General features: G+C 62.5%; 62 protein-coding genes and 2 pseudogenes. 23 read left to right on the top strand and 41 right to left on the bottom strand.

The annotated features are described in order from the left end of the window. Together IC50_RS13350 and IC50_RS13355 are read right to left on the bottom strand one after the other, a co-directional pair. The coding region (locus IC50_RS13350) for an AMP-binding protein (protein ID WP_035704981.1) at window positions 1-1,207 on the bottom strand (1,207 nt) is incomplete at its 3' end. 148 nt (window positions 1,208-1,355) lie between these two features. Further along, window positions 1,356-1,874 carry a MarR family winged helix-turn-helix transcriptional regulator gene (locus tag IC50_RS13355; protein ID WP_035704988.1) on the bottom strand — a complete coding sequence of 173 codons (519 nt, stop codon included), beginning with the start codon at window positions 1,872-1,874 and terminating at the stop codon, window positions 1,356-1,358. 250 nt (window positions 1,875-2,124) lie between these two features. On the opposite strand from IC50_RS13355, the gene IC50_RS13360 reads away from it, so the two are divergent. Both IC50_RS13360 and IC50_RS13365 read left to right on the top strand, forming a co-directional pair. After that, window positions 2,125-3,300: an ABC transporter substrate-binding protein gene (locus tag IC50_RS13360; RefSeq protein ID WP_035705130.1), complete on the top strand. Its 1,176-nt coding sequence runs from the start codon at window positions 2,125-2,127 to the stop codon at window positions 3,298-3,300. Window positions 3,301-3,453: 153 nt separating this feature from the next. Next, on the top strand, window positions 3,454-3,909 hold the full coding sequence (locus IC50_RS13365; protein WP_035704990.1) for a cupin domain-containing protein: 456 nt from the start codon (window positions 3,454-3,456) through the stop codon (window positions 3,907-3,909). Between the two features lie 9 nt (window positions 3,910-3,918). Here the strand turns inward: IC50_RS13365 and IC50_RS13370 are convergent, their stop codons facing one another. From IC50_RS13370 to IC50_RS13385, 4 genes are all read right to left on the bottom strand, one after another. Further along, window positions 3,919-5,169, bottom strand: a complete 1,251-nt coding sequence (locus IC50_RS13370) for a flavin-dependent oxidoreductase (protein ID WP_035704992.1) — start codon at window positions 5,167-5,169, stop codon at window positions 3,919-3,921. Between the two features lie 51 nt (window positions 5,170-5,220). After that, a complete protein-coding gene (locus tag IC50_RS13375) occupies window positions 5,221-7,572 on the bottom strand; it encodes a bifunctional salicylyl-CoA 5-hydroxylase/oxidoreductase (protein ID WP_035704994.1) in 2,352 nt (783 codons plus the stop codon). 101 nt (window positions 7,573-7,673) lie between these two features. Further along, window positions 7,674-8,510, bottom strand: a complete 837-nt coding sequence (locus tag IC50_RS13380; protein ID WP_035704996.1) for an enoyl-CoA hydratase family protein — start codon at window positions 8,508-8,510, stop codon at window positions 7,674-7,676. Window positions 8,511-8,541: 31 nt separating this feature from the next. After that, complete coding sequence (locus IC50_RS13385; RefSeq protein WP_035704997.1) at window positions 8,542-9,303, bottom strand: SDR family NAD(P)-dependent oxidoreductase; 762 nt, start codon at window positions 9,301-9,303, stop codon at window positions 8,542-8,544. 194 nt (window positions 9,304-9,497) lie between these two features. Between IC50_RS13385 and IC50_RS13390 the strand changes: the two genes are divergently transcribed. The 5 genes from IC50_RS13390 to IC50_RS13410 are packed head-to-tail and all read left to right on the top strand — an operon-like array spanning window position 9,498 to window position 15,234. Next, window positions 9,498-10,313 (top strand): alpha/beta fold hydrolase, encoded by an 816-nt coding sequence (locus IC50_RS13390; protein WP_035704998.1) that lies wholly within the window; start codon window positions 9,498-9,500, stop codon window positions 10,311-10,313. Window positions 10,314-10,325: 12 nt separating this feature from the next. After that, the gene (locus IC50_RS13395; RefSeq protein WP_035705001.1) at window positions 10,326-11,615 is read left to right on the top strand and encodes an acyl-CoA dehydrogenase family protein; all 1,290 of its coding nucleotides are present in this window, start codon (window positions 10,326-10,328) and stop codon (window positions 11,613-11,615) included. 2 nt (window positions 11,616-11,617) lie between these two features. Next, entirely contained in the window at window positions 11,618-13,153 is a 1,536-nt protein-coding gene (locus tag IC50_RS13400; RefSeq protein WP_035705004.1) for a class I adenylate-forming enzyme family protein, read from the top strand. Next, entirely contained in the window at window positions 13,150-14,238 is a 1,089-nt protein-coding gene (locus IC50_RS13405) for an NAD/NADP-dependent octopine/nopaline dehydrogenase family protein (protein ID WP_035705009.1), read from the top strand. Before IC50_RS13400 ends, IC50_RS13405 begins: the two co-directional genes overlap by 4 nt. A gap of 3 nt (window positions 14,239-14,241) precedes the next feature. Further along, entirely contained in the window at window positions 14,242-15,234 is a 993-nt protein-coding gene (locus IC50_RS13410) for a 3-hydroxybutyryl-CoA dehydrogenase (RefSeq protein ID WP_035705011.1), read from the top strand. Here the strand turns inward: IC50_RS13410 and IC50_RS13415 are convergent. The 6 genes from IC50_RS13415 to IC50_RS13440 all read right to left on the bottom strand — a co-directional run bounded on the left by IC50_RS13415 (window position 15,231) and on the right by IC50_RS13440 (window position 21,577). Further along, entirely contained in the window at window positions 15,231-16,277 is a 1,047-nt protein-coding gene (locus tag IC50_RS13415) for a peptidase M29 (RefSeq protein ID WP_035705013.1), read from the bottom strand. The two genes, IC50_RS13410 and IC50_RS13415, sit on opposite strands and share 4 nt — an antisense overlap. Window positions 16,278-16,309: 32 nt before the next feature. After that, window positions 16,310-17,077, bottom strand: a complete 768-nt coding sequence (locus IC50_RS13420; protein ID WP_035705015.1) for an ABC transporter permease — start codon at window positions 17,075-17,077, stop codon at window positions 16,310-16,312. After that, on the bottom strand, window positions 17,074-17,859 hold the full coding sequence (locus IC50_RS13425) for an ABC transporter permease (RefSeq protein ID WP_035705017.1): 786 nt from the start codon (window positions 17,857-17,859) through the stop codon (window positions 17,074-17,076). The genes IC50_RS13420 and IC50_RS13425 overlap by 4 nt, the downstream gene beginning before the upstream one ends. Continuing rightward, the gene (locus IC50_RS13430) at window positions 17,856-18,701 is read right to left on the bottom strand and encodes an ABC transporter ATP-binding protein (protein WP_050990981.1); all 846 of its coding nucleotides are present in this window, start codon (window positions 18,699-18,701) and stop codon (window positions 17,856-17,858) included. Before IC50_RS13430 ends, IC50_RS13425 begins: the two co-directional genes overlap by 4 nt. A 123-nt stretch (window positions 18,702-18,824) precedes the next feature. After that, the gene (gene ilvD, locus IC50_RS13435; protein ID WP_035705019.1) at window positions 18,825-20,519 is read right to left on the bottom strand and encodes a dihydroxy-acid dehydratase; all 1,695 of its coding nucleotides are present in this window, start codon (window positions 20,517-20,519) and stop codon (window positions 18,825-18,827) included. A gap of 74 nt (window positions 20,520-20,593) precedes the next feature. Next, window positions 20,594-21,577 (bottom strand): ABC transporter substrate-binding protein, encoded by a 984-nt coding sequence (locus IC50_RS13440; protein WP_035705135.1) that lies wholly within the window; start codon window positions 21,575-21,577, stop codon window positions 20,594-20,596. Between the two features lie 164 nt (window positions 21,578-21,741). Between IC50_RS13440 and IC50_RS13445 the strand changes: the two genes are divergently transcribed. After that, on the top strand, window positions 21,742-22,659 hold the full coding sequence (locus IC50_RS13445; protein WP_050990982.1) for an NAD(P)-dependent oxidoreductase: 918 nt from the start codon (window positions 21,742-21,744) through the stop codon (window positions 22,657-22,659). A 16-nt stretch (window positions 22,660-22,675) separates the two neighbouring features. On the opposite strand, the gene IC50_RS13450 is transcribed toward IC50_RS13445, so the two are convergent. The 16 genes and pseudogenes from IC50_RS13450 to IC50_RS44030 all read right to left on the bottom strand — a co-directional run. After that, complete coding sequence (locus tag IC50_RS13450) at window positions 22,676-23,239, bottom strand: flavin reductase family protein (RefSeq protein ID WP_035705021.1); 564 nt, start codon at window positions 23,237-23,239, stop codon at window positions 22,676-22,678. A gap of 9 nt (window positions 23,240-23,248) precedes the next feature. Beyond that, window positions 23,249-24,454 (bottom strand): acyl-CoA dehydrogenase family protein, encoded by a 1,206-nt coding sequence (locus IC50_RS13455; RefSeq protein WP_193374117.1) that lies wholly within the window; start codon window positions 24,452-24,454, stop codon window positions 23,249-23,251. Window positions 24,455-24,543: 89 nt separating this feature from the next. Next, window positions 24,544-25,812: a CaiB/BaiF CoA transferase family protein gene (locus IC50_RS13460; RefSeq protein ID WP_035705023.1), complete on the bottom strand. Its 1,269-nt coding sequence runs from the start codon at window positions 25,810-25,812 to the stop codon at window positions 24,544-24,546. Window positions 25,813-26,047: 235 nt separating this feature from the next. Beyond that, a complete protein-coding gene (locus IC50_RS13465; RefSeq protein ID WP_035705024.1) occupies window positions 26,048-26,476 on the bottom strand; it encodes a GNAT family N-acetyltransferase in 429 nt (142 codons plus the stop codon). 62 nt (window positions 26,477-26,538) lie between these two features. Beyond that, window positions 26,539-26,838: a hypothetical protein gene (locus IC50_RS13470; RefSeq protein WP_035705026.1), complete on the bottom strand. Its 300-nt coding sequence runs from the start codon at window positions 26,836-26,838 to the stop codon at window positions 26,539-26,541. Beyond that, window positions 26,835-27,218 carry a hypothetical protein gene (locus tag IC50_RS41270; protein WP_035705028.1) on the bottom strand — a complete coding sequence of 128 codons (384 nt, stop codon included), beginning with the start codon at window positions 27,216-27,218 and terminating at the stop codon, window positions 26,835-26,837. Before IC50_RS41270 ends, IC50_RS13470 begins: the two co-directional genes overlap by 4 nt. Window position 27,219: 1 nt before the next feature. Further along, on the bottom strand, window positions 27,220-27,450 hold the full coding sequence (locus tag IC50_RS13480) for a hypothetical protein (RefSeq protein ID WP_035705029.1): 231 nt from the start codon (window positions 27,448-27,450) through the stop codon (window positions 27,220-27,222). Next, window positions 27,447-28,136 (bottom strand): hypothetical protein, encoded by a 690-nt coding sequence (locus IC50_RS13485; protein ID WP_035705031.1) that lies wholly within the window; start codon window positions 28,134-28,136, stop codon window positions 27,447-27,449. The genes IC50_RS13480 and IC50_RS13485 overlap by 4 nt, the downstream gene beginning before the upstream one ends. Before the next feature lie 38 nt (window positions 28,137-28,174). Then, on the bottom strand, window positions 28,175-28,729 hold the full coding sequence (locus IC50_RS13490) for a hypothetical protein (RefSeq protein ID WP_157460965.1): 555 nt from the start codon (window positions 28,727-28,729) through the stop codon (window positions 28,175-28,177). A 300-nt stretch (window positions 28,730-29,029) separates the two neighbouring features. Beyond that, a complete protein-coding gene (locus IC50_RS13495; RefSeq protein WP_035705034.1) occupies window positions 29,030-30,028 on the bottom strand; it encodes a tail fiber protein in 999 nt (332 codons plus the stop codon). Between the two features lie 69 nt (window positions 30,029-30,097). Next, window positions 30,098-30,319, bottom strand: coding sequence for a hypothetical protein (locus tag IC50_RS13500; protein WP_035705037.1), 222 nt, complete (start codon window positions 30,317-30,319; stop codon window positions 30,098-30,100). Further along, window positions 30,273-30,773, bottom strand: a complete 501-nt coding sequence (locus IC50_RS13505) for a hypothetical protein (protein WP_035705039.1) — start codon at window positions 30,771-30,773, stop codon at window positions 30,273-30,275. The genes IC50_RS13500 and IC50_RS13505 overlap by 47 nt, the downstream gene beginning before the upstream one ends. Then, window positions 30,770-31,036: a hypothetical protein gene (locus IC50_RS13510; protein ID WP_035705040.1), complete on the bottom strand. Its 267-nt coding sequence runs from the start codon at window positions 31,034-31,036 to the stop codon at window positions 30,770-30,772. The genes IC50_RS13505 and IC50_RS13510 overlap by 4 nt, the downstream gene beginning before the upstream one ends. Beyond that, window positions 31,023-31,616 (bottom strand): hypothetical protein, encoded by a 594-nt coding sequence (locus IC50_RS13515; protein WP_157460967.1) that lies wholly within the window; start codon window positions 31,614-31,616, stop codon window positions 31,023-31,025. The genes IC50_RS13510 and IC50_RS13515 overlap by 14 nt, the downstream gene beginning before the upstream one ends. Window positions 31,617-31,732: 116 nt before the next feature. After that, on the bottom strand, window positions 31,733-32,215 hold the full coding sequence (locus IC50_RS13520; protein WP_035705045.1) for a hypothetical protein: 483 nt from the start codon (window positions 32,213-32,215) through the stop codon (window positions 31,733-31,735). A 424-nt stretch (window positions 32,216-32,639) separates the two neighbouring features. Further along, window positions 32,640-32,954: pseudogene (locus IC50_RS44030) on the bottom strand (phage terminase large subunit); the annotation flags it as partial. Window positions 32,955-33,351: 397 nt separating this feature from the next. On the opposite strand from IC50_RS44030, the gene IC50_RS13530 reads away from it, so the two are divergent. Beyond that, window positions 33,352-33,504: a hypothetical protein gene (locus tag IC50_RS13530; RefSeq protein WP_157460969.1), complete on the top strand. Its 153-nt coding sequence runs from the start codon at window positions 33,352-33,354 to the stop codon at window positions 33,502-33,504. A gap of 680 nt (window positions 33,505-34,184) precedes the next feature. On the opposite strand, the gene IC50_RS13535 is transcribed toward IC50_RS13530, so the two are convergent. After that, complete coding sequence (locus IC50_RS13535; protein ID WP_035705051.1) at window positions 34,185-34,523, bottom strand: hypothetical protein; 339 nt, start codon at window positions 34,521-34,523, stop codon at window positions 34,185-34,187. Between the two features lie 88 nt (window positions 34,524-34,611). Here IC50_RS13535 and IC50_RS43080 point away from each other — a divergent pair, with 88 nt between their 5' ends. Together IC50_RS43080 and IC50_RS13540 are read left to right on the top strand one after the other, a co-directional pair. After that, a complete protein-coding gene (locus IC50_RS43080; protein WP_244429578.1) occupies window positions 34,612-35,178 on the top strand; it encodes a hypothetical protein in 567 nt (188 codons plus the stop codon). Window positions 35,179-35,390: 212 nt separating this feature from the next. After that, window positions 35,391-36,917 (top strand): FAD-dependent monooxygenase, encoded by a 1,527-nt coding sequence (locus IC50_RS13540; protein ID WP_035705054.1) that lies wholly within the window; start codon window positions 35,391-35,393, stop codon window positions 36,915-36,917. Window positions 36,918-37,086: 169 nt separating this feature from the next. Here IC50_RS13540 and IC50_RS13545 read toward each other — a convergent pair whose 3' ends face one another. Next, the gene (locus IC50_RS13545) at window positions 37,087-37,485 is read right to left on the bottom strand and encodes a DUF4261 domain-containing protein (RefSeq protein WP_244429579.1); all 399 of its coding nucleotides are present in this window, start codon (window positions 37,483-37,485) and stop codon (window positions 37,087-37,089) included. Window positions 37,486-38,068: 583 nt separating this feature from the next. On the opposite strand from IC50_RS13545, the gene IC50_RS13550 reads away from it, so the two are divergent. Both IC50_RS13550 and IC50_RS13555 read left to right on the top strand, forming a co-directional pair. Continuing rightward, window positions 38,069-38,269, top strand: coding sequence for a hypothetical protein (locus IC50_RS13550; protein ID WP_035705060.1), 201 nt, complete (start codon window positions 38,069-38,071; stop codon window positions 38,267-38,269). Then, window positions 38,266-38,493, top strand: coding sequence for a hypothetical protein (locus tag IC50_RS13555; RefSeq protein ID WP_050990983.1), 228 nt, complete (start codon window positions 38,266-38,268; stop codon window positions 38,491-38,493). The genes IC50_RS13550 and IC50_RS13555 overlap by 4 nt, the downstream gene beginning before the upstream one ends. On the opposite strand, the gene IC50_RS43885 is transcribed toward IC50_RS13555, so the two are convergent. From IC50_RS43885 to IC50_RS13570, 3 genes are all read right to left on the bottom strand, one after another. After that, window positions 38,487-38,639, bottom strand: a complete 153-nt coding sequence (locus IC50_RS43885) for a hypothetical protein (RefSeq protein WP_333938175.1) — start codon at window positions 38,637-38,639, stop codon at window positions 38,487-38,489. The genes IC50_RS13555 and IC50_RS43885 overlap by 7 nt on opposite strands. 260 nt (window positions 38,640-38,899) lie before the next feature. Continuing rightward, window positions 38,900-39,148, bottom strand: coding sequence for a hypothetical protein (locus tag IC50_RS13565; RefSeq protein ID WP_035705062.1), 249 nt, complete (start codon window positions 39,146-39,148; stop codon window positions 38,900-38,902). Between the two features lie 504 nt (window positions 39,149-39,652). After that, a complete protein-coding gene (locus IC50_RS13570) occupies window positions 39,653-39,880 on the bottom strand; it encodes a hypothetical protein (RefSeq protein WP_035705142.1) in 228 nt (75 codons plus the stop codon). A gap of 487 nt (window positions 39,881-40,367) precedes the next feature. On the opposite strand from IC50_RS13570, the gene IC50_RS13575 reads away from it, so the two are divergent. The 4 genes from IC50_RS13575 to IC50_RS13590 all read left to right on the top strand — a co-directional run bounded on the left by IC50_RS13575 (window position 40,368) and on the right by IC50_RS13590 (window position 43,305). Further along, window positions 40,368-40,688 carry a hypothetical protein gene (locus tag IC50_RS13575; RefSeq protein ID WP_035705065.1) on the top strand — a complete coding sequence of 107 codons (321 nt, stop codon included), beginning with the start codon at window positions 40,368-40,370 and terminating at the stop codon, window positions 40,686-40,688. Window positions 40,689-40,700: 12 nt separating this feature from the next. Beyond that, the gene (locus tag IC50_RS13580) at window positions 40,701-41,339 is read left to right on the top strand and encodes a hypothetical protein (protein ID WP_035705066.1); all 639 of its coding nucleotides are present in this window, start codon (window positions 40,701-40,703) and stop codon (window positions 41,337-41,339) included. 260 nt (window positions 41,340-41,599) lie between these two features. Further along, entirely contained in the window at window positions 41,600-41,785 is a 186-nt protein-coding gene (locus IC50_RS13585) for a hypothetical protein (RefSeq protein ID WP_035676373.1), read from the top strand. Between the two features lie 233 nt (window positions 41,786-42,018). Next, window positions 42,019-43,305 carry an NRAMP family divalent metal transporter gene (locus tag IC50_RS13590; protein WP_035705144.1) on the top strand — a complete coding sequence of 429 codons (1,287 nt, stop codon included), beginning with the start codon at window positions 42,019-42,021 and terminating at the stop codon, window positions 43,303-43,305. Window positions 43,306-43,389: 84 nt separating this feature from the next. Here the strand turns inward: IC50_RS13590 and IC50_RS13595 are convergent, their stop codons facing one another. Both IC50_RS13595 and rocF read right to left on the bottom strand, forming a co-directional pair. Then, the gene (locus IC50_RS13595; protein WP_035705068.1) at window positions 43,390-43,674 is read right to left on the bottom strand and encodes a hypothetical protein; all 285 of its coding nucleotides are present in this window, start codon (window positions 43,672-43,674) and stop codon (window positions 43,390-43,392) included. 176 nt (window positions 43,675-43,850) lie between these two features. After that, complete coding sequence (rocF, locus tag IC50_RS13600) at window positions 43,851-44,828, bottom strand: arginase (RefSeq protein ID WP_035705069.1); 978 nt, start codon at window positions 44,826-44,828, stop codon at window positions 43,851-43,853. Window positions 44,829-45,075: 247 nt separating this feature from the next. Here rocF and IC50_RS13605 point away from each other — a divergent pair, with 247 nt between their 5' ends. Continuing rightward, window positions 45,076-45,336 carry a hypothetical protein gene (locus tag IC50_RS13605; RefSeq protein ID WP_035705072.1) on the top strand — a complete coding sequence of 87 codons (261 nt, stop codon included), beginning with the start codon at window positions 45,076-45,078 and terminating at the stop codon, window positions 45,334-45,336. Window positions 45,337-45,353: 17 nt separating this feature from the next. Here the strand turns inward: IC50_RS13605 and IC50_RS39085 are convergent. Next, window positions 45,354-46,668 (bottom strand): annotated as a pseudogene (locus IC50_RS39085) (EAL domain-containing protein); the annotation flags it as partial. A 369-nt stretch (window positions 46,669-47,037) separates the two neighbouring features. Here IC50_RS39085 and IC50_RS13615 point away from each other — a divergent pair. Continuing rightward, window positions 47,038-47,868 carry an alpha/beta fold hydrolase gene (locus IC50_RS13615; RefSeq protein WP_035705078.1) on the top strand — a complete coding sequence of 277 codons (831 nt, stop codon included), beginning with the start codon at window positions 47,038-47,040 and terminating at the stop codon, window positions 47,866-47,868. A gap of 293 nt (window positions 47,869-48,161) precedes the next feature. Beyond that, window positions 48,162-48,479, top strand: a complete 318-nt coding sequence (locus IC50_RS13620) for a c-type cytochrome (RefSeq protein WP_035705147.1) — start codon at window positions 48,162-48,164, stop codon at window positions 48,477-48,479. A 190-nt stretch (window positions 48,480-48,669) separates the two neighbouring features. Here IC50_RS13620 and IC50_RS13625 read toward each other — a convergent pair whose 3' ends face one another. Beyond that, window positions 48,670-49,011, bottom strand: a complete 342-nt coding sequence (locus IC50_RS13625; RefSeq protein WP_035705080.1) for a phasin — start codon at window positions 49,009-49,011, stop codon at window positions 48,670-48,672. 140 nt (window positions 49,012-49,151) lie between these two features. Next, window positions 49,152-49,337, bottom strand: coding sequence for a hypothetical protein (locus IC50_RS43085; protein ID WP_081492433.1), 186 nt, complete (start codon window positions 49,335-49,337; stop codon window positions 49,152-49,154). A 623-nt stretch (window positions 49,338-49,960) separates the two neighbouring features. Between IC50_RS43085 and IC50_RS13635 the strand changes: the two genes are divergently transcribed. Next, window positions 49,961-50,317, top strand: a complete 357-nt coding sequence (locus IC50_RS13635; protein WP_035705086.1) for a hypothetical protein — start codon at window positions 49,961-49,963, stop codon at window positions 50,315-50,317. Between the two features lie 46 nt (window positions 50,318-50,363). Here the strand turns inward: IC50_RS13635 and IC50_RS13640 are convergent, their stop codons facing one another. Both IC50_RS13640 and IC50_RS13645 read right to left on the bottom strand, forming a co-directional pair. Next, complete coding sequence (locus IC50_RS13640; protein ID WP_035705089.1) at window positions 50,364-50,939, bottom strand: hypothetical protein; 576 nt, start codon at window positions 50,937-50,939, stop codon at window positions 50,364-50,366. Window positions 50,940-50,985: 46 nt separating this feature from the next. Further along, window positions 50,986-51,519 carry a GcrA family cell cycle regulator gene (locus tag IC50_RS13645; protein ID WP_035705091.1) on the bottom strand — a complete coding sequence of 178 codons (534 nt, stop codon included), beginning with the start codon at window positions 51,517-51,519 and terminating at the stop codon, window positions 50,986-50,988. A gap of 166 nt (window positions 51,520-51,685) precedes the next feature. Between IC50_RS13645 and IC50_RS13650 the strand changes: the two genes are divergently transcribed. Both IC50_RS13650 and IC50_RS13655 read left to right on the top strand, forming a co-directional pair. Further along, window positions 51,686-52,294 carry a S24 family peptidase gene (locus IC50_RS13650; protein WP_035705094.1) on the top strand — a complete coding sequence of 203 codons (609 nt, stop codon included), beginning with the start codon at window positions 51,686-51,688 and terminating at the stop codon, window positions 52,292-52,294. 106 nt (window positions 52,295-52,400) lie between these two features. After that, on the top strand, window positions 52,401-52,676 hold the full coding sequence (locus tag IC50_RS13655; RefSeq protein WP_035705096.1) for a hypothetical protein: 276 nt from the start codon (window positions 52,401-52,403) through the stop codon (window positions 52,674-52,676). A gap of 38 nt (window positions 52,677-52,714) precedes the next feature. Here IC50_RS13655 and IC50_RS13660 read toward each other — a convergent pair whose 3' ends face one another. Continuing rightward, entirely contained in the window at window positions 52,715-53,689 is a 975-nt protein-coding gene (locus IC50_RS13660) for a quinone oxidoreductase family protein (RefSeq protein WP_035705097.1), read from the bottom strand. Window positions 53,690-53,887 lie beyond the last annotated feature (198 nt).

Raw genomic sequence — 53,887 nt, forward strand, 5'->3', positions numbered from 1 at the left:
GACGGCCTATCGTTCCGGGCGGCACGTCGCGCCCCTCATCATCGACGATCTTGGCCTCATAGCCCGGCACGGGCTTGCCGGTGGCGCCGGGGCGGATGTCGTCCTCGGTCGCACTGATGAAGATGTGGAGCAGTTCGGTCGAACCGATGCCGTCCATCAGCTTGATTCCGGTCGCCTTGAGCCAGGCATCGAATGTCGGCTTGGGCAGCGTCTCGCCGGCCGAGACGCATTTGCGAAGCGAGGAGATGTCGCGGCCCGAAAGCTTGCCGAGCATGGCGCGGTACGCGGTCGGCGCCGTGAAGCAGACCGTGGTCTTGTATTGCTCGATCGCCAACAGCAGGTCGTCAGGCGTCGTCTTCTCCAGCACGACGAAGGAGGCGCCGATATGCATCGGAAACAGCACTCCGCCGAAGCCGAACGTGAACGCGAGCGGCGCCGAGCCGATGAAGCGATCGTTCTGCTCGGCCCGCAGGATGTTGCGCGCGTAACCGTCGCAGACCGCGAGCATGTCGCGGTGGAAATGCATGGTGCCCTTGGGATCGCCTGTCGTGCCCGAGGTGAAAGCGATCAGGCAGATGTCGTCGGACGCGGTATCGACAGCCCTGAACTCAGGACTGGCATCCGCGATCAGCGCCTCGAGCGAATCGGCGGCGCCATTGCCCCAATAGACGACGCGCTCGAGACCGGGCGCTGCGGCCCTCGCCTTCTCCATCTCCTCGGAGAGTTTTCCATCGCACAGTGCCAGCGTGATCGCCGCTTTCTGGATCGGATAGGACAGCTCCTTGGCGCGAAGCAGCGGCATCGTCGCCACGACGATGCCGCCAGCCTTGATCACTGCGAGATAGGTCGCAACCATCATGGGATTGTTGGCAGAGCGCAGCAGCACGCGGCCGCCGGGGACGAGACCAAGCTTGCCGACCAGCACGTTGGCGATGCGGTTCACGAGCGCCTGCAACTCGCGATAGGTGTAGCTGATGGCAGGGCTGATGACACAGGGTGCCTCGCCATGACCCTGCTCGACCCACCGATCGAGGAAATAGCTGACGCAGTTCAGCCGCGGGGCGTAGTGCAGCTCCGGCCGCGTGAAAACGAATTCGGGCCAGAGCTCGCGCGGCGGCAGATGCTGCCGCGCGAACGTATCGATATGGGCCGTCGCGGCGTTGCCGTCATGCGAGCCCGTCACTTGAACCTTGGCGGCGTTGGCCATCGCACGCTCCTTTCAGCATGGATTGCACCCGGCAGCACGATCTGGAAAACATTTTAGGCTTAAAACAATTTGGCGCAATAGCGGATTTTGGGCATGCCGTGCTTTTTCCTGCGGCAAAGGGGATTTGCGGCCTGCTCGGCCGACCTGCTTATGGCCGGCGGCGCGCGGCCGACTTCTGCGCCGACGCCTTGGTCTTGGCCAGCAGCCGCATCAATTCGCGCACGTCCTTCGGCGTCAGATCGGCGAAGAGATCGGCGATCCAGGTTTCGTGCTCCGCAGCCATCCTGCGAAACTCGGCCCGCCCGAGCTTCGTGAGGCGGATCACCTGGACGCGGCGGTCCGTCTCCGACGTTCGCCGGTCGAGATGACCGGAGTCCACCAGCCGCTCCACGAGGCCGGTCACATTGCCGTTCGACACCATCATGCGCTTGGAGACGTCGGACAGCGTCATGCCATCGGGCGCCTTGTCGAGCTGCGCCATCAGATCGAAGCGCGGCAGCGTGACGTCGAACCGCTGCCGCAGCCGGCCGCGCACCTCGCCCTCGATCAACGTCGTGCAGGTCAGGAGCCGCAGCCACAACCGAAGCTCTTCGGCGTGGTCCTCCGGCGTTTCGACGGCCTTGGTCTCGGAATCGAGCATATTGATGCAGTCACTCACGGCCGGCATTGGCGCCCGCACGGATTCCCCAACGTTTTGAGCTTCAAATAAATCGGAGCCGGCTGCAAGTCCAAAGCTGCAACAATCGACCGCACGTGAATTTCTTTAGGCTTCAAATAATTGGCGCGCCGCTTGCATGCGCGCTACCCGCTTGGATGGCGACGCCTTGAGCTTGCTTGCCGCGGCAGCCGTCATCGGCATAAGCTTGGATTGGAGTACGCGGCTTGCAGCGCTCGCCGATAGTCACGAGGGACAGATCATGAAGATGCAAATGACCTTGGCCGCAGCCACCGTGCTGCTTGGCACCGCGATGACCCCTGCCCTCGCCCAGGAGAAGATCAAGCTGGGCGTGATCGTGACCCTGTCGGGGCCCGCGGCCGCGCTCGGCCAACAGGTTCGCGACGGCTTTGCACTTGCGGTCAAGGATCTCGGCAGCAAGATGGGCGGCCGCGATGTCGAGGTCGTCGTGGTCGACGACGAGCTCAAGCCGGACGCGGCGGTGACCAAGGTCAAGGGTCTTCTGGAGCGCGAGAAGGTCGACTTCGTGGTCGGGCCAATCTTCTCCAACATTCTCCAGGCGATCCATCGGCCCGTCACGGAATCAAAAGTGTTCCTGATCAGCCCCAATGCCGGCCCGTCGACATTCGCCGGCAAAGACTGCAATCCGTTCTTCTTTGTGACGTCGTATCAGAACGATCAGGTGCACGAGATCCTCGGCAAGGTCGCGCAGGATCGCGGCTACAAGCGCATGTACCTGATGGTGCCGAACTATCAGGCCGGCAAGGATTCGGCGGCGGGATTCAAGCTCGACTACAAGGGCGAGATTGTCGAGGAATCCTACATGCCGCTGAACACGCTGGACTTCCAGCCCGAGTTGTCCAAGATTTCCTCGCAGAAGCCCGATGCGCTGTTCACGTTCATGCCCGGCGGCCTCGGCGTCAATCTCGTCAAGCAGTACCGGCAAGCAGGCCTCGCCGACACCATTCCGGTGCTCTCGGCCTTCACGGTCGATGAGTCGACCTTACCGGCGCAGCAGGATGCGGCCGTCGGCATGTTCGGCGGCGCGAACTGGGCGCCCAATCTCGACAATCCCCAGAACAAGAAGTTCGTCGCAGCCTATGAAGCCGCCTACAACATCGTGCCCGGCACCTATGCTTTCCAGGCGTACGACGCCGCGATGCTGATCGACAGTGCCGTCAAGGCCGTGAAGGGCGACCTCTCGAACAAGGATGCTGTACGAGCTGCGCTGAAGAAGGCGGATTTCACCTCGCTTCGTGGTGCCTTCAAGTTCAACACCAACGGCTATCCGATCCAGGATTTTTACCTGACCAAGGTCGCCAAGCGTCCGGACGGCAAGTTCCAGACCGAGATCGTGCAGAAGGTGTTCGAGAACTACGGCGACCGCTATGCCAAGGACTGCAAGGCGGCGAACTAAAGCGCGATGCGATTAGGATGAATCGTCATCGCGCTTCAAGTTGTTGTTTAAGCATGATCTCCGCGCAAACGCGTTCCGCGTTTGTCGCGAGGGAAAACCGCTGCGCACTTTTCCGGATCATGCTTTAAAGGGCGCGTATCGCGGAGGATTGCAATGAAGAGCGAAATCACCGGCATCACCCGGGCCAATGAAGGCATCCAGGGCATCTCCTGGAACATCCTCGGCCAGACCTATGTGCCGAAGAGCTACGCCGAACACAGCTTCTCCTGGCATGCGACACTGCCGCCGGGCACGTTCGTGCCGCCGCACATTCATCCCGACCAGGATGAGTATCTCTACATGCTGGAGGGCAAGCTCGATTTCATGCTCGGCAACTCGGAGGCGCAGGCAACCGCCGGCGACCTGATCCGGCTCGGCATGGGCGTGCCCCACGGCATCTTCAACAAGTCGGATCAGACCGCGAAGGTGCTGTTCTGGGTCTCGCCGAGCCGCAAGCTGTTCGACCTGTTCTGGGGCCTTCACAACATGAAGGAGCAGAAACCCGAGGACGTGGTGGCGATGGCCGCCGAGTTCAACATCCACTTCCTGCCGCCGCCTCCCGGCGGCTAGCAGCGTATCTTAAGCGCGCACCGCGGCAAGGCCTGGCACTGCGGCGAAGCCGGCCTTGGTGGCGTAGCCGCGCACGATTGCCTCGCGCTGGGAATAGCTCAGGACGTTGTCGACATTGTCGAAGCCGTCGGGCGCGAGCTGCTCGACGGCGTCGATGACGCCCTCGGGGCCGCCGCGCCGGTTGGAGCGGACAATGTCCGCCGTCATCGGCAGGCGCTTCCTCTCGTATTCGAGCAGCGCCTGGCGCGGATGCTCGGCACGCACCAGCGCATCCGCAAGGCAGCGCGCGTCGAGGATCGCCTGCGAGGCGCCGTTCGATCCCACCGGATACATGGGATGCGCGGCATCACCGAGCAGCGTGACGCGCCCGGACGACCAATACGGCAACGGATCGCGGTCGCAGGTCGGATATTCGTAGAATTCGGGCGTCGCCGAGATCAGGCTCTTCACGTCGATATAGGGCACCGAGAAACGTGCGACATGCGGCATCAGCTCTTCGCGCCGGCCCGGCCGCGACCAGTCCTCCTTCCGCGGCGGCGGAGCGTTACCCTCGCCGACCTTCACCAGCACGGCCCAATTGGTGAGGCGGCTCGCCGGGCTTGATCCCTCCGCGATCGGATAGATCACCACCTTGGCATTGAGTCCGCCGGCCACGATCATCGATTTGCCGGTGAGGAACAACGGCCAGTCGCGCGCACCACGCCACAGCATCAGGCCGTTCCAGCATGGCGGCCCCTCGTCCGGAAACAGCGTCTCTCGGACGCGCGAATGGATGCCGTCGGCGCCGATCAGGATGTCGCCGCGCGCGGTGTGGACATGCGCGCCGGCACGATCGAAGAAGTAAGCGGTAACGCCGCCCTCGTCCTGCGTGAACGCACCAAGCCTGCAGCCGGTGTGAATTGCTTCCTGCCCGAGCCGCTCCTCGACCGCACGATGGATGACGCCCTGAAGACGGCCACGATGGATCGAGAATTGCGGCACGTCGTGGCCGGCGTCGATGCCCCGGGCTTCGCGCCAGACCTCCTGGCCGTGGCGGTTGAGGTAATAGAGCTGGTCGGTGCGGATCGCGACCTCGTCGAGCTTCTGGAGCAGGCCGAGCCCTGCAAGCTCGCGCATGGCGTGCGGCAGGGTGTTGATGCCGACCCCAAGCTCGCGAATCGTGTCGGCCTGTTCGTAAATCTCGCAATCCAGACCGCGCGAGCGGAACATCAATGCCGTCGTGAGACCACCGATACCGCCACCGACGATAATCGCTTTCATCGCCCTTACTCCACTCGAAACACAGGCAATGGGTTAACGTCGCACGGGCGGTCACTCCGCTGCAAGCGGCTTTGTCGCCTCCGCCTTGAGCTCGGCCCGCGTCTTCGGCTTAGCCTTAATTCTCAGCTCCTCGAGATCCTGCCGGTCGCGCACGCTGTTGCGGAAAATCTGATCTTTTCCGGGCAGATATTGCGGCGGGCAGAACGCGTCGTTTGCCCCGTACCAGGCGGCCGCCTTCATGGTGAAGAACGGGTCGACCAGATGCGGACGGCCGAGCGCGACGAGATCCGCCCGGCCGGCGGCCAAAATGGTATTGGCCTGATCCGCCGTCGTGATGTTGCCGACACACATGGTGGCCACGCGCGCCTCGTTGCGAACCTGGTCCGAAAATGGCGTCTGGAACATACGCCCGTACACCGGCAGCGTATCGCGCACGGTCTGCCCCGTCGAGACGTCGACGAGATCGACACCCGCTTCGGCGAAGGCGCGCGCGACGGCGACAGCGTCGTCGCCGGTGATGCCACCCTCCGCCCAGTCGGTTGCGGAAATACGCACCGACATCGGCTTGTGCGACGGCCACACCGCACGTAGCGCCTCGAAGATCTCGAGCGGGAATCGCAGCCGGTTGGCGAGCGTCCCCCCATACTCATCCGTGCGGGTATTGGTCAGCGGGGAGATGAAGCTGGCGAGCAGATAGCCGTGAGCACAGTGCAATTCGAGCATGTCGAAACCGCAGCGCTCGCCGCGCTCGGCCGCCGCGACGAAAGCATCCCTCACCGCATTCATGCCGGCGCGATCGAGCTCGCGCGGCACCTGGCTATCGGGGAAATAGGGCAGCGGCGATGCCGAAAACACCTCCCAGCCGCCCTGCTCCAGGGGACGGTCCATGCCGTCCCACATCAGCTTGGTTGCGCCCTTGCGGCCGGCGTGGCCCAATTGAAGGCAGATTTTTGCGGCCGAGTTGCCGTGGACGAAATCCACGATGCGCCGCCATGCGGCTTCCTGCTCGTCGTTCCACAGGCCAGCGCAGCCGGGCGTGATCCGGGCGTCGCGGCTGACACAGGTCATCTCGGTGAAGATCAATCCGGCGCCGCCGATCGCGCGCGAGCCGTAATGCACGAGGTGGAAGTCTGTCGGCGCACCTTCCTTCGCCGAATACATGCACATCGGCGACATCACGGCGCGGTTGGCGATCTCCATCTCACGCAGCCGGAACGGCTGGAACAGCGGCACCATCGGCCGATCGGTGTCGACATCGAAGCCGCTGCTGCGCACCTGCCTTGCAAACGACTTCTCGACCTCCGCCACGAAATCCGGGGCGCGGAGTTTCAGATTATCATAAGTGATCGCCTTCGAGCGCGTCATGACGCCGAAGGCGAACTGCACCGGATCGAAATCCCAGAAGCGGTCGACATGCTCGAACCAGACCAGCGAGACGTCGGCGGCATGCTGCGTCTTCTCTACCTCCTCGCGGCGGCCGTGCTCATAAATTTCCAGCGCCGCCGCGATGCTGGGCGCCTTCTCCATCGCTTCGGCCAGCGCAATCGCGTCTTCCATCGCGAGCTTGGTGCCCGAGCCGATCGAGAAATGCGCGCTCGCCTTGGCGTCGCCGAGCAGGACCATGTTGTCCTTGACCCAGCGCTTGCTGCGGATCATCGGGAAATTGCGCCACATCGAGCGGTTGGTCAGCAATCGATGCTCGCCGAGGAACCAGCCGAAGATATCAGCCATCCGTGCGGCGGACTGGGCTTCATCCAGCCCCGTCAGGCCCGCCCGCTCGAACGTCTCCGGATCGGTCTCGAAGATCCAAGTCGAATGCCCGGCTTCATACTGATAGGCATGGGCAATGAACGGCCCCCACTCGGTCTCCTGGAAGATGAAGGTGAAGGCATCGAGCGGCCTGGTCGAGCCCATCCAGGCGAACTTGTTGGAGCGGATGTCGACCTCCGGCTGGAAATGATCGACGTATTTCTCGCGGAAGCGGCTGTTGATGCCGTCGGCGATCAGGACGAGATCGGCATCGGCGAAGCGGGATTCGTCCTCGATGTCCACCTCGAAATGGAGGACGACGCCAAGCTCGCGGGCGCGCTCCTGAAGGATCAGAAGCAGCTTTCGGCGTGAGCAGCCGCAAAAGCCGTTGCCGCCGACCCGGTGCACCGTGCCGCGGAAATGCACGGCAATGTCGTCCCAATAGGCGAATTCCTGGGTGATACGCCGGTAGCTCGGAAGATCGTGCTTTTCGAAATTGTCCAGCGTGGCATCCGAAAATACCACGCCGAAGCCGAAAGTGTCATCGGCCCGGTTGCGCTCATACACCGTGACGTCGGCGCCCGGGCGCTGCTTCTTGAGCAGGATCGCAGCGTAGAGACCCGCAGGTCCGCCACCGATGATCGCGACTTTCATGGGAGCCTCGCCAATTCACCCGGCCACGAAAACTATTTTAAGCCTAAAATAATTTCGCGCAAGTCCCTGTTGCCGGTGCGGCCGCCGCCAAGGCGATCGGCCTAGTCGCCCCTGAAGACCGGCTTGACCTTGTTGGCGAAAGCCTCGAAGGCGCGCTCGAAATCGGCCGTTGTCATGCACAGGGCTTGAGCCACGGCTTCCGCCTCGATCGCCTCCTCCACCGACATCGCCCATTCCATGGCCAGCATCCGCTTGGTCATGGTGTTGGCGAAGGTCGGTCCTTCAGCGACTTGCCTGGCCAGCAATTGCGCCTGGGGCAACACTTGCTCCGGCGTGACGATGCGGCTGAAGAAGCCCCAGCGCTCGCCCTCTTCCGCGGTCATGAACCGGCCGGTGTAGAGCAATTCCGAGGCGCGCGACTGCCCGATGATCCGCGGCAGGATTGCGCAGGCGCCCATGTCGCAGCCGGCCAGCCCCACCTTGTTGAACAGGAACGCCACCTTGGCCCCGCTCGCCGCGAGGCGCATGTCCGAGGCCATGGCGACGATCGCCCCCGCCCCGGCGCAGATGCCCTGGACCGCGGCCACGATCGGCTGAGGGCACGCCCGCATCGCCTTGACGAGGTCGCCCGTCATCCGCGTGAAGGCGGTCAGCCCCTTGGTGTCCATCTTCACGAGCGGGCCGATGATCTCGAACACGTCGCCGCCCGACGAGAAATTGCCGCCGGCGCCGGTGACCACGATGGATTTGACCGCGTCGTCGAACGCGCAGGCGCGGAAGAAATCGGTCAGTTCCCGGTAGCTTTCGAACGTCAGCGGATTCTTTCGTTCAGGGCGGTTGAGCGTGACCGTCGCGACACCGTCGACCACGGCCAGCAGGAAGTGCTGCGGCGAGTAATCGGCAAGCGGGACGGTGACGGGATTGGCTGGTCTGCTCATGCGATCTCCTCGGTATGTTTGTTCCGCGCCGCTAAATCTCGCCGCCGGCGACTGCAATCGCCTGTCCGGTGATCGCACCAGCGCCCTCGCCGCACAACCAAAGCACAGCGTCCGCCACCTCTCGAGGTGTGATCAGCCGTCCCTGCGGATTATGCTTGGCGAGCTCGGCGATCGCCTGCTCGCGGCTCCGTCCCGTCTTCTTCATGATGTTTTCGATGCTGCTGGCGACCAGATCGGTATCAGTGAACCCCGGGCAAACCGCATTCACGGTCACATTGCTGCCGGCCACCTCGAGGGCAAGCGAACGAACGAGACCAACCACAGCGTGCTTCGCCGCGCTGTATGCGCTGACATAAGCATAGCCCTTGAGCCCCGCCGTCGACGCAATCACGACGATGCGGCCATAGGGACGATCCTTCATGCCCGGCAGCACGCCGTGGATGGCATGGACCACGCCCATGAAATTGATGTCCATCATGCGAGCAAACAGAGCGCTGTCCGATTTCGCAAATGGCGCGGATTCGGCACTCCCCGCATTGGCGATCAGGAAATCGATCGGCTTTCGCGCATGGGCCTCTGCGATGGCGGCTTTCAGAGCGATCTCGTTCGAGACGTCGGCGACAGCCGCGAAGTGCGCGGCGCCTGCCTTGACCGCCTCTTCGAGGGTGGCAGCATTCCGGCCAAGTACCGTCACAGTCGCGCCGGCACCGACGAGAGCCGCCGCGATTGCACGGCCGATGCCTTTACCGCCACCGGTCACCAGCGCGTGCGGCGAGTGCGGCAATCCGGACATGCGCTGGCTCCCTCAGATCTGCGGATCGTTCTTTCGATATATTTTAACCTTCAAGCTTTTGCAACGAAAGCGCAGACCGACCATCGCGAGCGCGTGCACGATACTCGGCCCGAAAATTGCTTTAAGTATAAAATTATCGCTTCCCATCGCCCGCAGGCCTGTTAGCATCAAAGGGCCCAGCAAGAGGATGTCGCGTGTCGCAGCCTGTGCCAATGATAACAAGGGACGGACGCTTCGCCTATGAAGCCGCGGGCGATCCGGGCGCGATACCTCTGATCTTCCTGCATGGCATCGGCGGCGCGGCACGAGCCTGGCGGCGGCAGCTTGCCACATTCGGCAGCCGCTTCCGCGCGATCGCATGGGACATGCCGGGCTATGGCGGATCGGCACCACTGACCAGCGTCAGTATCGCTGCCCTGGCCGATGCGCTTCAGCAATTCATCGAGCAGCTTGGTGCGGCCAAGCCTATTCTGGTCGGCCATTCCATTGGCGGCATGATCGTCCAGAAATGGCTGGTGCAGTCCCCCAAACTGGCGCGTGCGGTCGTACTGGCACAGACCAGCCCGGCCTTCGGCAAGGCCGACGGCGATTGGCAGAAATCATTCATCGCTGCACGGCTCGGGCCGCTCGATCGCGGGGAGACCATGAAGTCGCTGGCGCCATCGCTGGTGAAGGAGCTCGTCGGTGACGATCCCGATCCGAACGGGATGGAGCTTGCACGCGAGTGCATGGGAAGCGTGCCCGAGGCAAGCTATCGCGCCATGATGCTGGCTCTCATCGGCTTCGATCAGCGCAGCACGCTTGGGGATATTTCCGTCCCCACACTGCTGCTGTCCGGCTCCAGGGACAACAATGCGCCCGCGCCAATGATGGCAAAGACGGCGACCTATATCCCCGGAGCTGAATATGTCGAGCTCGCCGGCGTCGGCCATCTCGCCAATCTTGAAGGCCCCGGTGCCTTTGACGAAGCTCTCGGCCGGTTTCTAAACTCTCTCGCGATCAAAGCCTAAGGTAACTGCGCGATGACCATGCAAGTCAGCAAGACGATTGGCACGACCAACAAGGTCGCGCTTGATGCGCCGATCTTCGATCCCGTCGCGTTCCGCTTGAGCGACGAGCAGGCCGGCATCGTTGCGCGCGCCCGCGAGATCGGCCAGAGCGTGTTCGCCGCTCGCGCCGCGAGCTACGATCGCGAGGCGACTTTCCCGACGGAGAATTATCGCGACCTGCATCGCGTCGGCCTGCTCGGCATTGCCGTCCCCAAGAAGCACGGCGGCCTCGGCGCGAACTACCAGACCTATGCTTTGGCAGCCGCCGAGATCGGCCGTTATTGCGGAGCAACCGCGCTGACCTGGAACATGCATGTCTGCTCGACCCTGTGGTCGGGTCCCCTCGCCGACGATCTGGACATGGATACAGAAACCCGCGCGGAACACGAGCGACGCCGCGCGGTCCACTACAAACGCATCGTCGCGGACGGTGCGATCTATTCGCAGCCCTTCTCCGAAGGGGGCGCCGCGGCGGCAGGCGGCGTCGCCTTTGGTACGGAAGCAAGGCCGGTCGCGGGTGGCTGGATCGTCAACGGCAAGAAGATCTTTGCATCGCTTTCCGGTCATGCCGACTATTACGGCGTGCTCTGCACCGAGATCGAGGAAGGCGAGAAGGCATCGCGCCGCAACACCCTTTACCTCGCAATTCCCGCAAAATCAGAAGGCATCTCGGTCGTCGGTGACTGGGATCCGCTCGGAATGCGCGGCACGGTCTCGCGGACGCTGCTGTTCAAGGACGTGTTCGTGCCGGAGGATTCCGCGCTGATGCCGCGCGGCGTCTATTTCCAGGCAGCTCAGCGCTGGCCGCACATGTTTCTGACGCTGTCGCCGACCTATATGGGCCTCGCGCAAGCCGCCTATGATTTCACCGTACGTTACTTGCGCGGCGAGGTTCCGGGCATGCCGCCGGTCAAGCGGCGGATGTATCCGACCAAGCAGATCGCGGTCGCGCAGATGCAGATCAAGCTGGAGCAGATCAAGTCGATCTGGTTCCAGGCGGTCACCGAGGCGCGCGCCAACCCGAGCAAGGAGCAGGTGTTGCGGGCCTATGCCGCGCAATACTCGGTGATGGAAGGCGCCAATGAGCTCGCCGCGCTCGCGATCCGCACCTGCGGCGGTCAGGCCATGCTCAGGTCGCTGCCGCTGGAGCGGATCTATCGCGACAGCCGTTGCGGCTCGCTGATGCTGCCCTGGACCGCCGAGCTCTGCCTCGATCGGATCGGGCGCGAAGCGCTGTACGAGGCCGGCGAAACGGACGACTGACCGTGGACCTCTGCAGCCTGATCGACCGCAACGCGGCGTTCGCGCCACACAAGACGGCTATTGCCTTCGAAGGGAAGCGGCTGAGCTATGCCGCGTTCGCCGCGCGCATCGAGCGGACTGCGACCGCCTTGAAGCAGGAGCTCGGCGTCGGCCAAGGCGACCGTATCGCGATCCTGAGCCTGAACCAGCCGGATTATCTGGTTCTGCTCTACGCGTGCGCGCGGCTCGGGGCGATGCTGGTGCCGCTGAACTGGCGGCTGGCTGTCGCCGAGCAGTTGTTCATCCTCGGCGATGCCGGCGCCAAGGTTCTCGTGCTTGAGCAGGCCTTTGAGGGCGTTCTTCACGAGCTTGCGCAGTCCGCGCCGGGGACTGCCGTTGTCGGCCTCGACTTCGCGCCGCCCTGCGGCACAAGATTCGAAGATCTGCTGGCTGGAAGCGGCGGCACCAGCCGAAATCCGCACACCGATCTCTCATGCCCGCTGCTGATCGTCTACACGTCGGGAACGACCGGGCGTCCGAAAGGCGCGGTGCTGCGCCAGGAGGCGCTGTTCTGGAACGGCGTCATGAGCCAGCACATGCACAACATGACGTCCGACGACCATGTGCTGACCGTGCTGCCATTCTTCCACGTCGGCGGCCTCAACATCCAGACCACGCCGGCGCTCCAGCTGGGCGCGACGGTCACGGTCCATGCGCGCTTTGCGCCGGATACCGCGCTTGCGGCCATCGCACGGGAACGGCCGACGCTCACGGTGATGGTGCCCGCGATCATCCAGGCCGTAAGCGAGCATCCCGCCTGGGCGACCGCTGATCTTTCGTCACTCAAGGCCGTCGCCACCGGCTCGACCATCGTGCCTCCGCACCTGATCGAGCGTTTTGTCGCGCGCGACGTCCCGGTTCTTCAGGTCTACGGCTCGACCGAGACTTGCCCGATCGCAATCTACACAAGGCTCGGCGGCGATCTTTCGCGCGTGGGATCGACCGGCCTTGCCGGCCTGTGCTGTGAGGCGAAGGTGATCGATCAGGCTGGCAATGAGATGCCGGCGGGCACGCCGGGCGAGATCGCGGTGCGCGGTCCCAACGTGTTCTTCGAATATTGGGGCAACGACGCCGCAACGCGCGACGCCTTGCATGACGGCTGGTACCGCACCGGCGATATCGGCCTGTGCGATGCAGACGGCTATTTCTGGGTCCGCGACCGCAAGAAGAACATGATCATATCCGGCGGGGAAAACGTCTATCCGGCCGAGGTCGAGCGCGTCCTGCTCGAACACCCCGATGTCAGCGAATGCGCCGTGATCGGCCGGCCGGACCCGCGCTGGGACGAGGTGCCGATCGCCTATGTCATTGCGAGATCCGGCTGCCGGCTCGAAGCGGACGAATTGAGGGCGCATCTTCAGGCGCAACTCGCGCGCTACAAGGTTCCACGCGAGATCGTCTTCGTTACCGATCTGCCGCGGACGGCGCTGGGCAAGGTCCAGCATTTCCTGCTGAAGCAGCTTGATGTGCAATCACGCAGGCAAGGAGAAGCGTCTTGAAGATTGCAGTTCTGGGTGGGGGCAACGGCTCTTTCGCGGCCGCGGGTGATTTTGCGCTGTCGGGGAATGAGGTGCGGCTTTGGCGCCGCGATGCCGATCAGGTCGCGGCACATCGGGCCGCGGGGGCGAACATCCTGGTCAAGGATCACAACGGCCGCCACGACGTGAAGCTCGCGCTGGTCACGACCGATATCGCCCAAGCCGTCGATGGCTCTGAGTTGATCCTCTGCCCCGCTCCCGCCTTCGCGCAAGCAGATATTGCCCGCCTGCTCGCCTCGCATCTGCGAGACGGCCAGGTCGTTTTTCTGCCGCCGGCGACATTCGGCTCGATGATCTTCGCCAAGGCTGCGCAGGATGCTGGGAACCTTGCGAAGGCTAGCTTTGCCGAGACCGGCACCCTGCCCTGGCTCACCCGCAAGCACGGGCCATTCGAGGTCGCGATCACCATCCGCGCCAAGCGGCTTCCGGTCGGCGTGTTCCCGCTCGATCGGGCGCCCCACGCACTCGAAATCATCGGACGCGCTTTCCCGGGCGTGATCGAACCATGCGGAGATGCGCTGTCGGGGGCGCTGATGAATGCAGGCCCCATCATCCATCCGCCGTTGATCGTGATGAACGCAGGGCCGATCGAACATTTCGAACGCTGGGACATCCACAAGGAAGGCACCCAAGCCGCGATACGGCGGGTCACCGACGCGCTCGATGCCGAGCGAATCGCGGTGCGCGAGGCATTCGGCTATGGCGCACCGCATTTCCCGCTTGCTCACCACTATGCGAAGGAAGGCGAGATCTGGATGTATGGCCGGGGCTCGCACGACCGGCTGACCGATTCCGGCGACTGGCGCGAACGGATCGTGCTAACCGAGCACCGCTACATGCGCGAGGATCTGCGGCTCGGGCTGTCGTTGCTGGCTTCTGTCGCCGATCTGGCTGGCGTGGTCACGCCGCTGGCCAAAGCGTTCCTGTCGATCGGCGGCGCGCTTTGCGGCGAGGATTTTGCGCAAGGCGGCCGAACGCTCGAGACGCTGGGGCTCGGCAATCTCAGCAAGGCTGAATTGCAGACGCTGCTTCGCAATGGATTCTGATCGATGACCAATCGCGTCAATATCGCCTGCCTCGGTGCTGGCCGCATGGGACGCGGCATCGCCGTCGCGTTCGCCTATGCGGGCCACAGCGTCACGATGATCGACGTCAAGGCGCGCTCCGCGGAGGAATTTGCCAGGCTGGAAGCGGACGCACGCGGCGAGGTCAGGAAGACCTTTGCCAGCCTGTCGAAGCTGGGGCTCTTGACCGAGGCGGATGTCGAGCCGCTCATCGCGCGGGTCTCGGTGGTCGCGGCCGGCGGAAGCGGTTCAGCGCTCTCTGAGGCCGGCATGGTGTTCGAGGGCGTTCCCGAGGTCGTCGAACTCAAGCGGGAGGTGCTGGCGGCCGCCTCAAGGCAAGTCGGCCCGGACACGATCATGGCATCGACGACATCGACCATTCTCGTCGATGATCTCTCCGGCGCGATCGTGAACCCTCGTCGCTTTCTCAACGTGCATTGGCTCAATCCAGCCTACCTGATCCCGCTGGTCGAAGTTTCCCCCGGCAAGTCCACCGACCCCGCCATCATCGAGGAAGTCAAAGCTCTGCTCGAAGGCATCGGCAAGGTGCCCGTTGTCTGCGCGGCGACGCCCGGCTTCATCGTCCCGCGCATCCAGGCACTCGCGATGAACGAGGCCGCACGCATGGTCGAGGAAGGCGTCGCCAGCGCGGAGGAGATCGACAAGGCGATCCGCTACGGCTTCGGTTTCCGCTATGCCGTGCTCGGACTGCTCGAATTCATCGATTGGGGCGGTGGCGACATTCTCTACTACGCGAGCCAGTATCTGGAAGGCGCGCTCGGCAGCGAGCGCTATCGGGCGCCGGACGTCATTTTTCACAACATGCATGAAGGCCGGATCGGCCTGCGCACTGGCGCAGGATTTCTCGATTATTCCGGGCTCGACGTCGACGCCTATCGCGCGAAGCGGCTCCAAGCCATGGTCGACCTGCTCCGGCACTTCGGACTGGCGCGCCCCCCGGTGCTCGACCGCAACTAGCCGAAGACGTCCTGGAGCACGCCCTCCCGGACCACCGCAACGCCGTCGAGTTCGATCGTCGTTCCCATCATCGGCAGGTCGAAATGTCCTGCCGTGTAGCGCCCTGCGAATTCATTCGCTCCGGTCGAGAACAGGAAATTGCCGGAGACGGCCCGAATCTCGGTGCCGTTGGTATCGCGCTGATCGTACATCGACAGCGCCTCATAGCGCGCGCCCGGATTCATGCCGAAGCCGACATGCGAGACGGCGTAGGCTTCGCGATCGCCCCAGGCGGCGAGATAGGCGCGCATCATTGCGGCGTCGGTGCCCTCACCTTCCAGCTCGACGACATAGTCGTCCTTCAACGTCATCTTCACAGGAGACGTCAGGTAGCGCTTGAAAGTGAGATTGATGTCGCCGGGCGCCATCACCAGTGTGCCGTTGATGGTTCCGCTCTTGGGGAAGCTGACGACGATTCCGCCGGGCCAGTGCGCCAGCGTGCCGGGTTTATCGGTCCAACCCCACACCCCAGCCGTGGACGCGCCGACCATATCAACATCGAGCGCCGTGCCGGCCTTCGACGTCACCCGCATCCGCTTGGTCCCACGCAACATCTTGGCCGCGGCTCGAACGCGTCTCTCGAGCGCGGGATCCGGCGCCATCCGTTCTAGCGCCTCGGGATGCTCATTCGAAATTACCAGGATCCGCGCCCCGGCCTTCAATATCTCTGGCGTCTCCACCGCGTGCATCAGACCCTCGATGGTGCAATCCACCACGAAGCCGGCCTGCTGAAGTGCAGTGACGACCGGGCCAAGCCGTTGGATCGCCTCGCTGGCCCCAGTCGAGCGCACCGGAACGATATGCCGGTTGCGCGGTGTCGGCATCACGACGTGAAACGGCCGCGCTCCCATCCGCAGCAGCGCGAGCTCCGCCAGATGCACGTTCAACGCGCGCGATTGGGTTTCCGAGAGGATCGCCGCAGTATCTCCGGCCTTGACGGCGCATCGCTCAAAGATCTCGCAGAATGCGTCGATCCATTTTGCCTCGATGCGATCAGCCAGCATGGTTCTCTCCCGCTTTTCAGGATTCTTGTTTGTTACGCTTCGGGGAAGCCCCGGAGCAAGTACGAGCGCACGGCCCCCAACAGGCCGTTCAGGATCAACCCCAGCAGCGAGATCGTGATCAGCGGCACGAACATGTCCACGGCCTGAAACGTTCGGGCCGCCGTCACCAGGGAGTGCCCCAGTCCGTCCGTCGACGTGATCATCTCGGCCAGAAACACCACGATGCAGGAAATGACAAGGCCGATCCGGCATCCGGTCAGGATCGACGGCATCGCGGCCGGCAGCACCACTTTGAAGAGGACTTCATAGCGCTGGGTTCCTGCCGCCATGGCTGACCAAATCAGCTTCTGCTCGACGGTCGATGCACCGTAGTAGGTCGAGAGCAGAATGGGAAAGAGCGCGTCCGCGGCTACCAATGTGATCTTCGATCCGTGGCCGAACCCGAGCAAGAGCAGGAGCGCCGGATAGAGCGCGACCTTGGGCAACGGCGCCAATACACGGACGATCGGACGGACCACGGCGTCGATCGCGGGACTGGCGGCAGCCGCGATACCGATGCTCACGCCAAGCACGACCGCAATCGAAAATCCGGCAAACAGCCGCATCAGCGTTGCCGCGATCTCCTGCTGAAAGGCGAACGTCACGAGCTGTTGAAGGAGCCGGCCGAAGACGAAGCCCGGTGGCGGCAGCAAGACCGCGGGCGCAAAGCCGAATGACACCAAGCCCTGCCACACCGCGATCACCAGCACGATCGGGGCGATTCCGAGAACGACGTTCGGGGAGAGAAAGCGCGACATCATGAGAAGCTCAGCGGCATGTCGAACTGCGGCTCGGACCAACGCACGAGTCTGGCACGTACCTTTTCGAAGATCGCATCGAGGCAAATTCCCATTGCCCCGACGATGATGATCATCGCAAAGACGGTGTCGTATTGACCCATGTCGAGCGCATTGAACAGGATGTTGCCGGCCCCCGATTGACGGGCGATCATCTCGCTGGTGATCATCGTGATCAGCGCCAGCACCAATCCTGTGCGGCATCCGGTCAGGATTTCCGGCAGCGCCGCGGGCAGCACGATCCGTACCAGGCGTTGTGCGGGCAAAAGCCCCATCGCGGCACCCGACCATAGCATCTTCTCTTCGACGGCTTTGGCACCCTCGAAGCTGTGATAGATCACAGGGAGGCTGACGCCCAGAAAGATCACCAGTGTTTTGGTGATGTCCCCGACGCCCAGCCAAAGCATGATGATCGGCATCAAGGCAGCTTTGGGTACCGGATAGATCACCATCAGAAGTGGATTGAAGAAGGCTGCAACGCCGCGGCTGCGTCCCATCAACAGCCCCAGTGGAATCGAAACCAGCACCGCCACACCGAACCCGATCGCCATGCGGCGAAGCGAAGCGAGGATGTTGATCAGGGATTCCTTGTCGCCGAGAATGTCCGGAACTGCCCGGATCGCCTCGATCGCCGTCGGGAAGCTGTCGTTCTTCAGCGCGAGCGCGGCAAGCTGCCACACGGCCAGCAATCCGATGCAGGCCAGCACCGGAGCGGCCCGCCTGATCAAGGCAGCCTGCGCCATCATGAGACAGACCCGGCTTCGTCGCTCTCATCGAACATGCGCTCGATATCGACGACGTACTTCTGATAGCGCGGGTCGAGCAATAGCTCATTGCGGCGGCGTGGCCGCGGCAGATCAATGTCGATGACCTGCCGGATGCGGCCGGGCGATTTCGACATCATGACGACTTTGTCCGACAGGAAGACAGCCTCATCGACCGAATGAGTGACGAACAGCACCGTCTTGCGGTCACGCTCCCAGATGTTCAGAAGATCGTTCTGCAGGCGTGTCCGGGTGTGCGCGTCGAGCGCGCCGAACGGCTCGTCCATCAGAAGCACTTCGGGATGGTAGGCGAGCGTGCGCGCCAGCGCCACGCGCTGCTTCATGCCACCCGACAATTCCTTGGGGTAGAAATTCTCGTACCCCTTGAGGCCGACCATCTCGATCAAGGCCCGGCTCTGCGCTTCGGCCTCGGCGGCGTGCACCCCTTGCTGGCGCGGACCATACATCACATTGCCCAGCACGGTCTTCCAGGGAAACAGCGCGAACTCCTGAAACACCGGTCCGCGATCCGGACCTGGCCCTGCGATCGCATGTCCCTTGATCGTCGCTGTGCCGCTGGTCGGGCGGACAAAACCACCGACGATATAGAGCAATGTCGACTTGCCGCAGCCGGACGGACCAAGGATGGAGACGAAGGCTCCCTCCTCGATCGTCAGCGAGATCTCCGATAGCGCCAAATGATCCTTGCGCGCCGAGGTCTGAAAGACCTGCGAGACGCGATCGATCTCGATGATTGCAGAAGCCGGCTCTTGTGATGTCACCGGTCTCACCCATTCGCTCGATCTCGCAGGCACCACCGTCATCCCGTCTCTCGTCTCACTCGCGCGAACATTCCTCGATAAACCTGCTGAACGTCTTCCGTCAGCGGCACAAGCTTAGCAAGAAGCCTGCCAGACAGGCGGCCGTTTTCGCACCCGTGGGGTGCGTCATTCGAACCACGGCCACTCTGCCGGGCCTTCATGCGTGACGGCGCCGCCCGGCGCCTGGCCGACCAGTCGCGCATATTTTGCGAGCGCACCTGCACGGTGACGCGGCGGGCGTTGATTCCAATTGCGTCGCCGCGCGGCGAGTTCCTGCTCGTCGAGCAGCACATCCATCCGCCGGTTTGCGGCATCAATCCGGATCCTGTCGCCGTCGCGAACCAGCGCCAGAGGACCGCCGACAAATGCTTCGGGGGCCACGTAGCCGATGCACATGCCGCGGGTCGCGCCGGAGAACCGGCCATCGGTGATCAGCGCCACCTTTTCGCCCATGCCCTGCCCGTAGATCAGAGCGGTGACGCCGAGCATCTCACGCATGCCGGGCCCGCCGACCGGCCCCTCGTTGCGGATCACGAGAACGTCGCCCGCCTTGTAAGTGCGATCCCGAACCGCTTTGACACAGCCCTCCTCGTCTTCGAACACGCGCGCCACGCCCTCGAAGAATTGACTCTTCAGGCCCGCGACCTTGATCACCGCACCGTCGGGGCAGAGATTCCCCTTCAGCACCGCCACGCCGCCGTCAGGCATGATCGGGGCACGAGACGCGTAAACCACCTCGCCGTCCGGCGCATTGGCCGCGCCGTATTCTTCAGCAAGCGTGCGGCCTGTGATGGTGATGCAACTGCCCTCGATGTGACCGCTCTGGATCAGCTCGCGGATCACGACCGCTGCGCCGCCGATGTCGTAGACATCCTTTGCCGTGTACTTGCCTCCGGGACGCAGATTCCCAATCAACGGCGTCCTGGCGAATACCTCGCCCACGTCATCGATCGTGAATGCAATGCCTGCCTCGTTCGCAATCGCCGGCAGATGCAGCGCAGCGTTGGTCGAGCCCCCCGTTGCCGCAACGATCGCCGCGCCGTTTTCCAGGGATTTCCGCGTCACGATGTCGCGCGGCAGCGGTCCGCCGCGCTCCAGCATCTCCATGATCAGGCGTCCAGCGCGGCGCGAAATCTGCGCACGCTCGGCATACACGCCGGGCACCATCGAGACGTTGGGAATGGTCAGCCCCATCGCCTCGGAGACCATTCCCATGGTGTTCGCGGTGAACTGGCCGGCGCACGCGCCGATCGTCGGCAAGCAGGCACGCTCGATCCGCTCGAGCGTGGCGCCGTCGATCTCGCCGGTCATGAAGCCGCCGACAGCCTCATAGGAGTCGAGCACTGTGAGCGTACGCCCATCCACGCGGCCCGGCAGTGAGCTGCCTCCATAGATGAAAATGGATGGTACGTTGCAGCGCACCATTCCCATCATCACGCCGGGAAGCGTCTTGTCGCATCCGCCGTATCCGATCAGCGCATCGTAGGCCAGCCCATGCACGACGGCCTCGATCGAGTCGGCGATCAGTTCACGCGAAAACAGCGAGAACTTCATTCCCTCGTGATTCATGCTGATACCATCGGAAACCGAGACGGTCGAGAACTCACGCGGTGTGCCGCCAGCTTCCTCGATTCCGGTTTTAGCAGCGGCCACCTGGAAGTCGTGGGTCATGTTGCAGGGCGTCTGCTCGCCCTTCATGCTGACGATGCCTACCATCGGCTTGGCAATCGCAGCGTCGTCGAGCCCCATGGCGCGCATGAATGCACGATGCGGGGCCCGGTCGAGCCCATCCGTCGTGACTCGTGAACGCAACTTCTTCATATCTGCATCTTCTTCATGCAGCGTCCCGGATGATCCGGGACGCCACGATCTTACGCTCGACAATTCCCCCGCTGCTATTGCAGCGGAGCGACGATCGTCTGATGCTTGAACTGTGCGACATCCAACTTGGGCAGCATTCCTGTCTCTGCATAGATGTCCAGCATCTTCTGGATCGCGGGGAAGTTTGGTGCTGCACCAGGATCACGACCGAAATCATTGTCCTTGAGCAGGTAGGTGTCGAGCACCGGAATGGGCGCCTTGAGCACCTCGGATACGACCTTCAAGGTCTCTTCACGGTTGGCCAGCGCCTTCTTCATGCCCGACGTGATGTCACGGACGTAGGCCTTCACCAACTCGGGGTTCTTGTCCACGAAATCGGCACGGCACGCTTCCAGAATGTGCACGATGTTCGGCATCGCCTGGGACAGCGAAAACAGCTTCCTTGTGCCGCCCTTTGCCTCCGCGCGCGCGGCAAACGGCTGGTTCATGTTGACCGCATCGACGCGGCCCTGGCGGAGCGCATCTTCGGAGACGGCAAAGCCGACCTCGACCAGCTTGATGTCCTTGGCCGGATCGACGCCATTCTGCTTCAGAAGCAGGTTGAACGGCCCTTGCGTGCCGCCACCGATCACGGAAATGCCGACCGTCTTGCCCTTGAGATCGGCGATTGTCTTGATGGGCGAGTTATCCATGACCGCCCAGTAGACCGAGAAACCGCCAGGCTTCTCGAAGACGTGCTGCGCCACGATGTAGGCCTTGAGATTGCCGCCGACCACGCCGTTGGCGAGCGATAGCGGCGCCTGCGTCGCGCAATCCAGCGCACCGGCTGCAAGGGCCTGCGTCATCGGCGCGGTGCCCTGGAATTGGGTCCATTCGATATTGTAGGCCTTACCAATATTGGGAAATTCGGTTGGCCTGCGCATCATCCAGTACTTGGATTCCTCTGCCGGGATCGTCCAGCCGACGCGGATCGTCTGCTGCCCCCATGACGGGCCTGCCCCCGCGCTCACGGCTGCAGCCGCTCCCAGAGCCAGGACCCACTTCGAAACGGTTCGCATCGTGCCACTCCGCTGCTCCGGCGCCGACCGGCGCTCCCAACCCGACCGCCTCAAATGTTTCATGGTTCAAACAATCAGGCAAGCCATGCAAGCCAGGCGGTTTTGCCGTCCGATGCGCAATGTATGGTAAAGCGGCGTCGCATTGCGACAGAAGGAGGCAACCTATGGCTGATGAGAGCAAGGCAAACCCGCAAGCCACCGAGAGGCTCGGCTACCTGGGCCTTGGACTCATGGGAACGCCGATGAGCCGACGCCTGCTCAAGGCCGGCTATCGGGTTGCGGTCTGGAACCGGTCGGAGGGCAAGGTGGCTCCGCTCGCCGAGGCCGGCGCCAAGCGCGCGGTCACGCCTCGTGATCTCCTGGCAAACTCGGACATCGTCTTCATGTGCGTGACCGATGCGGCGGCGGTCGAGAAGGTGATCTTCGGACCAGAGGGTCTGGCAGCGGCGCCTGGCGCAGGCAAGCTTGTCGTCGATTTCTCGTCGATCCATCCTGACGCCGCGCGCGACCTTGCGGCGCGACTGAAAAACGCAAACGGCGCGCGCTGGATCGATGCGCCAGTGTCCGGGGGCACCAAGGGCGCCGAGGAAGGCACACTCGCCATCATGGCGGGCGGAGAAGCTGGCGACATCGAGAGGGTGCGGCCTTATGTGCTGACCATGGCGCGCAGGTTCACTCACATGGGCCCAATCGGCGCCGGCCAGACCACAAAGCTGTGTAACCAGGTGATCGTCGGATGCGCAATGGCGGTGCTCGCGGAAGCAACGCGCCTTGCCGTGAACGCCGGGATTGACGCGAACCGATTGCCGGAAGCGCTCGCCGGCGGCTTTGCGGATTCCATTCCGCTCCAGCTGTTCGTGCCGCGGATGGTGCAGGGCATTCACACCCCGCCGCTCGGCCACATCGCCACGATGCTCAAGGATCTCGATACGGTCGCCGATGTCGCACAGGCGACGTCGACGCCGGTGCCGATGGCCTCGCTTGCCGGACAGCTTTTCAGGCTGGCCAAGGCCGCTCGCGGCGCGGAAGCGGACGCGCTGGAGATCTACAGGCTTTCAGCGGCAGAGCGCGAGGCTGTCTAGGGCGACCTGAAGCGCGTTACGGCGCCTTCTTGCGTTCATCGTCGGCCATGAAGCGGCCGAACGCCCCTTGCGCGAAGAGCAGCGGCTCCTTCGCATTGTAGGCGTAGGCCTCGACCGCCCCGAGAAAGATCACGTGATCGCCGCCATAGTAGCGATTCACGGAGCGGCATTGGAAGTTGGCAACGCTCTCGCCGAGTACTGGCGCGTTGCCGAGGCCAGGGGTCCAGTCCACGCCCGTGAACTTGTCGTCCGACGATCTTGCGAACTTGTTCGCAAGCGCCTGTTGCGAAGCGCCGAGGACGTTGACGGTGAAATGGCTGGCGTTCTGGAAGATGGTCAGACTTGAGGAATAGACGACGAGGCTCCACAGAACCAACGGCGGATTCAGCGAGACCGACGCGAACGAATTGCATGTCAGCCCGTAGGGCTTGCCGTCAGGCGCTGCCGCCGTGATGATCGTCACGCCCGTTGCATAGGTTCCGAGCGCGTTGCGAAAGTCGCGAGGATCGATCTGAGAGTTGTCGCTCGCGAACTCGTTGGCGGGATCGGGAGCGCGGGGCTGCTTCGGCAGATCATTCATCGGCCGACCTCACAGCGTGAGATTCTCGGACGGCAGGCCGAGCGCCACCCGTCCATAGTTGGTCCCGGCCGCATCGAAGTTGAACGCGAGATGTGAATTGATCGCGTGCGCATCACGGAACTGCCGCTGCAACACGCCGCTCGTGAACAGACCGCGCGCGCCGCTCGCGGCAAACAGCATCGAGACTGCGTCCGTGCACAAGTTCACTGAAAAAGATCCGTCGCGCCGATATCTGGTCTTGGTCGCCATGTCAGGGATGTGACCGCGCCGCGCGTGCTCCATGGCTTCGAGGCAGGCCGACCGCATGATCAGGCGTGCGGCGTCGATCTTCGCCGAGGCCTCCGCAATCTTGATCTGCGTGCTTTGAAAATCACTCAGCTTGGCGCGGTTGTAGGTTGAAATTCGATGACGTGCGACCTCCGTATAATCGTCGAGACACGCCTGCGCATTTCCCAGCGCGACACCGGAGAGGACGTACGGGAACAGCGAGAACACGGGAAGCGCATACAGCGGATTCGGATTGACCTTGCTTCCCGGCGTCGGACCACCGGCAAGGTCCCCGACGGCGACCGTCATATGGTCAGCCACGAAGGCGTCCCTGACCTCCACGTCGCAAGATCCCGTCCCGCGTAGCCCGGCGACATTCCAGGTGTCCAGCACCTTATAATCGCCTTTCGGCAGCAGAAAGATTCGATACTCGATGCCATCAGCCTCGTCGTCGGAGTAGACCACGCTTGCAAGCATGTTCCATCCGCAGGAGGCAACGCCGGAGGAGAATGGCCAGCTACCATGCAGCTGGTATCCGCCCGCGACCCGCGTGGCGCGTCCGGCTGGAAAAATGAACGAGGATGCGATCAGCGCATCCGGATCACGGCCCCAGACCAGATCCTGCGCCTTCTGCTCGAACATGCCGAGCATCCAGTGATGGCTCGCCAGATTGGCGAGATTCCAGGCCACCGACGCATCCGCCTGCCCGAGCAGCTCAGCGCAATCGACGAGGGCGACATAGTCGAGCTCAGCGCCGCCGATCCGGGCCGGCTGAAGCATCCGGAACAGGCCGGCGTCGTGGAGATCCCTTTCGGTTTCCGTCGGAAGATGCCGCAGTTCCTCAGTCCGCGCCGCCCGCTCGCGAAGTCGCGGCAGAAGTGCCCGGCCCTTCGCAATCATCGACGTATAGACCTCTCCACGGGCTTGCTGGCCTGTGGGCTGGGTCATGCTCGGCTCCTGGCCAGGTGCCATTCGTGTCCCTCGCTTTCACACATTTATGCGGCGGGACCTTCGTCAAATCAAGCCGAGGGAATGAGTCAAGCCGACGTTGGAGGCTTGACCGAGCCGAAGGCGCCCTTCTCGGCAAAATTCGCGATCCGACGTTCGTCGTAGCCGAGCGTATCATCCAGGACCTGCTTCGTATGCTCGCCCAACAGAGGTGCCGCAACGGGATCAATCGCGCCGGTCAGGCTCATGGTGATCGGCGGCTCGATATTCGGCACCCATTCCGCTGTAGGGTGCGGAATCCGGTTCAAGCGATGACGCTCGCGAGCCTCGGGCGCATTGAACCCCTCCTCGACCGTCCGGAGATAGCCGACCGGGATATTGGCCGCCTTCATCTTCGCCATCCAGTTTTCGAGAGTATCGCTTGCAAAGACTTCCGCAATGGCAGCCCGCAAGAGCTCCTTGTTCTCCGAACGGGCTTTGCGCGTGGCAAACTGCGGATCGGTGATGAGATCAGGCCGATTCAACACTTCGACCACGAGCCGGCGGTAGAGCCGGTCGTTGGCGCAGGCCATGTAGAACGGCCCGTCGGAGGCTTCGTAGACGCCGACGGTGGGAGACCCGCTGGGCGAATTGCCGAACCGGCCGGGGTTTTCGCCATTGATGAGATAGGCCATGCCATAGAAGCCGGTCAGCCCCATCGCGATGTCGAACAGGGCGACTTCGACGTGCTGGCCGCGGCCGAGCCGATCGCGGGCCAGCAGAGCCAGCAGGATGGCATTGCAGGCAGACATCCCCGTCGCCATGTCCACGATGGGCGGACCGGTACGAACCGCCGGGCCGTCGGCAAATCCGTTGAGCGACATGAAGCCGCTTTCCGCCTGCGTGATGGGATCGAAGCCGGGCCGCGCGGCGAACGGTCCGGTGCGACCGTAGGCGGAGATCGAGCAATAGACCAGCCGCGGGTTGAGCGGCGCGACCGACTCATAGTCTAGCCCGAACTTCTTCATCACCCCGCTCGAAAAATTCTCCACGACCACATCTGCCTTGCGGATCAGATCCAGCGCGATCTCTCGGGCCGCCGGCACGGCAAGGTCGAGCGCAATGCCGCGCTTGTTGCGGTTCAGGCTGAGATAGGCGGCGCTTTCGCCGCCAATCTCGGCGTGCTCATAGGCGCGCGTGTCGTCGCCACCCTCGGGATTCTCGATCTTGATGACGTGCGCGCCAAAATCGGCGAGCGTCTGGGTGCAGGCCGGGCCGGCGACCACACGCGTGAAATCGACGACCAAAAGACCATCGAGCGCAGTCGGCCCTCCCGTCCCTCGTGACGAACGTACCGGCAGTTGAGGCTTGGTGGGCATCGATAGCGCTCCCTTATCGGCTTGTGGCCGCCGAATTTCTCGCAGGAACAAACTTAAAGCCCGGCGCCGCCAGCTTCGCAAGTGCTTCACCCGCATCGCTTCAATACGCAAAAAGGACCCGGCAGCCCCCAAGCTGCCGGATCCTCGGACATTTCAGGCATACGAAGTCGCGCTACAACTCGTACCGGCCGTTCAACGCTATAGGAGGCACGTTCCGTGCGGTGGGAAACCCTGCTCAACGAAGCCACTTTCGCCAATAGAGCGTATGCGCCCAGGCCCAGGGCGCCTCGGGCTCGAAGAGCCGATAGCCCGCCTGGATGAAGTTGTTCGCAGATACGGGATTGTCCGTCGTATCAGAGACGATGCTGTCCCATCCGATACGCCTTCCGCTCGCCTCCGCCACACGCATCAATCTTCGCTGAAGGCCGCGTCCCCAATGCCGTTGCAGCACGCCAACTCTGGAGAAATAGCCGCCATTTCTTACGTGCGTGGATGGAACGACGCCGGCAAAAGCGACCGCATCATCACCGTGATAGGCCAACCACCACGCGCCCAATTCGAATTGCGGCATGGCGGCCGAATCGAGGAATGTCGACTGATGCAGATCGGACAATGCATCGGCGATGTCGTCGTCGGATGCATCGACAATGCGAATTCTGTACATGGGATGGCCGTCCGCAAGGAATAACGTGACTGCTGGTGCAGCGCTGTCGCCGCCGTGAAGGTTCACTTGCCCAGCACGACCTTGACACCAAGCCAGACGGCCCCCATCAGGCCGCTGGCGATCACCGTGATCACGGCTTTGAAGGTGTAGCTCTGCGCCTGCTCCACGCTCTTTCGCCACCTCCGCAGGTGCTGGAAATCAGCCCTCAGCTCCCTTCGGTCATCATCTTCGATTCCAAAAGAGGCCAGCACCGACGCCACCGCCTTCAATACGATTGCATCAACGCTTTCCTGCTGGAGCTTGTGCTGCTCAGCCAGGGTTTCGGTAACAATGGCCCCGATTTCGTCGTCTGGCATCTTCACCGCTTGATGATCCTTGCAACATTCTCGAAGCCGCGCTTGGCGAAATAAAACGAGACCACAAGATTGGCTGTGATTGCCGCAAAGCCCGCCAGAGCGTCCGTCGAGCCAAGTCCAAGGACCTTGTCCCAGACCAGGAGCTTTGCGAAATAGAGCGCCACGCAATAGCCCATCAGCTTGTCCGGCTCGTACCAGTGCCCGATCTCGGCGATGCGGTACTGCATGACGGCGTTGGCTTCCGCCGTCTGCGACGCGATCTCGCTCGCCGCGAGATCTGCCGCGATTTTGCTATCAACATTGCCGGCCTTGAGCTTGGCCTGGTAGGCGTCGATCAGTCCCTTGATGACCGGACCGCCGAGGAAACTGAGGATGGTCATCCACATCCTAGAGCGTCCGGCGCCGTGCGATTTCGGTCAACACGCCAGCGGTCGCAACCGCGAGCAGCATCTTGAACGCAGATCTTGCGTCCATGCTCGTGAGCTGCGTGAAATCGTAGCCGGAAAACGCCGCGATCAGGCCGGCGCCGAGCACTCCCAGGATGTACTGAATGCGCGCCCACAGGATCGTCACGGAATCCTTGAACCAGACCTTGACCTTATCGAACGACGTGGTCATGACTTCCTCCTGAAGATGGCGTTGAAGATGTTGGCGATAAATGCTCCGATGGAGCCCTTGGAGGGGTTGGCGACAGAAGGAGGCCGGTGCGGTGCTTGCGGCACCGACGGCGCGGCCTTGGTGCCCGTGAATTCAATCGTGGGATCGGTCGCCATCATCGAGAGCAGCATCGCCACGCAGCCGAGCTGCTGGTCGACGTGGTTCGGATCGTACCGCCCATCGGCGACATATTTTCCGGACTTGTATTGATTGGTACCCGCCCACAGGTACGGGCTCGGAATGCCTTTGCTGGCGTAGCCAAGACCATTGTACATCTCCAGCGCGATCAGAACGCCGGCAAGAGACCAGTCTTTGCGCTTCGCAAGATGCGGGTGGCAGTTGAGCAGCGCGTCGATCGCCGCCTCTTCCCACGAATTGAACGGACCTCGGCCCGCCGGCACGTGGACCGAGACCTTGTTCCAGGGATCACCTTGGGCCAACGAGCGGCCCCAATTCTGAGACGATTCCCGCTGGTGGATGACGGCCATCACGGCCCACGGGACGCCGGTCTCTGCCTCGACGGCCTGGTAGCGCTTCTTGGCCGCCACAAGCGATTTGGCGACGCTGTCGCTCAGCGTCTTCCGGGTGGGCTTGGCTTGCTGCCAGCGCCGTAGGTTCGCCCGAGTGAGGGCGTCGAAGTCTACCATGAATGCTCCAATGAAAAGGCCGCCCGAAGGCGGCCTAGTTAGGCGGCGACGATGCGCCCCTTTATTGCGAATAGATCCGACGGATCGTATCGCCTGAATTGCTCGGCTATCTCTAGATCGGGCGGTGGCTCACCAGCCACCGAGCTTTCTTCCAGGATCGTGAAGCCGGCTTCCCTAAACATCCGCACATAGTCACTATGACGGAGTCGATTTACATACTGCTTACCGCTATTGAACGGGCACCACTCCTTATCCGAGTAGCGCAGGAAGTTTAAACGCGAAATTGACTTGTCCGACCGAGCATAGTGATCGCTGTAGTCGATCGAGTGCGTCGTGATGCCATTTGTGACCGACCGCAACCCCTTGAGGAGAGCCGCAAGTTGGTCAGCCGGCACATGTTCAAGAACTTCATTCGAACAGGAGCAATCAACTTGCGTCCCATCATCGATCACATGGTACGGAGCGCGGTACTCGATGCCGTATTCTGCGAGAGCGTCCCAGCTATCGATCCTGCCGCCCAGACGGGCCGCCGCGTGTTGGATCAGATCCAGTTTCGCCAGCCGCTCAACATCGCAGGCGATGACCTTCCGCACTCCTAGTGCTCGGAGCGCCAACGGCACCGCCAAATCTCGGCCAGCACCGATCTCCATAGCCGAAGTCGGGGCAGAGCCAAGTACCGCGCTGTAGTCGGCAACGACACGCCTCGCGATACCAGCTAGAGCGTCAAGTGTCACATTCTTCCGCGGCCAATTCCTCGTCACATGCCGCTGCAAGAAGTAATGAGCGCGAGTCCCGCCAGGGAGCTCTAGCGCTCGGAACGCCAACGCTTTGAGACGCCAATCCATGGTTTCTTTTAACTCGCGAAGCAGCTTAAATGCAACCGGAAGCCGACCTTAGATGATCCGCAGCAACTTGTTAGAGATGATCGTCGGCTGACAGCGTGAAAACGCCGTGCTGGAGCCGCCCTGCGCAGTGCCGGTAAAGGTCGGTTGGGTAAAATTGGTGTTCATGACCACACCACCGCCAGAATTTGAAATTGTGGTGATAATATTCTGTGAACCGCCGGTCCCTCCAACACTGATCTGACTGAATTGGAAATTGGATGCACCGCCTATGTTCGTACCAGACGGCGTATAAGGTGGAAGATTCGAGGTTTGTAGCTGATACGACTCGGTAGCGCCGGCATTGCCGAGGATCGCGCCGCTTACACCGAGCCCGACGCTAGTCAGGCGGGAGGCTGCGGACCCTCCCATATCATCCTTGCCGGCGGTGACACGGCCTCGCAGGTCAGGAACATTGAACGTGGTCGATCCATCTCCGCTTCCATAGGCCGTGCTAACCATTGAGAACAGCGTCGAATACGTCGTTCGCGAGATCGCCTGCCCATACATCAGCACGAACGAGCTGTTCGGAGCGGTCGATCCCCAGAAATCAATGCTGCCGCCGATCGGGATGGAGTATGGGTTGGCAAAGAACCCATGAAGATAGAACGCTGCATCGCTCGCATTGTAAAGCGCGGCATAAGGCGTGCCCTGCACCAGAACGCCAGCAGGCAATTCAACAGAGGGCGCCGACCAAAGCGGCTTTGCACCAAGACCGTCTACATTGAGCGTCACGGTCGCTCCATTCGTCGCATGCGGCGTGAACGCGATCACTTGACCGTTCAGCTGCGAGACCGACTGAAACACCTGATAGGTATTGGCCGCATAGGCCGTGCTGGTGCCGGTCGTCACGATCGCACCAGCGACGTCATCACGGTACTTGGCAATCGCCGCCATCATCGCGCGCGCCGAGTCGTTGACACTGGAAGGGGCCTGCCCCTCCGACCAGTTGATCGTCGAATCTGCCGTGGCGTCGGCCGACGCCGTTTGAGACCATTTGTAGAGAGTCATCCTGTATCCTTGATGTGGAGTGCGATGCCGTGGCTCGCGATCGCCTGGTTCGATGAGTCGCTGCTGCCGTCAGTCCGGCGTTTTCGTCTCTCGGCTGTGGAGCTCGAGGTACTGGGCGCAGCGACACGACGGTGCCCGGGCTGTCAGGAGGTTGCGGATCACGCCTGCGGGGACGCCGGGGCTTTCGCTTGCGATCCGGGCCACGCGCGCGTCGATGATCCCGTCGATTTCGGCTCGCAGCTCCTCAATGCGATCTTCGATCCTGGTCACGCGTTGCAGCTTGGTTGCCATTGGTCTTTTCGTCCTTTGTTTCGGCCTGAAATGCCGCCAGCTTCTGGCGAACGGAGGCGGCATCGTTCTGTGCACGTCGGAGCGCGCGTTCGCGCTGTGCCTCGTGTGAGGCGAGATGAACCTGGATGTCATAGGGTAATGCGGCGAACCGTTGCTTGAACGGTCCCGGCCAAGATCGAGGCGGCGGGATGGCCGCAATCGCATTCATCGCGCTGGCCGCCGGACCTCCCAGCGTAGGATCCGCCAAGCCGAGGGCGACGTGCATCCGCGATATGTCCTGTACCGCCGGCCAGAGCCGGTCCATGCCGAGCGCCGCACAGTCGGTCACAAAGCGCGCCACCGACGCAGGCGTCGCCGGACAGGCCGACACACTGTTCAGCTCACACCATCTGACGAACATCGGCGCGTCGCGCAGGCGCGCCTGCGCAAGCGCCGTCAGCAGCGGATGGGTCATCGCTTGGCCTTGCGCAGTGCCTCATGGAGGCTGCCCATGCGTCGGCGCAGATCGACGAGCTGAACACGCTTTCGCAAGCTGTGGGGGCTGGAATCAATATCGCCACCCAATTCGGCATCGAACCTCTCGAGCGCGGCCACGCGCTTCTTCAACCCATAGAGCGCGAAGTTCTCCGCGATCCGCTCCGCTGACATTGGCTCGCCGTAGAGATTGCCGGTGATGGACTCGGCGCGTTCGATGAAGTTTCGATTATCTTCGCTCATGGTGTGCTTTCCTGCCGCGAATTCGATTGATCGGATACGGTGAGACGACTGCGGCTTCTAGAAGGGGAAGAATATTGGTGGCGCGAGGCGCCGCTCCGGCCTGTTCGCCCCGCCTATGGGCCGATCGGGAGGAGGTCGAGATTGACCATTCCTGGCGCGGAACGGGGGCATCCTTCATCGGAGGAGCAAACGGATTTGGATCCACGTACAGCTCATTCCTGTCTCGGGTTGTGGGCGACAACCCGGGCGGGAGCTCGATCGGGTCGGAAGGCCCTACGCCCTCCATTCTGTCGCGGAAGTTTTTGGCGTGTGCGCGGAGGTACCTGACCACGTCTCCGAGGATATCCGCCGGATCATTGACTTGTCCCTGCGAACTCCTGAACGATTTGATGTAGCCGTCCAGATCATCGGCCCGGGCCTGCCAGTCCTTCTGGACGCCATCCGGATAGTAGGACCGATTGCCTTCCAGCAGATCGCCCAGTTGCTTGCGAACGGCATCGTAAATACGCGGACGGTCCGCCTCCGCGATCGTCGTCTCGTAATCCGGGGGAGGCAGATACTGTTGCTCGATGGTAGCCATGACGAACTCCTGTCGAATCATGCCGAAGCGATCCCGCGACCAACAAAGGATCGCAGAATGATTCGGCTGACGAATAAGGGGGAAAGACGGGGCTGGCGGCGCGCCCGGGCGCCGAACTAATTGAAGTCCGAGAACTGCAGATACAGAAGCCCTAAGGGCAGATTTTCAACGTATTCGTTTCTCTTGCGAGCTTGCCCTTCGTAGATCCAAAGGCGAAGCAATGGCTCGGTAAGCTCCTTTGAAACCAGGCGATCGCCACCGAAAAAATAGCAACAACCGTCGCTGCGGCTGCGGCCGCCGTCGGCAAAGACCGTCACCTTGTGGGACCACCCTGAACGCTCAACGTGGAACGATATCGTCAGATCCGATTTTGTCAGCTCGATCGTGCAACGTTGCCCGTACCGACATTCTTTCGCGATCCCCACTTCGTTGGACGCGCCTGTCGCGCCTCTGGCGACGTCCGCCCTCGTCGTACCGTCGAAGGCATAGGAAACGGTGTAGTCTCCAGCAATCGCACAAGACGGCAGCTCAAGAGCTGTCACGATGACGGCCACAGCCAAAGCCCGATTCAGCAACCATATCCAGCTTGGCCGAAACATCCTGTAACTATCCCCCCGCGAACTCGAGAGCTTGATTTGCTGCCGCCGCCACCAATACCCAAATGAGCTCGGTCGCAAGGGAGGCTTTGCCAAACCAACTCGCCTCACCTGAGCATCTAGTCCTGCTCTAAGCCGTACGGGGGGCTCAAATTTGGCGATTAACCTCCATAGAACAAACAAAGAACAATGTCAATGTGGAATCGACGAAGGCCTCCACTTATTCTCCACGCGTTCTCCGGGCCTTATAAAGAGCGACCGCGTCATTGAGATTTCCGGTGTTTGAAAGCCGCGCGCTCAACGTCCTCAAGTCATGCTGGTTAAGTTCACCCCGGCTTGTCGCCATACCAGGCCGTTGCACCGGTGGAACAGCCTTTGCCGAAACGGCGTCCCTCGCCTTCATCATCAGTCTGTATTTTCCGGCGTCGTCCTGAAGCCCGCGGAAGATGATCAGCCCATCCCCAGGCGTCTCGATCTTGTCGCTGAACAGCTTGAAGCCGTGGCCGAGGCGAAGGCTTGCGATCTTGGCTTCGATCAGACGTTTCGAGGACTGCGCCAGCGTGCGCTGCGCCTCGCGAATGCAGACCGCGAGCGTGCCGCGCTCGGCCTGGCAGGTCTCGACCAGGAGTTCGCCGAAGAAATGCGATTTCCCCGAGCCGCGCCCGCCGTAAACGCCCTTGTAGCGCGCAGGCTTCAGCAGAGGCTCGAAGATCTTGGCCGTCGGAATTTTCAGGATGGACAATGGATGCGCTCACCCTAGGGCAGGCCGGTGCGCCTGCGCAACATTGCGGACCAGTCTTCGTCGTCTGGAGTTTCAGGTCGCCCTTGCCGAGCTTGATTGACACCAGCGAGAACGCCGCCTCCGGAAGCCGAAGGCCAAGAGCGCTCATCCGCGAGATGGTGTTTACGCCGCGGCGGGTGCCGATTTCGAGGAACGTTGCTCGAAATTCAGCGACACCATCATTGCGTTCGCCAGGAAATCGATCATTACGGCCTCGAACAAGTGCGAGGTCTTCCGCACTCGGGTTCAGCTTCCCGACACCGTCAGGATCGGCGCCGATTGCACATTGCAGCCGGCTTCAGACAAGGACGCCGTCAGCGTACAGAATGTGGATACCACTCCAGACCGCGAGAACCTGATGTTCAAGAAGATCGACGACAAGACCGTCATCCTCTGGATCATCAAGGACCGGCACTTCACCGGCGAGGGCCGAAAGCTGTCCTATTGCAGCGACCAGGTGCAGCGCGCCTATGCCGGGCAGCGCCGGGCCGGCAAGCAAACCAGGCGCTAAGGATCGCCGAAACGAAAAACCCGCGGCGGATTGCTTCCGCGCGGGCTGAAATCAAACTATTTCGATGATGCTATTCTGCCAGCGTTTTGCCCGACGTGTCAAACGATCAATCCGAATCTCAATTCGAGATGCGCGGTAGAGCAAGCATCGCGCGCAGTGCCGCGTCCGCCATAGACGCCCTTGTAGCGCGCGTCCTCGGCAACCGCTCGAGGATCCTGGCCGTCGGAATTTTCAGGATGGACCGCCAACGTCGAAAGACCGAAAATGATGCCTAGGGACAGGACAAGTGTATAAGTCCTAGGCTGACAAGGAAGTATGTTGGAAGCACGCATACGATTGAAGCGACCGTCGAGAAATTATTGATCGCAGCGCTCGCCTCAAGAATTGGCTCGATGTCCATGATCGATCTCCGTGGACGAATTTCTCCCGCGCTTGGCTCGTGCAATCAGCGGCTCTGCCAATACCGATTTTTCTTCTGTCAGATCGGCGGGATCGCGTCGTCGGCCGCGATAGCAGCGCCAGCGGCTCTCGTTCATCCACATTGAGAGTCCCCTCGCAACGTCGGACGGTCTTCCTTGAATCACGAACAATATCGACGATCCAGGGGCCGCACTTGTGCAGAATTTGATGAAAGACGCCAATCCCGTCTCTGATGAGGTTTGATCGTTGCCCCCTCGCCCTCAAGCCTTGGGACCAGCATCGCCATCGACGGCCTCTTCCGGGCGCACGATGATGCGCTCGACCCGGTGGACCGTTTCCAGGGTGCCCTCTTCGCCGCTCTCGATCGGCTGCGCCGACTTGCCCCAGCCGCGATCGAGAATGGCGTTGGCTGCCGAGAGGCGCACGGCCGGCGTCGCATCGTCGCTGCGCATGACGCCGACGAGAACCTTCAGGGCCGTCCTGGTGTGGCTGCGCGCCAGCGAGCGGATTTCGGTCAGCGCGCGCGCCCTGGACCTTGCCTTCGTCGCCGGCGGCCGGGACGGCTCGCTTGCGAGCCCGCATTCGACCTCCTCACTCACGACAACATCTCCCACAGCACGATTGCGACGAGGCCCGCGAGCGCGAGCGATATCAGATAGGCGGTCATCATCCCTCCCGGAGAAGAAAATGCGCGGCAGATCGCGTCAGGCGAAGCGCGATCGTTTCGGGCGCGAACCCTATCTCCGTGTCTGCCGGAGACCGCAGCGGCGCGGGCAATTGGCCCTGCGCCGCGGGCCGGCACGTTCGCGCGTGCACGGCCAGCAATGGTTCGGACGGCGGCACGCCGATCGGCGCTCCAAGTTTGACGAGTGCGTGGCCGCAATGCGCCACCGCCGTCCGATTCCGAAATCGAGAACGAAAAAACCCGCGGCGGATTGCTCCGCGCGGGTGAACCAAACTCGTTTCGATGATGGCATTCTGCCAGTGTTTTGCCCGACGTGTCAAACGAACTTACGGGCCCGACGAGAGTTGGCCGATCAGGAGGATCGGCCAATGACACTTAAGACGACGTCACGAGAGACATCGCGAAACCTGCGCGGAGTCAAGCTGCGCATCGACGAGCCGCGCATCGACAAGGCGCGCAACGCGCAAAAACCGATCATTGAAGACGCGAGACAAAGGAGAGATCGCGCAGCCTCGTGCGCGGCGATGGCGGCACCATCAACCTTCCCACGAAACCCGGCGATTTTTTGAAGGACGATTAGGCGCGGGCCGGCGGGCGGCGCGCATCTCGATGATGCCAACATACCGGTGTTTTGCCCGACGTGTCAACGCGGCGAGCGTGGAAGAAGGGTCGCTCCTCCCAGCTCTATATGTGGTTCGCAAGGGACTTGCTTCAAGTCCCCGCCCTTGCCGTAGAACCCCGACCCAAGGAACATCCAAAGCAACCAGCCGAGGGTCACAACATGCCTGTCCTGCTTCCGAAGTCGCGATCGCGCGTGCGCTTCCAGAGCGCCGCCGCGCCCCGCAGGCGCGACCATGCCGTCGTGATCGCCGGCGGCGGTCCAACCGGCTTGATGCTGGCCGCAGAGCTCGCGCTCGTGCAGGTCGACGTTGCCGTCGTCGAACGACGCCCGAACCAGGCGCTGGTCGAGACGCGCGCCGGCGGATTGCATGCGCGCAGCATCGAGATCCTCGATCAGCGCGGCGTTGCGGACCGCTTCCTGCGCGAAGGACAAATCACCCAGCTTGCAGGCTTTGCATGGACGCGACTCGATATCAGCGACCTTCCCACCCGACACGCATACGGGCTCGCGCTACGACAGAACCACATCGAGCGCATCCTGGCCGACTGGGTCGCGGAGCTCGCGGTCCCGATCTATCGCAATAGCGCAGTGACGAGCTTCTCGCAGGACGAGACCGGCGTCGACGTCATCCAGTCCGACGGTGGCACGCTGCGCGCAAAATATCTCGTCGGCTGCGATGGCGGTCGCAGCGTCGTGCGCAAGGCCGCCGGCATCGAATTCGCCGGCTTCGATCCGACGCTCAGCAATCTCGTGGCCGAGGTCGATATGCGCGACGAGCCCACCTTGGGCCTCCGTCACGATGCGCTCGGCTTTCACGGCCTCAGCAAGACGGAGAGCGGGCGCGTGCTGGTCGTCCTGACGGAAGCGACGCTCGCGCGCACCGGCGCGCCCACCTTGCGCGATCTCGGCGATGCGCTGATCGCCGTGTACGGTACCGACTTCGGACTCCAAAATCCCGCCTGGATATCCCGCTTCACCGATGCGGCACGGCAGGCCGTGTCCTATCGCAAAGGCCGCGTGCTGCTCGCCGGCGATGCCGCGCATGTCCATCACTCCGTCGGCGGGCAAGGCCTCAACACCGGCCTGCAGGACGCCGTCAATCTCGGCTGGAAGCTGGCGCTGGTCGTCAAGGGCATTTCGCCCGACAGCCTGCTCGACAGCTATCACGCCGAGCGCCATCCCGTCGCCGCGCGCGTCCTGCGCAACACCATGGCGCAGATCGCCCTGCTCCGCCGCGGCGACGACGGCCGCAAGGCCGCACGCGACGTCGTCTCGGAGCTGCTCGGCATGGATGAGCCGCGCAAGCGCTTTGGCGCGATGATGAGCGGCCTCGATATCCGCTATGATCTCGGCGAAGGCCACGCGCTGCTCGGGAGGCGCATGCCTGATCTCTATCTGACCGTCGACGGACAGAAGCTGAGACTATTCACGCTTCTGCACGGCGCACGCGGCGTGCTGCTCAATTTCGGCAAGTCCAGTGCCGTCGACATCACACACTGGGCAGATCACATCGAGATGGTCAATGCCGAGTGCGACAGCGCATGGGAACTTCCGGCCATCGGACCGGTCGCCGCACCAAGCGCGGTGCTGGTGCGGCCCGATGGCCATGTGGCCTGGGTGGGAGACGAGAGCCGATATGGACTGGAGGGCGCATTGACGAAGTGGTTCGGAGCAGCCGCTACGTAGCGCACGAACGTCGCAGCTCTTCAAAATATGAACGCCCGCGGCATCCCGCGGGCTTGATCCAAACTCCTTGGATGATGCCATTCTGCCAGTGTTTTGCCCGACGTGTCAAACGATCGATCTCGAGCAATGAACCTGACCGCAAGTACCGACCGGAAGTCGCTCGTCGACATCAGTGTCTGAACTCATCAATACAGCAAAACACCAGCAGCCATCCAAAAACATCAGAATTCCTGTAGCGGACCGCAATCCGCTCGCTCGCACTTGCCCAGATCGTGTCGCCGTCCTTCACCACGTTTCGGTGCTCGATCAGATACACGGAAAGTCCTGCCACCTTGTCGAACAACGCCGGAAGCGCGAGCTTACCGGTCACGAACTCGATCTCTCGGCCGACGAAGGTGGACAGTCCCATCGTGATCGCACCGATCTTCGCACCTGACCGGAACGGAAGAATGTCGACCCATAGCCTGAAGGGGTAGTCGGGATATGGAGCGAACGACCAGGACGACCTACCGTCTACGTCGCCCAACTCCGGATGTCGGACGTGAAGGACCTTGGCGACTGCTGACATGTCCGGCGTCACCGGCTTATTCAATAGGACCAAAGCGACAGGCGATTTACTCATCAACTACCCGCAGAAAATTCCAGCGTGAGGCTCCGGCTCTTCGCTCACTCCGGCTCTTCGCTTAAAGGTCGGTACATAGGCACTCATTAGAGAGAACATGGTCAACCGTTGCGTCTCGCGCAAGCGAGCGCACGATGGCTCTAGGTCTCGGACTGATGCAGCAATCGAAGCGAAGACGCGTGTGCTGAGCACCAAGTGTGGGGTGGAGGTCGAGCAGGACGCCATACCGCGAGCGCGTTCGACAATAGCGGGCATTCGCCATGACGGGCCGAACGCCTTCAATCAATTCCCGGCTTCAATCCGGCCCCAATGTTCAAAAGTGAACTCAGGAATTGCGACGCAGCAAGGTGAGTAAGTGGCTCAAACGGCTGGACTTGCGCCTGAAAATTTAATCCGCGCAACATATCAAATGATGTGACTCGCCGCCGCCAGAGGCATAAGGTCGACCGATCATCGCAGGGCCCGTGGCATTCATCGGTGATGAGAACGCCAGTTGCGCTCCCGCCCACCTCCAACGAGGAGCAGCGCCATGCTGAAGCGGCGTCGTTTCAAACAGAGCACGACACTGAACGAAAGACTCGCGGACGAGGCCGCTCGCTGCCGCGAGGAGGCGCGCACGTTGGCGCCGGGGCATCGCCGCGAGATGTTGCTGCGCCAGGCGCGGCAGGACGAGACGGCCATCCAGATCGAGGCCTGGCTGCGTTCGCCCGGCCTGAGGGCGCCGACATGACGCAGCAATATCGCGCTTATCTCGTCGGCGAGAACGGTGTCTTCCGCTCCGCCGAAGCGTTCGAAGCCCCGTCCGATTCCTCCGCCTTGACCTACGCGCGGCAGTTCACGCGTCACGGCAAAGTCGAGCTTTGGCAGCTCGGCCGAAAGATCGCCGTGCTGGAGTCCGAGCAGTCCCGGCCGCCGCTTCCCGAGCGATCCCGACCGACACTGACGCGTCAATGATCGCGTGAGCGCGATCGCGACGTGAGATCTTCGATCTCGACGTAGAACGTCACCTGCATGACGGGACCGCCGGCGTCGCGAACGTTGATCACCATCTCCTGCCGGTCACCGGTGAGCGGCGCGGAGAGCACCGCATCGCGCGCCATTTCGGCGACCGACCTGGCGGCCTCGGCCTGAACCGCGCGTGCCCGGACGATTCCAGTCCTTCCTCGTCCAGCGCAATTCCGTTGTCATCGCGAAGGTCGGAGTCATATCGGGGCATTGCGGCATCCTTTGCCGCAACAGCTCAGGGAGCGAACAAAGGTTTCCAGCCGGACGGAGGAATTCCGTCGATATCAACGGGGTCCGGGAACGCGGCACGGAGCCGCGATCCGGGCGGTGTGCGCGAGCTTACTCCTGCGCGAGCCTACTCCTCCGCGAGCTTGCGCTCGATATAGGCATCCACCGTCTCGGCGAACGAGCGCTGCACGCCGACCGCGACATCGTGCTGGTCGAGTGCGTCGCGCTGGAGCACGCGCAGGCCGCGGCCACGGGCGCTGAGCGGCGACGTGTTCAAAAACTGATCGATGGCGCCCTTGGCAAGGGGAATGGCCTTGGGATCGCCCCTGGCGATCAGGAGCCGCAACAGGCTCTGGCATTCGGCCAATCCGGGCATGGCCTCTCTCACCTTTGCTGCGATTTCGGCTTCGGCCGCTTGACCGGCTGGGCGTGGGTGCCGAACAGCGCCAGCAAGAACGCGACTTCTTCCTTCGAACCGATCTGGATCATGATTGTCTCTCCTGTTCGCTCCATTGGTCGAAGGCCCGAGCCGAGCAGTTCGAGACAATCGGGTTTCAGCACTGTTTCAGGGTTTCAGGCGTGTTTCGTCAGGTCATCCGCATCGCCCCGCCTGCTTCCATCGCGGCCTTGCCTGGCCGACCGGTCGCAGCCCGAGAATACAGCGGCTCGCCTCTTCAGAATCAAAGCCCGCGACGGATTGCTCCGCGCGGGCTTTCATCGATCGATCGCCTGCGCCGAGCCCGTGACGGAAGGCGACGGAGCCCGTGGCACGCTCCACAGCGCCTTCCTGTCTCAGTGCCTGTGACCGGTCAGGTGGACGCCGCTGCCGAGAACGATCACATCCCGGAGCGGCCCAAGGCAAAGAACAGGTCTCGTTCTCTTAGTGCGAGGTGCAGACCTTGACGGTCTTTATGCCGGCCTCGGCTTCCGCCCTGGTCTTGTACACGGTATCACCACTCACCACCGTCGTTTCCGTGGTGGTGGGCTTCGACTCCGTGATGGTGCACTTCTTGGTCTTGACGTCCTGCACCACGTAGAACGATTGCGCGAACGCGGGAGCCGCAACTGACGTCAGCACGGCAGCGGCAACAATTGCTTTGATATTCATCGTGTCCTCCTCCAGGAGCCTGGTCATCCAGGCCTTCTACAAACATCACAGATTGCCACTTGTTCCCGGTCATGCAGCCGAACCAACTCCTACGGGCTGCGTTGGTGGGCAACGCAAACAGGAGGCTTCGATGATGGACGTGCGGCTTGCGACGACTTCTCTGGCGATGCTGGTTGCACTGGCGGCCGTCGCACAGGCCGAGCCAGTCAAGGATCAAGCTGCGCCCGCCGTTCAAAGCTCCGCCGAAGCTCGCCCCATTCGCGTGATACTTCCAGCGCCTTGGGAGCCCACCAGGAGTCAGGGCGAAGCTGTGCAGCCTTCGAAGTAGCAGACGCCGGGACGAATGCCCTGCGGCCGAAGAGCGACGTTCGCAGCTCGCCCAACGCTGCCGCGACAAAAGAGGCGCAGCAAACTCGTTCAAAACGAAAGCAACCAATTCGAATCTGACTTGTTGTCGCCGGCACATTCACTTGCTGGAGGACAAAGCATGTCACGTCTAACTCTGCTGGCCGCAACGTTGTTGCTGCTGGGCTCGGTGCCTGCAGGCGCCCAATCGCAGCCGGCGCAAAGCGGGCCGGGAAACAACGCAGTCAACAGCTCCGACCAGAACAACTCCAACGCACCGGTCGCGGGCCGCAACAGCTTCACCGAGGGCCAGGCGAAATCGCGGATCGAGGACGCGGGCTATTCCAACGTCTCCGGCCTGCAGAAGGACAACGAGGGCGTCTGGCGCGGCAAGGCCGACAAGGCCGGCACCAAGACCGACGTCAGCGTCGACTTCCAGGGCAACGTCAATCCCGCCAAGTAAGGAGATCCAGACATGACGACCACCATCTCTCGCCTGTACGACAACTATGCCGACGCCGAGCGTGCAGTGACGCGGCTGGAGAGCGCCGGCGTGCCGCACTCCGACATCAGCATCGTCGCCAACAATTCGGACGATTGGTACGGCACCTCGCGCGGCAAGGCCGGCGGCAAGGTCGACCGTGACCGCGACGGCGTGGACGACCGCGCCGAAGGTGCCGGAACGGGCGCCGGCATCGGCGCCGGGCTTGGCGGCGCGGCAGGCCTGCTCGCCGGACTCGGCCTGCTGGCCATCCCCGGTCTCGGCCCGGTGGTCGCGGCAGGATGGCTCGCCTCGACCGCCGTCGGCGCCGCAGCCGGCGCGGCCACCGGCGGGATCGTCGGCGCCCTGACGGAGGCAGGCGTCTCCAGGGAAGACGCCTCGCGTTATGCCGAGGGTGTCCGCCGCGGCGGCACGCTGGTGTCGGCGAAGGTGCCCGACCAGGACCGCGCACGCCTCGATGCGCTTCTGCACGAGAACTCCGTGAACCTCGGGGAGCGCAGCGTCGCCTGGCAGAAATCCGGCTGGAGCGACTTCGACGCCGCAAGCCCGCCGCTGTCTCCGGAGGATATCGGCCGCGAGCGCGAGCTGTATGGCGTCGGCACGCGGCGATAGGTCGCCAGGCGCCGCGACGACAAGGGCACTCCACGACAAGTTTGCCCCACGACAAGAGGCCCCGCGATGCGGGGCCTTTTTGATGTCGAACGCCGGTCACGATCGCGACGCCGGCACTCACCTATGGTGTCATCCTGCCAGTGTTTTTCCGGATGGATCAAACTTTATCTCAAATGCAGCAAAGCGGATTCGGCGAAACGAAATCTCTTCGCACCATGCTGGGACATGTCGCCTGGACGGGGCAAGCCGGGAGATCGTCAATGTACTACGTCGCCGCTGCGTTGCTGGTGCTGTCGGGACTGTTCTATTCCGCGAGCCGTCATGAGCTCGGCCAATTCGGAGCAGACGTGTGCAGCTATGGCGGCACGTTCTGCGACAATCCGGTGGTCCTCTTCACCGGCGCCGCGCTGGCCGCCGCCTGGGGCATGTTCGTCAGCGTGAAGTAGGTCGCGCGCGCAACACCTTCGTCCCGGCATCCACGATCCGCCTGGGGACGCGAAGCTCGCGGACGACGCCGAGATCGGGAATTGCGGGATGATGGCAATCTACACCTGTTTTGCCCGACGGATCAAGCAGGATTAGCATTATCAGAAACGAGTTGCCGGCCTGGCGGCGGGAACTTATGTTTCCTCGTTTGCATTGCCAAGAAGCCGCCTGCACCTTGACCGAGATCCCCTTCATGAGCGACCGAGCCCTCACCCCGTCGAAATCCGCGCCGACGCTGTTGCAGAGATTGGGACCGGGCCTCGTCACCGGAGCTGCCGACGACGATCCCTCGGGCATCGCCACCTATTCGCAGGCCGGCGCGCAATTCGGCTATGGCCTGCTGTGGACCGTGTTTCTGACCACGCCGTTCATGATCGCGATCCAGCTCGTCAGCGCGCAGATCGGCCGCGTCACCGGCAAGGGGCTCGCCGCCAACGTCATGCAGGTCGCGCCGCGCTGGGCGGTTCTGACGCTGATCGCCATGCTCGTTGCCGCAAACACGTTCAACATCGCCGCCGACATCGCCGCGATGGCTCAGGCGCTCTCGCTCGTCATCGGCGGGCTCAACCACGAACACGCGCTGATCTTCGCGGCCGGCTCGACCCTGCTCCAGGTGTTCCTGCCCTACCGTCGCTATTCGCCGGTGCTGAAATTCCTCACGCTGGCGCTGTTCGCCTATGTCGCGACCGCCTTCACCGTCAATATCCCGTGGAGCACGGCGCTGCTCGCTGCGGTGTGGCCGAAGGCGAACGTCAGCGCCCAGTATTTCATGATGGTCGTCGCCGTGCTAGGCACCACCATCAGCCCTTATCTGTTCTTCTGGCAGGCCTCGCAGGAGGTCGAGGAAATGAACCAGGGCAAGCATGACAAGCCGCTTCGCGAGCTCAAGCGCGGCGGCAATCCGGAGCTCGCGCGCATCAGGGCTGACACCATCTCCGGCATGCTGCTGTCCAACGGCATCGCCTTCTTCATCATCCTCACCACGGCCTCAGTCCTTCATGCCAACGGCGTCACCAACATCAATTCGGCAACGGAAGCGGCCGAAGCGCTGCGGCCGCTCGCTGGGGATTTCACCTTCGCCCTGTTTGCGATCGGCATCATCGGCACGGGCCTGCTCGCCATCCCGGTGCTGGCGGGCTCGGCCGCTTACGGCGTTGCGGAGATCTTCGGCTGGCGTGCCACGCTGGAGGCGAAGCCCGACGAAGCGGTCGGCTTCTACACCATCATCGCGGCGGCGACCCTCATCGGCTTCGGCCTCGGCTTCACCGGGATCGACTCGATCCACATGCTGGTGTGGAGCGCGGTGCTCAACGGCATCGTCGCCGTCCCCATCATGGCAACGATGATGCTGATCGTATCGAGCCGCGCGATCATGGGCCGCTTCAGGGCCCGCTCCTGGCTGATCGCGCTGGGTTGGCTCGGCACCGCGCTGATGGCGCTGGCCGTCCTCGCTCTGCTCGGCTCGTCGGTAATTGGCTGACGAGAGCCGCGCACCATCTCCGCGCGCTCATCCGCCGAAGACGAGCGGGGGTCTTCTTAATTGCCACCGCAGCAGCTGACGAGGCTATGGCGTCACGGGATTGACGATCGGGGACGTCTTGGGCCCCGGCCGCGCCGGCTCGATCGGGGACTTCGGTTTGGTCGGGAGCACCTCGGCGCCGGCGGCCCGTGCCGCTTCTCCCGTGGTCGCATACATCGCAACATGGGCCGGCTGGGACTTGGCACGGCTCCAGGGCCCGTGGTCGACGATCAGCATCGCCGCAATCGTCACACCCGCGACGATCAGCGCGATCACGCCGGGATGGCGGAGGGCAGTGGTGATGGAGTTCGCGAAACGACCATTTGTCATCGAAGGATCCGCTATTGTCCCTATCGCAGGTTAATTCAATTGCGCCCCAGCCGGTTCCCCGCTTCGACTAAGCAAGTTCCAGGCCAACCCGGATTACGTGCTGTTGCGGCCGAATTCTGCGCCGGGAACACGCCTACGACCGCTGCGCCTTCAGCGGACGAATGCCGTCTGCCTAATCACTCACCCGGAGCGATTGCGTTGCTCGGCGTCGGCCGGTCTGCGATCTGCTGGCCGAATAGGCTGCCGATCAGCTCGACTGCAGTACGCGCCGTCCGACCACGTTCGTCCAGGAAGGGATTCAGCTCGACGATGTCGACCGACCCCACCACGCCTGAATCGTGCAGCAGCTCCATGATCAGGTGCGCCTCGCGATAGGTAGCACCACCCGGCACCGTGGTGCCGACACCGGGTGCCAAGCAGGGGTCGAGGAAATCGACGTCGAAGCTGACATGCAGCACCCCATTGCTCGCCTTGACCCGATCGATCACACGCCGGATCAAGACGGCGACGCCGAACTCGTCGATCTGGCGCATGTCGACGATCCTGATCCGACGCAAGCGCATCAACTCCTTTTCGAGCTTGTCGATCGAACGCGCGCCAAACAGATCCAGCCTGTCCGGGTCGATCGAAGCGCGCGGATCGTCGCCGAGCAGGCCGTCGAGGCCGGGCTCGCCGCACAAGAAGGCGGCTGACATGCCGTGCATGTTCGCGGTGATCGTCGTCTCCGGCGTGTTGTAGTCGGCGTGGGCATCGAGCCAGAGCACGAAGAGTTCGCGTCCACGTTCCTGCCAATGACGCGCCATCGCATTGACCGACCCCATCGACAGCGTGTGATCACCGCCCAGGAAGATCGGCAGCGCACCGGTTTTCGCCATCTCATAGCCTTTGCGGCTCAGGACGCGTGTCCAGCGCTGGATCTCGCGATAGTGATTGGCTCTTTCCGGCGGCCTGTCGGTGAGGTCCTGGACTTCGCTTGCCGACAGATCGCCATAGTCGACGACCTCGAAATCCAAGCTCTCGAGCAGTGTCGTTAGGCCGGCAGTGCGCAGCGCCGCGGGACCCATCAAGGTACCGCGCTGCGAAGCTCCCATGTCGATGGGTGCGCCGAGCAAGGCGATGCGCCGGGCTCGATCCGTCATGGTCCGATCGGTCACGACTGCCTCCTGACGTCAACAAGGTTGTGCCAGCCTAACAGAGATTCGCATCCGTCGTTTGCCGGGGGCTCGTCTTAGCCGGAACAAAATCCCGCGCGCCGAATTGCCCATCCAAGGCCGGCACCCGCCGTTAACTACGGCGCCTGTCGCGGATAGCCAAAGGTCATCGGACCCGCTGTTCAAAACGAGCGCTCGCGCGGATAGCCAAAGGTGCCGGTCTTCATCATCAGGCCTGGAGGTCACGCGCTTGAGCACGGAGGTACCGCAATCCACGTCCCAACCCGGCGTCGCCGAACGCGCCATCGATGCGGCGACCGACGTGTCCCGAACGATCGGTGAAGTCGCCGGAGGCCTGCAGGCAGCCGTCGACCGTCTGACCTCAGCAGTCGAGGAATCTCGGAAACCTGGCGGGACTCTCGCGACCATCGCAGCGATCACGCGCGAAGCGCCGCTTGCCAGCCTGTTCGTCGCTTTTCTCTTTGGCGTGGCGGTCGCTCGCCGGCGGTAGCGGGGAAGCCCCCCTCTTCAGGCCGCGCCGACCGCGTTGAACTCAGCCGCCAGGAACTGCTTTTCGAATGCCTCGGCCGGCATCGGACGGCCGAAGAAATATCCCTGCCCTTCCTCGCATCCCATGCTGAGCAGGAAGTCGGCAGTTGAGCGGTTCTCGATACCTTCGGCCACGACCGTGAAACCGAGCTGCTTGCTGAGGCCGATCGTCGAGCCGACGATTGCAGCATCGTCGGAATCCGCGAGAAGACCAAATACGAACGACCGGTCGATCTTGAGGCCGTCGAGCGGAAACTTCTTGAGATAGCTCAGGTTCGCATAACCGGTGCCGAAATCATCGAACAGGATTCGGACGCCGAGATCCTGAATTCGCTTGAACATGGCGAGCACATGGCGTTCGTCATGGAGGAGGATGTCTTCCGTGACTTCGATTTCGAGAAGCGATGGCTTTAGCCCTGTCGCTTCGAGCGATGCCGCAACCGAATGCGCGAGGTCGCCGGATTGAAGCTGCGAGGGTGAGAGGTTGATCGCGACGCGCACGTTGTTGCCGGACGATTCCCAGGCCCGCGCCGACGGCAGGCGGTCTCCATCACCCAGTTCGCGATCCGCTCCGATAGGGCCGAGGTGTTAACCACCGGCATGAACTCTCCGGGCGAGACGTAGCCGCGCACCGGATGTCGCCAGCGGATGAGTGCTTCGGTCCCGATCAGGCTGCCGTCGATCAGACGAACCTGCGGCTGGTAGAATAGTTCGCCGCGGTCCGCGGCGAGCGCGAACTCGCTTTCCAGCATAAGTCGGTTCTCGAGTTCCTGCCTGATCGCACTTTCGAAGATTACATGGCAACCGCGCCGCGTCGCCTTTGCGCGGCTCAGCGCGAGATGGCCGTTGCTCAGGAGACCGTCAGCCTTTTGCCCGCCTTCCGGATAGACGGCAACGCCGACGCTGATCCTGACGCGGTGTTGCCGCGTGTTTCGAATGGGCGGCCGATAATCTCGGCCGGCATGTAGCCGAAGATGGCGCTCGCGCCGGGATTCCAAACCGTAATCCGGTGATCCTCGTCGGTGCAGACGAGCCCGTCGCCGAGCGACATCGCAATGCGATGAAAGCGGCTCTCGGCGATGCGTCCGAGCAGACTACGGAAATCGGCTTCGTCCAGCGCAATTGCCGTCAGATATGCGATGATAGCGATGTGGAACAGCGATGTATCGATGACGAGGGGCCATCTTGCCTGTACGAGGGCCGCGACCAGTTCGATGCCCGCTCCGGCCGCGACGAGGATAGCGACGCGAGTTCCTGGCGCGAAGCGGCGTCACGAATACATCATCAGCAGGCATTGGCGTCCTGCCCCGCCCGCACGGCGGTCATCGAAGGCATCAAGGCATCGCCGAGCTTCTCGCCGAACGGATCTCCAGGCCGATCTCGGTGTGGCTGTCCCCCTGAGCTATCGGGCGCCGGACAACGAGCGCCGCCGCGCACGCTTCCATTTCACACTGTCGAGCACGCTCCGGACCTGCTCCGAACATGACAAGGCCGGCTGTCTCTAGGCTAGCCGCCCGCTCCTTCGGGCGATCGACCCGACTCGCGGCCCTTTTGCGGCCTTGCTCACAGGATTGCCTAAATTTAATCCCGTAACCTGCTCACGATCGCTCGACCAAGAGTTCCCAATGACCATGTTCAGGTAAAGGTGATTTGAGACAGAACCATGAAGAAGGTGTTTGCAATCCTGGCGTTTCTCTGCGTCCTCGGCGTCGGGCAGTATTTCGTCGTCAGCCATTTCGCAATTCGCCATGAGACCTTGAACCTCTTCGACGCTTCGCGCCAGCGACCGATCTCGGTCGAGGTCGCCGTGCGGCGCGACTATGAGACGAAGGCCAATCTCGGCCTCTGGAAGCTCCCGCTCGCCATCATCAGCAACGGCAACACTGTCAAGGCTACCGAATATTCCTTCCTCGCCAACGTGTTGGCCGCGCGAGGCTATCTGGTTGCCAGCATCCAGCAGGACTTGCCGAGCGATCCGCCGCTGATGACCCATGTCGGTCAGCAATATGTCGGCCGGCGTGAAGTCTACATCCGCTGCGAAGCAAACATTCTCTTCGTGCTGGGCGAACTGAAGCGGCGGCAGGAGAACGTCGAATACGACCACATCACCCTCGTCGGCCACTCCAACGGCGGCGATGTCTCCATGTATGTCGCCCACCAGCACCCGGAGTTGGTCTCGAAGGTGATCACGCTCGACAATCTGCGGGTGCCTTTCGTGCTCAGCGACCGCTTGAAGATCCTGTCGTTCCGCTCGAAGGACCCGCATTTCGTGACAGATCCCGGCGTGCTGCCGACGCCGGAAGAGGCCAAGGCGCGCGGTATTGATATCATCCACACCGGCGCGCAGCACACGGAGATGAGCGATCGCGGTCCCAACTCGGTCAAGGAGAAGATCCAGGAGACGCTCGACCGCTTCCTGCGTGACAGCGCCAGTAGCGCGCTCGCGCCGGCAGATACGAAGAGCCCGATGATCATGAACCCAGGAGACTATTAGCCGGCAGCGCTTTGCGGCAGATCAAAGGCGGCTCCGAAGCGGCAGGATATGAAGAGCGATATGGCGTCGGAGAGACACGTGTCGCACTATACCGAGAGTCTTGCTACGAAAAGCCTTGATACCAAAAGTCTTGGCCTGCCCGCGGCAGGAATGCCGGGATTCGTCCGGCATTTCTATCGCTCGACCCGCAGGTTGTTACGGTCGATCATCGCCCGCATTGATCTCTCGCAGTTTCCAGGATCATGCTGCGGATGAGCGCGACGGCCGCAAGCGAATGCAGAAAGATTATCCTTATGCCCCGGGATGTGAGACGGATTTGCCTGCTGCTTGGCGCAATCTCCAGCCTCGGCACGTCGTCCGCTCTCGCCGCTGACGCCGATCACGGCGCCGACCTCGCCAGGCGCTGGTGCGCGAGCTGCCATGTCGTGGCGAACGGACAGACCCAGGCGAGCGCCGACGTCCCCTCCTTTGCATCCGTGGCGCGCAGGCCGGACTTCAGTCCGGAAAGACTCGCCTTCTTCCTGCTCGATCCGCATCCGAAGATGCCGAATTTTCCCTTGAGCAGGACGGAAGCCAGCGATATCGCGGCCTATATCGCATCGCTGCGTTAGCCGCCGCCGGACGATCACGACCTGCTGCAAATGCAAATCCCTGCCGGGGAACCGGCAGGGATCAGCAGAAAAGACAACGGACGGCGAATGGATTCATTCGGTGGCCCGTCATGGACCTGCTCGGTCATCGAAGCGCGGATCTCCACGCCACACAAGATCAATTTGTGGGCACGCTGTAGATGCGCCGAAATCAGGACTTGCCCTTGCCTGGTTGCATGAGACTGCCGGTCATCTGGCGCATGTGGTCTCCGGCGCTGGTGAACTGACTGCGCAAGAAATCGGACTGGATTCGCATCGCTTCCTGGAGGTCGGTGGCATGCACCAGCTTGCGCGCATGCTCAAAGGCCGACTTCATGTTCTGCTCGGTGAAAGCCAACGCCTGCTTGGACACATCCGTCCCCGCGCCCGGAACGGACGACATCGATTTGGTGGCGGCTTCGAAAAACATCCCGAATGCCTTTTCCGCCTGGTCAATCGTCTTCTCGGCCAAGTCGCGCAGTTCGGCCGGAACTTCGAGCTTCGGTTCGATCATGGTCGCACTCCTCCCTTTTTCCCAACTGAATACCACCTTGCCGGACCGCCTTCCAGCGGCCAGCCTCGGGGAACGACGCCGGCCTGCCGGCTGTGGCAGAAAAGCAAGGAGACGGCACTGGGCCGGCGCGCGGCCGGATTTCAGGACAAGGGATGCTCGGGGAGAACTTCTTCGGCGGCGAGATCTTCGACCAGCTTGATTACTTCGAAACGCTGTCGAGGCGCGAGCTTCAGGAACGCACGGAGCAAACGCAGACTTTCGACAGTGCTGCTTGCAGGAACACCGAGCTTGAGATGCAGCTCAGCCGCGAAATTGAGGTTTTTCATCTCGCACCTATGACAAGCATCGGCCTTCGTGATCCAGTCGAGAAGCGGGCACCACAACAGAAGCTATCGCGACGAACTGTCGGCCAGTGGTGGAACCGCCAGGGCGGCATGCCGAACTGCATCCCAGTAACGGCGCCCCAATCGCACGGTTGTAACTATGGCAAGGAACAACCCTTCCGGCAAGCCCAACCGTGGGTGTAGCGATGCTTGGCCTGCATCGCACCATGGCGATTCCGGATAACAGGAATATCGACCGCCGTCACCCACCTGCGTCAAGAAGCGGCATCAATCGCGCACACTGCCCTGATCGCTATCAATCCACGCAGCGTTTCGCTTGTTTCCGATGTGAATGCACATTGGCACTCACGAATTGGCGATCCTTCAGCATGTACACGTAATTGTTGAGTCCGATCTCGCCGGTTGTATCACCAGCATGAAAGCCGATCTTGCTGCCAGCCCCGATCCTGGCGGGCTGTTCGCAGCAGGATCATCGGTCTGATTCTGCCGTGAACCGTTGTCCGCGAGCGAGCGACCAAGCCGTTGCGGCACGGCCACGCAGATACGGGCGCCATGGCTGAAAGCTCCTCGATCCGGGCGCGCGCCAGCACCAAAAGGACGACGGCATGCTTTCTCGCTGCGATCTCATCAAAGGCGCCGCGGTCGCGCTTCTCACGCTCTCGATACAAGGCGCATGGGCGCAGGACACCAAGATGAACCTGTTCAAGATCGTCACCATCAAGGACGAAATCGTCGTCGGATTGTCGGCAGAGGAGCTTCAGGCGCTCGGCGGCAATGATGCGAGCGCCGTTGCACACGCGCTGGCACAGAAGGGCGATCTCACTGTCTGGCAATACAATGTGCATCGTGGCCCCAACGGCGAACTACAGCAGGCGCCGACCGCCAAGATCGGTCTTCTGGCGAACGCCTCCCTTCGCGTCGAGCCCTACGCCACACCCTACCAGATTGTCCCTCATCCGTAGGCAACAGGCCGGCACGCCGGCGGCCAGAACCGCCGGCGTGCCGCAATCATCCGCGTCGGTCCGCACGCTGTGTCCCGGCCTCCGTTGCAAAGCCATAGACCAGTGCCAGCCGATCCAGGCATTCGCGAAAACGCCGTGCAAAATAATCGTTCCAGCGCTGCGTACGGACGGCACGACGCTGCCCGATCTGATCCATGGTCAGACCCAGCACCAGCACGTCGTGCACCAGCGCGGCGCCGTCTGTGCCTAGTTCGCGCTCGACCCTGTTCAGCCGCAGCACCGCCTGTCGTTGGCTCTCGGTGACCGGCTCGCGCGTGCCGGTACCATCGACATATTCGCGGGTCGTATCCACCGCCTGTGGGCCCCGCTCAGCCCGCTCCCAATCGTTCTGGAAGGCGCGCCCGCCGCGGTATTGCGCCTCGTCGATCTGGTGGTGCGCGTGCAGCCGGCCGAGCGGATCGCTGCGGATCGACCGGATAGCCAGAATCTTCTCGCCCGAATCGAGCGCGAGCGGATTGTCGACCTCCACCTCCGCCACCTCGGCATTGAACGGTACCTCCCTCGACCGTCGGTCGTAGACCTTCGCCAATCTGTAGGACTTGTTGCGTCGGGCACGTGCCACTCGGATACTCCTTGCAAGTCTGACAATTGAACGGACGGCTGCACCTTCAAGCGGCGCTGACCAGCCTCAGCGCGACGGGGCCGACGACACGGGCGGACGCCGCTCCAGAGCGACGCGTCAGGCGAGCGTGCGGCGCGCAATAGCTGGACCCCGGCTGACGCGGGTGACCGCAGAAGGCAATCTCCTCCCCGTCCTTGTCGCCGCCATAGGGATAGCGGCAGTCGGCCGGCTCGAGTTCGACGAGTTGGATCAAGCGCGGCTGGACGCCGACACAGCGCAACTTCACCCGCGCCGCAGGCTTCATTGCGGACTTCGGCGGCAGATTCAGGTTCGGCAAGGCCGCCCTCCGCGGCGAAAGCACGCTGGCCTCGCCCGGCAAGCACGGCACGATCGACGGGCTCGTCGTCCACTCCGGCACGACGAGTCCAAGCCGCTTGGCGCGGCCGACCACCGCATTGCGCGTGTAAGCCGTTCCGAATCTTGCGTTAATCTGTCTGCCGATCTCCGCGTAAGACATGCCTTTGAGAAAATAGTCGCGAAGCGCGTCGGAGTGCTCCGACGGCCAATGGCCCGGTTCCATGATGCTGCCCTGTGATGCGCCCCTCCGATCACGCGACCGGGAAGCGGGATAGACATTCCGTTATTCCGAAGCTGGTGTCAAGCCCATAATTCTGATATTCATAATTGCATCAATTCCGAATTTCGGATTACAAGAGGCAAGACGGTGCGCAATCGAGGGAATCACCATGTTGGACGTTGCAATGATCGAGCGGGGCCTGGAAAAGACGGGCAAGAGCAAGGGCGGCCTGGCGGCGGCCATGGGCGTGCGGCCCGGCGCGGTCTCGGAGATCCTCGGCGGCGAGCGTCTGGTGAAGGCTTCGGAGATCATTCCGATCATGGAATATCTTGAGCTCAATCTCGCGCCGATCATGGGCCGCGTCGGCGCCGGTGCCGTGATCGAGCCGGACTACGAGCAGGTTCCGCCGGAGGGACTGGGCGACATCACGCTGCCCTTCCCGATCATGGAAGAGACCGTCGCCTTCGAGATCGTGGGTGATTCGATGCTGCCTAAATACGAAAGCGGCGACGTGATCGTGGTCTACAAGGACCAGCGCCACCCACTATCGAGCTTCTACGGCGAAGAGGCTGTGGTCCGGCTCAAGACCGGCGAGCGCTATCTGAAGACCATCGAGCGGGGAAAATCACCCTCCGTCGTCAATCTCACGAGCTTCAATGCCAAGCCGATCGTCGGCGTCAAGCTCGACTGGGTCGGGGAGATCTGCCTGTCGATGCCCAAGGGGCAGCTCGAGCGGCTGCGTGCGAAATCGGCGCGTCCCCGCAAGAAAGGCAAGTAAGAGATCGGCGAGCAATTTCCGATTTTTAGAAATATCGATTGACAACATTCCGTTTTTCGGAAATATTCTGCCGCACTCCCGACACGAGGCGCGGCAGGATCGTTTTATGCAATACTTCGTCGTGATGATCGACTATGGGCGGCGGGGCCGCGAGGCGGTCGTCGATCCCGAAATCACGAGGTGCGAGGTCATCTCCCGCATCGCTTCGGGCGAGTACCGGAACATCTCGTTCATCCACGAAATCGTGGAGAGTGCGGTCGAGGACGTGACTGAGGCCATCCTGACCGAGGCCGCCCTGCCCCAGATCCCGCCGGAAGACGTCGACCTCCAGGCGATCGGCCTTGATCGCATCCGCGATCTGCGCAAGCACGAACGGACGTGACGCAGGCCAGGTAGCTTGCGTCACCGTCCAGCCGAGCATTAGACCAGGAGAACCGTTGATCCCGTGGTCTTGCGCGCCGCAAGATCGGCATGCGCCTTGGCGGCGTCCTTCAGCGGATAGGTCTGGTGCACCTCGATCTTGACCGCGCCGGACTTTACGACGTCGAACAGTTCGTTTGCCATCGCGACCAGATTTTCGCGTTTGGCGGCATAGGTGAACAGCGTCGGACGGGTAACGTAGAGCGAGCCCTTCTGGGCCAGCAGGCCGAGATTGAGCGGCTCAACCGCGCCCGAAGACTGGCCGAACAGCGCGGCGACGCCGAGCGGCGCGAGGCAATCTAGCGATTTGAGGAACGTGTCCTTGCCGACGGAGTCGTAAACCACCGGCACCTTCTTGCCGCCGGTGATTTCGTCGACCCGCTTCACGAAATCTTCCCGTGTGTAGATGATCACATGGTCACAGCCATGCGCCTTGGCGAGCTTGGCCTTCTCGTCGTTGCTGACCGTGCCGATCACGGTTGCGCCGAGGTGTTTGGCCCACTGGCTCAGGATCAGACCGACACCGCCGGCCGCGGCGTGGAGCAGGATGGTGTCGCCGGCCTTCACCCGATAGGTCTGACGGATCAGATATTGCGTGGTCAGACCCTTGAGCATCATCGCCGCCGCGGTCTTGTCGTCGACGCCATCGGGCAACTTCAGCAGACGGTCCGCGGGGATCAGCCGCGCCTCGGAATAGGCCCCGAGCGGCGAGGCGCCATAGGCGACGCGATCGCCCGGCTTCAGATCGGTGACACCGGGCCCGACCTCCTCGACGACACCGGCCGCCTCGCTGCCGAGCCCGCTCGGCAGTTGCGCCGGATAGAGGCCCGAACGGTTATAGATGTCGACGAAGTTGAGGCCGACAGCAGTGTGGCGGATGCGCGCTTCGCCCGGTCCGGGCTTGCCGACACCGACCTCCTCCCAGACCAGAACTTCCGGGCCACCGGTCTTGTGAAAGCGAATAGCATGGGTCATGGGCGTTGCTCCCTGATCGTTGATGTGAAGTCCGAGTACCTGATCGGCCTGTGAAATAGGCATTTGGACGGCCCAGTACAGTACAGAGCCGTAGCAAGAATGTCACAGCGAACGACAAACACCCGCCGTTCCGCCTCTGTTCGAAAGAGTTGATGAGGGCTCCGGGGTAACCGGCAGTAGCCTTCGGGCGGGGTTTGG

Origin of the sequence: Bradyrhizobium genomosp. I (2014), from assembly GCF_000261685.1 — a bacterium.
Lineage (GTDB): Bacteria > Pseudomonadota > Alphaproteobacteria > Rhizobiales > Xanthobacteraceae > Bradyrhizobium.

Excerpts from the sequence above, each read along its gene's own strand:
- IC50_RS13585 (WP_035676373.1), top strand. The coding sequence starts at position 41,600 with ATGTACTACGTCGCCGCTGCGTTGCTGGTGCTGTCGGGACTGTTCTAT.
- IC50_RS13365 (WP_035704990.1), top strand. The coding sequence starts at position 3,454 with ATGAAGAGCGAAATCACCGGCATCACCCGGGCCAATGAAGGCATCCAG.
- IC50_RS13420 (WP_035705015.1), bottom strand. The coding sequence starts at position 17,077 with ATGATGTCGCGCTTTCTCTCCCCGAACGTCGTTCTCGGAATCGCCCCG.
- IC50_RS13555 (WP_050990983.1), top strand. The coding sequence starts at position 38,266 with ATGACGCAGCAATATCGCGCTTATCTCGTCGGCGAGAACGGTGTCTTC.
- IC50_RS13415 (WP_035705013.1), bottom strand. The coding sequence starts at position 16,277 with ATGCTGGCTGATCGCATCGAGGCAAAATGGATCGACGCATTCTGCGAG.
- IC50_RS13575 (WP_035705065.1), top strand. The coding sequence starts at position 40,368 with ATGTCACGTCTAACTCTGCTGGCCGCAACGTTGTTGCTGCTGGGCTCG.
- IC50_RS13450 (WP_035705021.1), bottom strand. The coding sequence starts at position 23,239 with ATGAATGATCTGCCGAAGCAGCCCCGCGCTCCCGATCCCGCCAACGAG.
- IC50_RS41270 (WP_035705028.1), bottom strand. The coding sequence starts at position 27,218 with ATGTGGATGACCATCCTCAGTTTCCTCGGCGGTCCGGTCATCAAGGGA.
- IC50_RS13460 (WP_035705023.1), bottom strand. The coding sequence starts at position 25,812 with ATGCCCACCAAGCCTCAACTGCCGGTACGTTCGTCACGAGGGACGGGA.
- IC50_RS13550 (WP_035705060.1), top strand. The coding sequence starts at position 38,069 with ATGCTGAAGCGGCGTCGTTTCAAACAGAGCACGACACTGAACGAAAGA.
- IC50_RS13530 (WP_157460969.1), top strand. The coding sequence starts at position 33,352 with ATGTTCAAGAAGATCGACGACAAGACCGTCATCCTCTGGATCATCAAG.
- IC50_RS13660 (WP_035705097.1), bottom strand. The coding sequence starts at position 53,689 with ATGACCCATGCTATTCGCTTTCACAAGACCGGTGGCCCGGAAGTTCTG.
- IC50_RS13570 (WP_035705142.1), bottom strand. The coding sequence starts at position 39,880 with ATGAATATCAAAGCAATTGTTGCCGCTGCCGTGCTGACGTCAGTTGCG.
- IC50_RS13615 (WP_035705078.1), top strand. The coding sequence starts at position 47,038 with ATGAAGAAGGTGTTTGCAATCCTGGCGTTTCTCTGCGTCCTCGGCGTC.
- IC50_RS13655 (WP_035705096.1), top strand. The coding sequence starts at position 52,401 with ATGCAATACTTCGTCGTGATGATCGACTATGGGCGGCGGGGCCGCGAG.
- IC50_RS13595 (WP_035705068.1), bottom strand. The coding sequence starts at position 43,674 with ATGACAAATGGTCGTTTCGCGAACTCCATCACCACTGCCCTCCGCCAT.
- IC50_RS13620 (WP_035705147.1), top strand. The coding sequence starts at position 48,162 with ATGCCCCGGGATGTGAGACGGATTTGCCTGCTGCTTGGCGCAATCTCC.
- IC50_RS13540 (WP_035705054.1), top strand. The coding sequence starts at position 35,391 with ATGCCTGTCCTGCTTCCGAAGTCGCGATCGCGCGTGCGCTTCCAGAGC.
- IC50_RS13580 (WP_035705066.1), top strand. The coding sequence starts at position 40,701 with ATGACGACCACCATCTCTCGCCTGTACGACAACTATGCCGACGCCGAG.
- IC50_RS13380 (WP_035704996.1), bottom strand. The coding sequence starts at position 8,510 with ATGAGCAGACCAGCCAATCCCGTCACCGTCCCGCTTGCCGATTACTCG.
- IC50_RS13385 (WP_035704997.1), bottom strand. The coding sequence starts at position 9,303 with ATGTCCGGATTGCCGCACTCGCCGCACGCGCTGGTGACCGGTGGCGGT.
- IC50_RS13425 (WP_035705017.1), bottom strand. The coding sequence starts at position 17,859 with ATGATGGCGCAGGCTGCCTTGATCAGGCGGGCCGCTCCGGTGCTGGCC.
- IC50_RS13395 (WP_035705001.1), top strand. The coding sequence starts at position 10,326 with ATGACCATGCAAGTCAGCAAGACGATTGGCACGACCAACAAGGTCGCG.
- IC50_RS43080 (WP_244429578.1), top strand. The coding sequence starts at position 34,612 with ATGCGCGGCAGATCGCGTCAGGCGAAGCGCGATCGTTTCGGGCGCGAA.
- IC50_RS13375 (WP_035704994.1), bottom strand. The coding sequence starts at position 7,572 with ATGAAAGTCGCGATCATCGGTGGCGGACCTGCGGGTCTCTACGCTGCG.
- IC50_RS13650 (WP_035705094.1), top strand. The coding sequence starts at position 51,686 with ATGTTGGACGTTGCAATGATCGAGCGGGGCCTGGAAAAGACGGGCAAG.
- IC50_RS13625 (WP_035705080.1), bottom strand. The coding sequence starts at position 49,011 with ATGATCGAACCGAAGCTCGAAGTTCCGGCCGAACTGCGCGACTTGGCC.
- IC50_RS43885 (WP_333938175.1), bottom strand. The coding sequence starts at position 38,639 with ATGGCGCGCGATGCGGTGCTCTCCGCGCCGCTCACCGGTGACCGGCAG.
- IC50_RS13510 (WP_035705040.1), bottom strand. The coding sequence starts at position 31,036 with ATGAGCGAAGATAATCGAAACTTCATCGAACGCGCCGAGTCCATCACC.
- IC50_RS13455 (WP_193374117.1), bottom strand. The coding sequence starts at position 24,454 with ATGACCCAGCCCACAGGCCAGCAAGCCCGTGGAGAGGTCTATACGTCG.
- IC50_RS13480 (WP_035705029.1), bottom strand. The coding sequence starts at position 27,450 with ATGACCACGTCGTTCGATAAGGTCAAGGTCTGGTTCAAGGATTCCGTG.
- ilvD (WP_035705019.1), bottom strand. The coding sequence starts at position 20,519 with ATGAAGAAGTTGCGTTCACGAGTCACGACGGATGGGCTCGACCGGGCC.
- IC50_RS13370 (WP_035704992.1), bottom strand. The coding sequence starts at position 5,169 with ATGAAAGCGATTATCGTCGGTGGCGGTATCGGTGGTCTCACGACGGCA.
- IC50_RS13545 (WP_244429579.1), bottom strand. The coding sequence starts at position 37,485 with ATGTCAGCAGTCGCCAAGGTCCTTCACGTCCGACATCCGGAGTTGGGC.
- IC50_RS13565 (WP_035705062.1), bottom strand. The coding sequence starts at position 39,148 with ATGCCCGGATTGGCCGAATGCCAGAGCCTGTTGCGGCTCCTGATCGCC.
- IC50_RS13495 (WP_035705034.1), bottom strand. The coding sequence starts at position 30,028 with ATGACTCTCTACAAATGGTCTCAAACGGCGTCGGCCGACGCCACGGCA.
- IC50_RS13645 (WP_035705091.1), bottom strand. The coding sequence starts at position 51,519 with ATGGAACCGGGCCATTGGCCGTCGGAGCACTCCGACGCGCTTCGCGAC.
- IC50_RS13485 (WP_035705031.1), bottom strand. The coding sequence starts at position 28,136 with ATGGTAGACTTCGACGCCCTCACTCGGGCGAACCTACGGCGCTGGCAG.
- IC50_RS13355 (WP_035704988.1), bottom strand. The coding sequence starts at position 1,874 with ATGCCGGCCGTGAGTGACTGCATCAATATGCTCGATTCCGAGACCAAG.
- IC50_RS13440 (WP_035705135.1), bottom strand. The coding sequence starts at position 21,577 with ATGCGAACCGTTTCGAAGTGGGTCCTGGCTCTGGGAGCGGCTGCAGCC.
- IC50_RS13515 (WP_157460967.1), bottom strand. The coding sequence starts at position 31,616 with ATGGCTACCATCGAGCAACAGTATCTGCCTCCCCCGGATTACGAGACG.
- IC50_RS13520 (WP_035705045.1), bottom strand. The coding sequence starts at position 32,215 with ATGTTTCGGCCAAGCTGGATATGGTTGCTGAATCGGGCTTTGGCTGTG.
- IC50_RS13430 (WP_050990981.1), bottom strand. The coding sequence starts at position 18,701 with ATGACGGTGGTGCCTGCGAGATCGAGCGAATGGGTGAGACCGGTGACA.
- IC50_RS13465 (WP_035705024.1), bottom strand. The coding sequence starts at position 26,476 with ATGTACAGAATTCGCATTGTCGATGCATCCGACGACGACATCGCCGAT.
- IC50_RS13505 (WP_035705039.1), bottom strand. The coding sequence starts at position 30,773 with ATGACCCATCCGCTGCTGACGGCGCTTGCGCAGGCGCGCCTGCGCGAC.
- IC50_RS13410 (WP_035705011.1), top strand. The coding sequence starts at position 14,242 with ATGACCAATCGCGTCAATATCGCCTGCCTCGGTGCTGGCCGCATGGGA.
- IC50_RS13635 (WP_035705086.1), top strand. The coding sequence starts at position 49,961 with ATGCTTTCTCGCTGCGATCTCATCAAAGGCGCCGCGGTCGCGCTTCTC.
- IC50_RS13445 (WP_050990982.1), top strand. The coding sequence starts at position 21,742 with ATGGCTGATGAGAGCAAGGCAAACCCGCAAGCCACCGAGAGGCTCGGC.
- IC50_RS13360 (WP_035705130.1), top strand. The coding sequence starts at position 2,125 with ATGAAGATGCAAATGACCTTGGCCGCAGCCACCGTGCTGCTTGGCACC.
- IC50_RS13590 (WP_035705144.1), top strand. The coding sequence starts at position 42,019 with ATGAGCGACCGAGCCCTCACCCCGTCGAAATCCGCGCCGACGCTGTTG.
- IC50_RS13500 (WP_035705037.1), bottom strand. The coding sequence starts at position 30,319 with ATGGCAACCAAGCTGCAACGCGTGACCAGGATCGAAGATCGCATTGAG.
- IC50_RS43085 (WP_081492433.1), bottom strand. The coding sequence starts at position 49,337 with ATGAAAAACCTCAATTTCGCGGCTGAGCTGCATCTCAAGCTCGGTGTT.